Genomic DNA, 57671 nt, shown 5'->3' on the forward strand with positions numbered 1-57671 from the left:
GTTGCGGAACTTGAAACGGAAATCGTACAGGCAGCCCTCGCTTGCGATTTCTATCGTGGTCGAGTCGCCGCCGCCGCGCAGGGGCGCGCCCAGCGGCTTTTCCTGGAACGCATCGCTTCCTGCCGGCGCGACTTCGAGAGAGGTCACGCTGTCGTACGCGCGATTGATGAGGTCCAAGTAGCGGGTGTCCTTGCCAGCGCCGGCGTGCGCAGCGGTGGCGAACAAGAGAGTGGCGAGAACGGCGGGAAGGGTCGGGCGCATGACGAGGATCTCCGGTCGGATGGATGGATGCCGACGGCGCATTGCGGGAGTCGGCGCATGCATCAAGGCCCAGACGGCGGCAAGCCGGCAATCGATCCGGGACGAATCGTCGTTATGCGGTGGCGAATCGTAGTGGCGCGTCGCCGCGCTTTGCAGCGCCGCTCCCCACGCCTAGGATGGCGCTGCCCCGGCCCCCGGAGCACCTTGGACACTTGCAATGAAGATTCGTCTCGGCAGTACGGAAATAGGTTTCTGGCGTTACCTCGCCCTCTGGACGCTGGTGGCGGTGGTATTCGCCATCCAAAGCTCTCTGACCGGTGGATTGGGCGACCGCCCCAGCTTCGGCATATTCACCTATCTGCGCTGGTCGATGGTCCAGTGGTACACCTGGGCCGCGCTGGCGCCGACAGTGTTCCGCCTGGCCGAGCGCTACCCGGTGCGCGCTCCACTATGGCTGCGCGGACTCGGCGCGCAACTGCTGGCCAGCGTGTGCGTCACCTTCGTGGCGATGGTGGCCGGGGCCTTGGTTTCCACGCTGTTCGAGCCCAGCGGTTTCGCCGAACAATTGTGGTTTTTCCTTGCCCAGCATTTCGCGACCGGACTGCTGACCTACTGGGCGTTGTTCGCCATCCATCAGGCGATGCATTTCTACGCCGAAAAAACCCGCCGCGAAGTCGAGGCCAGCCGGCTGGCCACCGAGCTGGCGCAGTCGCGACTGCTGGCGCTGAAGTCGCAGCTGCAACCGCATTTCCTGTTCAATACGCTGCACGCCATCGTGACCCTGCTCGACGAAGACAAGGTCTCGGCCGAGGACATGCTGCTGCGTTTGAGCGACCTGTTGCGCGCTTTCCTGGAAGACTACGATGGCCAGGAGATCAGCCTGCGCCAGGAACTGACCTTGATCGAACTCTATCTGGGCATCCAGCGCACGCGGTTCAAGGATCGGCTGACCACGCAGATCTACATCGCGCCTGACACGCTGGACTGCGCGGTGCCCAGTCTGATCCTGCAACCCATCGTCGAGAACGCGATCCGCCATGGCATCGGCCAGCGCGTCGGCAGCGACAACATCGAGATCGAAAGCCGGCGCGAGGGCGATGCGCTATGCATCGATGTGCGCAACCGCAACAGCACCCTGGCGGCCGGGCCGGCCGACTCGGCCGGGCACGGCATCGGCCTGTCGAATACGCGGTTGCGGCTCAAGGAACTGTATGGCGACGCCGCCGAGGTGCGCCTGGACATGATCTGGCCCGAGGGCGTGGCCTGCCGCATCCGCATACCGTTCCGCGAACTCGAAGGGCCGGATGACGCGCCGGAATTCTCTCCGGAGTTGGCGCCTGCATGAGCATCGGCGCGCTGGTGGTGGACGACGAGCCGATCGCGCGGCACGCGATCGTTCGGCTGCTGCGCGACGATCCTGACATCGAGGTGCTGGGCGAGTGCGGCGATGGCGTGTCGGCGGTAGCGGCGATCCGCAGCCAGTCGCCGGACCTGGTGTTCCTGGATATCCAGATGCCCGCTATCAACGGTTTGGACGTCATCACCACCATCGGCGCCGAACGCATGCCGGCGACGGTCTTCGTCACCGCCTACGAGCAGTACGCGGTGCGCGCCTTCGAAGCGAACGCAGTGGACTATCTGGTCAAGCCGTTCAGCCGCGAACGCTTCGCCGGCACCTTGCAGCGCGCGAAGGCGCGGCTATCCGCCGGCGAAGCCGTCGGGCCGCAGTCTTCTGCGCGCATCCTGCAGGCGCTGGATGCGTTGCGCCAGCGCGACGACTATTTGGACCGCGTTCCGGTGCGCGTGGACGAGCACGTGGTCTTCGTCGCCGTCGACGACATCGTCTGGATCCGGGCCAGCCGCAACACGGTGCAGATCCACCTGGCCGACAAGGTGCACGAACTCCGCGAGACCATGGCCACGCTGGTCACCCGCCTGGATCCGCGCCACTTCGCCCGCGTCCACCGCTCGGCGATCATCAACGTCCGCCGGGTGAAGGCCATCCACCCGTGGTTCAACGGGCATCACGTGGTCACGATGGACACCGGCCAGCAGCTGCGGATGAGCCGCTACCAGCACGAAGCGTTCCTGCGGCTGGTGTCGACGCGGCGGGAAGAGTAAGTCGTGACCTAACGCCTAATCCAAGCCGAGCCGCGAAGCGGGCTCGGCTTGGATGATCCGCTGGATCTGCTATTTGGCCGCCGCCAAACACTTGGCCATAGCTTCAGAACGCAAGTCGGAGATGCGCCCTCTGATCTCCTCGCGCGCCAAGAGCTCGTCTCCGACAAAGAATTTCCCAGCCGGCGTCGAGCCAAAGGCCTCAAGCTCCTTCTGCAATGGCGCCGGATAATGCACTTGCTCGTCGGCAACCTGTTCCTTTCTCGTTGCGGCATCCAGAAGGGCCTGCTCATGCCGCAGGCGAAAAGCCACAACAGCTTGTCCGGCAGGACTTTGGAAGAACTCAATGGCCTGCTGCACCTCTATTTCGCTCAGGTTTGCCATCACCTGCGACGCAAAATACGAGCGCATGGCGGGCATCGCGTCCTTTACGGTGCAGTCCGCCAATCCGGCCGGCATATCGATAGGAGCGACCGCAATCATGAAGCGGATCGCCTGGGCCTCCTGTTCGTGCGGTTTGACGAGCCCTACCAGCTTCTCCGCTTCTTCGAGCCTTGGCGCCATTTTTTCTGCATTCGCGGCGGAAGCCACGACGCCGGCCGCGAGCATTGTGAGCGTTACCAGCAATTGCTTCATTTACTCGAATCTCCCCTAGTTATTCGATAGGTCCAATGTCTGAACTAAGCCAACCCGCGGAGTGGGTTCGGCTCGAATGAATTATCAGGTCGAAGCTCGCCCGGCGCCGCATCCAGGATAACCGGGAATATTCTTGCCAAGCCGGATGTCGCGCGCAACCTGCCATCGACCATTGCTGCGAGTCGGCGTTGCGATGCCATTGCCGGCACGCCCAGTCTTGCGGTTCCTCTCGCCAGGAGTGAGCAGCGGATCGTCGGTGAACATGATGTCGCCGATGTAGTAGGTCGCGCAGCGCGGCTCGATGACGTGCATGTGTATGTGCGCAGGAACGTCCCGAGTGGGATAGCTCCCCGGGCGGATAGTGTCGAAGGTGTAGCGTCCATCGGCACCGGTTCGCACCCAGCCGCGCAGCGAACCGTGCCGGCTAGAGGCTTGCCCGCTGGATCTTGCAGGAACTGGATAAATGCCACGAGCATTGGTCTGATACGCATAGATGACGACCCCCGACCTGGGTTTTCCGTCGGCACCGTACACGCGACCTGTAACGGTCATGGGCTGTCCTGGCTCGCCTAGCGGGGCGATGCGCGAGCGCGCTGGGATGCTCTGCGGCAACCCCTCAAACACAGCCTCGCATCCCTCGCAAGGCAAGCCAACTACCGGCTCGCGAGAGTGGACGCTGCCGCTCGCCGCCAGTAAGGCCACGAATGCCGTTGCGAGAAGATTACGCATATCTGCTCCTGCAGCGTAACGCCTGAGTTAAGCCAACCCGCCGATCGGGTCCAGCTCAAATGAATTGCCAGGTTGCTTATGGCTCATAGCTAAGTGTCGGCTGATATCTTAAAAGCTCGCTTTGCGCATGCTGGACCAGACCCACAGGCAGCTCGATTTCAGAAAGAGTGCCGCCACCAGAAAACGTTTGAACAGGGCGCATGAGCACGTACTGGGAAAGTTGCCCGCCTATGCGCAACTTGTACCACGACAGATGCTGATTTTTAGGAAGCCTCGCCAAGTTGGTGATGGCAGACTCGAACGACGATTCCTGTCCGGGAATAACCGTATAGGTGTTAAGCGCCATGAATGGGGAAGCATCAGGAAGCAGGGCTCCCGTGCTCGCGGTCTCCAGCCGCTCATAGATGCCATGACTGACGAAGTCCGCATAGGGGGTGACATTCAAGTTGTTGTCCGCTGAGTCTGCGGCCGGATCGACTGCCTGGTCGAAATCGGCGATTGCGTGGCCAAAGGTTCCATCCATGAACTGCCCGACGCGTTCGCCGAGCACGAAGGTCCAGCCACGCCATATCCATGGATCTTTGTTGTTTTTGTGCCAGATGAGATGGCGCTGATAGCCCGCGGTGAATTCGGATGAGAGGCCGGGCTTTGGTTTCAGAACCACAAGGCGGGCGAATTGACCAGGAGAGTGCTGCGCATGGCTCAGCGGAGAGAGTATGCCGAGAAGAGCCGCTGTAAAGACCACCAAAAGGTACCGCATCGAATATTCCTCTTCGTAAAGATTGTGGAGGTATATGGAAGCAATCTAACGCCGGAACTATGCCGAATCACGAAGCGGGTTCGGCTTGAATGAAGTTAGACCGAGCCCGCACGGCTAAAGCGAATACGCTGCGGCCACAAGCAGCCCGCCGATGATGGCGAGGTTGGACTGCCAGGTAGTGATGGCATTGGCGCGCGCCGGGCCCTCCATATCCCAAAAGTTGACCAGCAATACAGAGGCCGCGGCGGTGAAGGCGACCAAGCCTAGGGCGGCCCACGCCGGGTAGAAACCGCAGATCAGCGCAAGGCCGGCCAAGATCTGAAACACCGAGCCAGACAGCAGCACCAGTTTTGCCGCAGGCACGCCACGCGCCGCGAGCGCTTGAGTGATGCCAGGCAGAATGAAGAAGTGGTGAATCCCACCAACAACGAACAGCCCGCCCAGTAGCAGGCGACCAATGAACCACAAGATCGTTTGACTCTCAGCTGGCATGATGCTTCCTCACGCTCCAACGCCTTATGTCTTCAAATTTACGCACTGTAAGCGTCGAGAGTCCGGCGTGCGCGCCCGATAACGCCTAGGCCACGGACCGACTGCCACGACCAGTAACCTATATTGCCATTCTCATACGAGAGACTGGAACTTGGATGCCGCCCGTTAGATCCAAGTCAAAACGCTCCAGGACGACAAATCCAGACGCCAAATAGAGCGGCTCACCTGGCATAGTTGAAACCAGCTCGAGCGAGCTAAAGCCAGCCTGTTTTGACGCGTCTATGCACGCTGCCATGAGCTGGCGCCCCAAGCCACGACGTGCCATAGACGGATGGACAAAGAACGCGCGAATGCGGGCTGGGTCTGTGGCCGGGTCAAGCAGTGGATCCGGTCCAGTCTTGATTTGGTCCCCGCCGAAGAGCGTACCCCGTTTGCTCCAGCCACCGCAGGCAACGATTTGGCTGTCGTGCTCAATGACGAAGTAGGTCTGATCATCAATTAGCTGGGTGTCGACGCCGAATACGTAGCGAGTGATCGCGTCAGCTTGCTCCGGCGAATAGAAGCCAGTGCTGAGGGCGCGTCCGGAGAGCTCAATGAGCTCGTCTAGGGCGTGGATGTCAGATCGCTCGGCAATACGAAGTTCCATTTGCGAGAACCTTAGCAAGCGGCCTAACGCCTGACACAGCCGACCCGCGACGCGGGTTCGGCTTGAATGAATTGTTAGGTGCCGCCCTTGGACAGCTGCACCCACCCATACGACCCAAAATCATGGACGGCCAGAGTTACCGGCACAGGATAAGTCCAACCACCAGCTTTCCACCATGACTCTGCGAGCCAGCGCGAAAGTAGATCGGCTGTCAGTTGAAGGCCAGGGAACTTGTCAGGCTCAACAAAGTACTGCTCGTCAATCTCTGCGAGGTCTCTGAGGTCGAGGTCAAGCTCAAGGGACCTTCCGGGGAATAGGCTTTGATCTCCGTGATCGACCTTGTTGTTCTTGCCGCGCCAGTAGGCCCAGATACTCGGAGCTCCACCGTAATCGTCTGGGAATACTTCCAAGTGCGCCTCGTCTATGCCGTGGCCGAGCGGCACGGCCAATAGATCTCTGAGTGCGCTGATAACTTGGTCTGAAAGACGATCCAGTTTGCGCTGATACATCGAGACAAACTGCTCTTGATTCAAACCATATGGAACCATGCGTGGCACCTAACGCAGAGTTAAGGGGCGCGCGGCGGCATGGCACCCCGGCCGTGCGACCGATGATAGACAAAGGCGGCCGGACCGCCGGGGTGCCATGCCGTTGCGCGCCCCTTGGACACCCTGTTAGGCCGCACGTTTGTGAGAATTGCGCTGGGAATTTATCGATAGATACAAAAGCGTAATTGCCGTAGGAATAATAAATCCCTTTAGATATGAGAGCGGATGCCTACCGTCTAAGAAGCGAAATGGGAGGTCAAAGAAGAGTGCCCAGTAATGCGTCGCTACCAGCGCGGAAATTGCAGTCCACATTCCATACAGCGCAAATCGCTTATTCATAGCCACGAGAACCAGGCTGAAAACAATTGTGACGCGAAGAATAGATTGCACGTGCTCAAATAGGGCGTGTGTGTTAGTGCTCTCGCCTTCGTACAAGTCAGTGCCTGAGCCAAGGTACAAATCGTAGAGAGTGTACGTGTGGTAGAAAATTAGAAGACCAGCTAGGGCGAAAATGACTATTCGTTGTACTTGAAAAAGTCGGCCGACGAGCTGCATTTTTGATTTCAATCTGTCCATATTGGATCCAAACCCATCGATTTCCCAATCAGGCCGCATTGCGGGTTTTGGCTGTCAAGGTTGAGGATCGCACTGGCTGTTCACGGCTGTGGAGTGCCGCAACTGGTTCCTGTGAGGCCTAACGCCTGAACTAAGCCGACCCGCAGCCGGGCGGCGACTGGGTGCAAATATAGCCGAAGGCGGGCACTTAGGCGCCGCCCTGATGCGGGTTCGGCTTGAATGAACTGTTAGCGCTCAAGGCAGTCAAGAAATGAGCACCTCCAGAGTAGTGGTGGTAGACCGTAAAGCGTCTAAGGTCTCTAAAGTGAAGGGTCGTGCCTGCCTCTCTGATCTCGATGCGCTCCAGATCGCTTAAACGGTAAGTTTTGTGGCCAAAAGGCCACCGATAGATCTCAATAGCATTTGGAGTCAGCGTGGCGCGGTACGTTAATAAGTAGACGGCCATGCAGAGTGCGAAGATTCCAATGGTCGCGGGTATGTAGGACAACAGGATCAAATTGCCCGAGTAGCGGTGATTAACAGGATCAAGCCACTGATAGATCGCGACGGCCAGGAAAGCAAGAGCGCATGCGAGCATGAGGTAAGGGGCGGCCACGTATCGGAGCCTCGGGCGACCGCTCGAGTCAATCTCCTGCTTCCGAGCCCACATAAACAATCCCGCCAGTAAGGCGAAAGCAACCGGGCCAGCGGCGCTAATGAGTATGGTGCGGAGCATGTTCTGAGCGCTAACTACGATTAGACCCCAAAGTGGGGTGTAGCGCGGATTGTGAGTGCGGCCTGGGAGGCCCGTCAATCGGACTTTGTCTAGACGACACAAGGAGTTACCGCAATATCGCGGGTTCGCAGTGCATGCAACATTGCCGGTGTTTACCGGCGCGAAGACCGTCTAATATCTACTGCGGAAGATCTCGCGGTCATAAGCAATTCAGGGTCTGCCTCGCCAAGGCTCAGGCTGTTCGATGAAGTTCGATGCGGATTGCGGGCGAAGCACTACAGTTTGCGTATGGAACAGGCCTATCTGTACTGGATTCGCCGGCATATACAAATTAACGGTCGCCGGCACTTGCGCGAATTAGGCGGTATCGAGAAGCACCGGAATTACCGCAACGCGCGCAGTGCCTTCTGCTCTTCCAGCGTCAGCGCCACGTTGTTGCGAAGATAGGCCGGCTCCACCCGTTCCGGCGCCATCGCCTCGCCGCGCGCGTAGGCGGCGACCGCCAGCCGTGCGACATCGGCGGCGTGCGGCAGGACGCTGGTGTCCACGCTGAGAAGTTGCGATCCCAGATGCGATTGAAGCGCGTTGTCGACGGCTGAAAAGCCGGTTCCCACCGCATGCCAGCCGCCTTGATCGTCCGGCAATACGACCTTGTCCGGTGCCGCGACGACTTCGGTTGAAATGGCGATGAGTTCGTCGCCATCGCGCTCGAACGCACCCACATAGACCTCGCCCATGCGTGCGTCGATCGCGGCGAGGATGCGTTGCTTCTGCCCCTCACCCTTCAGCGAGGCGGCTATCGCCATCAAAGTCGACACCCCGATCATGGGTTTTCCCAGCGCCAGTGCGATGCCCTGCCCCAGCGCGATGGCAAGGCGCACGCCGGTGAAAGCGCCCGGACCACGACTGATCGCAATGGCATCCAACTGCGAGCGTTTGATCCCCGCTTGCGTGAGAAGCTCCTCGGCCCAAGGCAACGCGTACTCCGCATGCAGGCGCGGCGCGACTTCATGGCGCTCGATGATTTCTCCGTCCAGATACAGCGCGACGGAGCAGGCTTCGGTGGCGGTTTCAAAAGCGAGCAGCTTCATACCAGTCCTGTTCGGAATCCTGCGTTGCATCGGGAAGAGTGGGCGCGACTCCGAAGAACCGCTGCACTTCCGCCACCTCGCGTGTGCGCGCGAACGGCGGCAGCGAATCCAGGAACACACGGCCATAGGGCTTGCCGGTCAGGCGCGGATCGCACAATACCAGCACGCCGCGGTCGGTCTCGCTGCGGATCAGCCGGCCCACGCCCTGCTTGAGCGCGATCACCGCCTGCGGCAGTTGCTCGTCGCGGAACGGATTGCCGCCGTCGCGGCGGATCGCCTCCAGCCGCGCTTCGAACACCGGATCGTCCGGCGCGGCGAACGGCAACTTATCGATCACCACCACCGACAGCGCATCGCCGACCACATCCACGCCTTCGCGGAAACTCGCCGCGCCCAACAGCACGCCGTTGCCCGATTCGCGGAAGCGCTGCAGCAACGTGGCGCGCGGCGCCTCGCCCTGCACGAACAGCGGCCACGGCGCGTCGCGCAGGGTTTCGGCCGCCTCGCGCAACGCACGGTGCGAAGCGAACAGCAGGAAGGCGCGGCCATTGGAAGCCTGCAATACCGGATACAAAGCCGCGATCAGCGCGGTACCGAAACCGCGCGTATTGGGTTCTGGCAGATTCTGCGGCAGGTAACACAGCGCCTGTTTCGGCCAATCGAACGGACTGGGCTGCAACAGCGTGGGCGGATCTTCCAACCCAAGACGCGTGGCGATGTGATCGAAACCGCCGCTGACCGCCAGCGTGGCCGAGGTGAACACCCAGGACGCATGGGATTTCTCCCGGTGTTCGCGCAGCGGCCCCGACACATCCAACGGCGTGCGCTGGCAACGGAATCCGCGCTGGGTCAATTCGTACCAGAGCACATCGCTGGTGGGCAGCGGGGCGCCGTCTTCCAAATCGACCACGTGGCTTTCGCCGGAAGTGGTACCGTCTTCCAGCCATCGCGCCAGACGCGTGGCCGAATCCTTGGCGCGCGAGGCGCAGGCATCCAGGCCCAGCGACGCATCGGCCATCGCCACCACCGCTTCGATCAGATGCGCCAGCGACTCGGTCAGCGCATCGAATCCGGCCCGCACTTCCGGTTTGGCCAACGCGCGGAAGCGGGTGCCGCGCGTCGGCAATCCTTCCATGCCCGCTCGCAGCTCGCGCAAGGCCTGCTCCAGCGCGCGCACCGGCACCTGCAAGCTGGCCAGCGCGCCGGGAATGTCCTTGCATTCGGCAAGACAGTCGCGCGCCAGGTCCTGGATCGGGCGCATGCCGAAACTTTCGCCGAAGAAATTCGCGGCGAGCTCCGGCAGCTGGTGCGCTTCGTCGATCACGAACGCCTGCGCGCCAGGCAGGATTTCGCCGAAGCCTTCCTGTTTCAAGGCCAGGTCGGCGAGCAGCAGATGATGGTTGACCACCACGATGTCGGCCGACTGCGCGCGCTGCCGCGCCTGCACCACGAAGCAGTCGCTCCAGAACGGGCAGTCGGTGCCCAGGCAGTTGTCGTTGGTGGAAGTCACCATCGGCAGCAGCGGCGAGTCGTCGGGTAGCGCATCCAGCTCGGCGATATCGCCGTACTGGGTGCGGCCGCCCCAGGACACGATGCGCTGGAATTGCGAAATCTGTTCGCGAGTGGTGAAGCGCGGTTCGCCCTTGGCCTGTTCCAGCCGGTACTTGCACAGATAGTTGGCGCGGCCTTTCAGCAGCGCGGACTTCAGGCCCGTTCCCAGCGCATTGCGCACGCGCGGCAGGTCGCGGTGGTAGAGCTGATCCTGCAGCGCGCGGGTGCCGGTGGAGATGATGGTCTTCAGACCCGACAACAGCGCGGGTACCAGATAGGCGAAGGTCTTGCCGGTGCCGGTGCCGGCTTCGGCGAGCAGCACTTCGCGGCCCTCGAAGGCTTCGGCGATCGCCGTGGACAGGCGTTGCTGCGCTTCACGGGGGACGAAGTTGTCGAGCTGGGCGGCGAGCGCGCCGCCGGCGCTGAGCGCGTCGCGACTGGCTTGGGCGAGTTGGGACATCCCTACATTCTATTCAAGCCGGCGACGGTGCAGCTTTCGATCTGCCCGTGCGCCGACGCGGCATCCTGCGCCAGGCCGCGCGCCAGTCGCGCCTGTTCGATGGTGGCCCAGTGCCGGCGGCAGAGCGGGCCGACCTTGGAACCCAGCTCGAAGGCGCGCTTGGCCAGGGTCTCGGCGCGTTCGTTGTCCGTTTGCAGCAACGCGACCTCCGCGCGTTCCTGCAGCACCGCCGGATCGTCCGGAACGATCAGCAGCGCCTGGTTCAAGGCATCGGCGGCGGCCCCATAGTTGCGCGCCGCGATCGCCGCGGTGGCCGCATCGCGCAGATCCTGCACTTGCGGGTCGCGCAGGGGTTGTACGGCGAGCTCGCGATCGTCCGCGCCCTTCGATGCGGCGATGGCGGCGGCCAAGCGTTGTTCGGGCGCCACTTTCGGCACCGGTGGCGGCGCAGGCAAACTCGGCATGGTGCTGCATGCGGCCAGCGAAACCAGCGAGGCAATCAGCAGCGTGCTTGGCGACAGCATCATTCTCATCACAATTCGCCCATCACTGTTCGGGGGCAGGTGCGGGTTCGGGAGGCGGCTCGGATTGTTCTTCCGGTTTTTTGTCCAGCCCGAACCAGCTGCGCCAACCGCCGCCCTCTTCTGCGCCCGGCTCCTCGGGCACGGATTCGATCACGCAAGGGGCGTACTCGGGCGCGAAACCGGCCACGAACGGAATCTGCCGTGCGCCAGGGCAACTAGCGTCGGTGGTGTTGGCGCCGGAGACCCATTGCCAGTCCAGACCCTTGCCCGACACCTTCAGCGGCGCGCTGGGCAGGCGCGAGAAAATGCCGGACCACACGCGCATCGCACCGGTAGCGCCGTACAGGCCGGTCTGTTCGTTCTGGTCGTTGCCCATCCACACCACCGCCAGATGGTCGCCGGTGTAGCCGGCATACCAGCTGTCGCGTCCGTCGTTGCTGGTGCCGGTCTTGCCCGCCGATTGCAGACGGCCCAGGCCGTCGCCGAGCAGCTGGCGGCCGGTGCCGTTGCTGACTACCTGCTGCAAAGCGATGCTGATCAGATGCGCGGCGATGGAGTCGCCTTCCTGCGCGGGTGCGGGTGTCTTGTCGTAGCGCTTGAGCAACTTGCCGGAAGGATCGAGCACGCCGCGCACCGCATGCAACGGCTGGATTTCGCCGCCCGAGGCCAGGAACTGGTACAGCTGCGCCATCGCGTACGGACTCTGGTCGGTGGCGCCCAGGATCAAGGAAGGATTCGTGTCGGATTTGATGCCGGCCAGCACGCGGATCAGGCCGGAAAGACGCTCAGGATCGACCTTCATGCCGATGCGCACGGTGGCCTGATTGTAGGAATGCGCCAGCGCGTCGACCAGCCGCACCGAGCCATGGCTGCGGTTGTCGGAATTGCCGGGCGTCCAGCGCTTGCCCTTGCCCAGCTGCACGGTGACCGGAGAATCGTCGACGTAGCTGGCCAGCGAATACTTGTCGGGCTGGGCCAGCGCCAGCAGATAGACGAAAGGCTTCAACAGCGAACCCACCGGCCGCTGCGCTTCCACCGCACGATTGAAGCCGGGCTGCGACACGTTGCGGCTGCCGACCACCGCCAGCACATCGCCGTCATGCACGTCGGTCAGCACCAGTCCGGCCTGCAGCGGCGGACGCCGCTTGTTCTCCACCGACTTCAGCGTGCGCGCCACTGCGCCTTCCGCGTAGGCCTGCGCCGAAGGCGACATACCCGTGAGCACGCTCAGGCCGGCGCCTTGCAGCGCGCTTTCCGGATAGTCGCGCGCCAGTTGCCGGCGCACCAGATCGACATAGGCGGGAAAACGGTTGGCGGCGGCCATGCCTGGCGTCTTGGTGACGCCCAGCGGCGCGGCCAGGGCGCGCTTCCATTCGTCGTCCTTGATCAGGCCGGTTTCGTGCAGTTTGTTCAAGGCGAGGTTGCGGCGATCCAGCGCGCGCTCGGGATTGCGGCGCGGGTCGTAATGCGAAGGCCCCTTGACGATACCGATCAGCAGCGCGATCTGTTCGGTGGTCAGCGAGTCGAGTTCGCGCCCGAACCAGAATTCCGACGCCGCGGCGACGCCGTGGATGGCCTGGCTGCCGCGCTGGCCCATGTACACCTGGTTCATGTACGCCTCGAGGATGGTGCGTTTGTCGTAACGCGCCTCCAGGATCAAGGCGAACAGGATCTCGTTGAACTTGCGGCTCAGGGTGACTTCCTTGCCGATGCCCAGCAGGCCGCTGCGCGCCAGCTGCTGGGTCAGCGTGCTGGCGCCCTGCTTGCTCTCGCCGCCGGAACGCACCGCGACCCAGAGCGCACGCACCATGCCGCTCAGGTCGATGCCGTGGTGGGTGCTGAAATCGCGGTCTTCCACCGCCTGCAGGCCGGTGACCAGCAACTCCGGCACCTCCTCCAGACGCACCAGCCGGCGTTCTTCCTGTTTCTGGCCGTACAGCGTGGCGATGCGGGCCGGATCCAGCCTCGCGGCCTTCAGGTTTTGCTTACGGACCAGATCACGCACGCTGGCGACACGCCCACCAGACAGCGAGACCTGCAGCCGGCCGGCCGGTATCTTGGCGTCCACATCGGTGAAGCCACGGCTCGAGATGGTGAAACGGCCGCCTTCGCGGGCGTAGGTGCCGGGATGTTCGCCCGCGCCGTCGTCGCGATAGGACGCGGCGTCTAGCTCGGTCTTGAGTGTCTGCGCATCCATCGCCACGCCGGGCGCCAATTGCAGCGGACGTGCATAGACGCGGGTCGGAATCTGCCATTGCAGCGCGCCGAAACGCTGGGTGACCTGGTGGTTCAGGTACAGCGTGTACGGAATCAGGAAGCCCAGGCCCAGCCCCAATGCCGCCAGTGCCCAGGTGATCAGCCGCTGCCGCCAGGGATGCGCGTCCTCGTGATCGTCGTAGTCTTCGTCTTGGTCGTCGTAGTCGTAGCGCGGCACAGGGATGCGACAATATGGAGTCCGGCGAGTCTAGCGCAGCCCGCCGTGCTGCGACTGCCGGAGATACCTTCCGCTCAGCTGGAGTTGCACCGCAATGTCGATTTCCCTGGCCGAGGTGCGCTTCCAATGGCAACGCGCGCTGGGGCTGATCCGTCGTGGCATGACCAGCCTGCGCGCGCGCGGCTGGCAGGCCACGTGGCAGCGGGTGCAGCGCCAGCTGCGCCGCGTGCCGCCTTCCCAACGCGCCAAACTCTATCTTCCCGCCGAAACGCCGTTCGCTCCGTTCGCCGTCCCCGACAGCGACAGGCCACGCGCCAGCGTCATCGTGCCGGTCTACAACCAGGTCGCCCACACCCTGGCCTGCCTGCGCGCGTTGGCTGCGCATCCGCCGCTGGCCGCGTGCGAGATCCTGGTCGTCGACGACGGCTCCAGCGATCAGACCCAACTCTGGATGAGCCAAGTGCAAGGTCTGCATTTCCATCGTCGCGCGCAAAACGGCGGTTTCATCGCCGCCTGCAACGATGGAGCCGCGCAGGCGCGTGGCGAGTTCCTGGTGTTCCTCAACAACGACACCGTGCCGCAACCCGGCTGGCTGGACGCCTTGCTGGACACCTTCCGCGCCCAGCCCGAGGCGGGTCTGGTCGGCGCCCAATTGCTGTATCCGGACGGACGCCTGCAGGAAGCCGGTGGCGTAGTGTTCTCCGATGGTTCGGCCTGGAATTACGGACGTTTCGAATCGCCCGAAGATCCGCGCTACGCCAGCCTGCGCGACGCGGATTACTGTTCCGGTGCGGCAATCGCCGTTCCCCGCGCGCTGTTCGCGTCGCTGGGAGGCTTCGATACGCGCTATGCGCCCGCTTATTACGAAGACACCGACCTTGCGTTTTCGGTGCGCGCGGCAGGCAAGCGCGTGCTTTATCAGCCCGCGGCGCGCGTCGTGCATCTGGAAGGAATCACCTCCGGCACCGATCTCAATCAAGGCGTCAAGGCCTATCAGGTGCGGAACCGGGAGTTGTTCGAACGGAAATGGCGCGATGCGCTCTCCGCCTTCCCCGCGCCCGGCCTGTCGCCGATGCCGGCGACGCTCCACGCGCATCAGCGGCAGATCCTGATCGTCGATGAAGCCATTCCTCAGCCCGATCGCGATTCGGCCTCCCTGCGCATGTTCAACCTGATGAAAATGCTGCGCCAGGCGAACGCGCACGTGGTTTTCCTGGCCACCGAACATGCGCCCGAGCAGCAGGCGCCCGAGCAGCAAGCTCTCCGCAACCTGCAAAACATGGGGATAGAGGTCTGGTATCCGCCGTTCTGCTCAAGTCCGCCTGCCTGGCTGGCCGAACACGGCAAGCGTTTCTCGGTGATCCTCGCCTGCCGCTATTACTTGGCGAGCAAGATCATGCCCCTGGCCAGGAAGCATTCGCCGCAGGCCAGCTTCGTGCTGGACACCATCGATCTGCATTACCTGCGCGAATCCCGTGCCGCCCAGCTGGCGGGCAACGAGGCACTGGCGAAATCCGCGTTGCGGACGCGTCAGCGCGAGCTTGCGGTGATTTCCGACGCCGACCTCACCCTGGTGGTGAGCGGAATGGAGCGCGACGTGCTGGCCAAGGACGCACCCGCCTCCAAAGTGGACGTGCTTTCCAACCTGCACGAAGTGGCGGGACCCGGGCTGCCGTTCCTACAGCGCCGAGACCTGGTGTTCGTCGGCGGTTTCCGCCACACGCCCAATGTGGATGCGGTGCGCTGGTTCGTGCAGGAAGTGTTCCCCCGCGTGCGGCAGCGTTTGCCGGATGTCGCTTTCCACTGCATCGGCGGCGATGTTCCGGACTCGATCGCCGCGCTCGGAAAGCAGGAAGGAGTCGTCGTCCACGGCCACGTGCCGAACCTGGATTCGGCCATGGACGGCATGCGCATCGCCGTCGCCCCGCTGCGTTTCGGCGCGGGCGTCAAAGGCAAGATCAATCTGAGCATGGCGCACGGGCAACCCGTTGTCGCCACAGGTTGCGCGGTGGAGGGAATGCATCTGCAGGAGGGAATCGACGTACTGGTGGCGGACGAGGCGCAGGCGTTCGCCGACGCGGTCGCGCGTCTGTACGACGACGAAGACCTGTGGAACCGGCTGTCGCGCAACGGGCTGGAAAACGTTGCGCGCCATTTCTCGATGGAGGCCGCGCGCGACGTCGTGCGCAGGGTCTTTCTTGGGGAAGGTTAGCGACCGCCTGTTTGCGCGCTGCGTACCCGCGCACTGAATTCGGCCAGTCCCGGCGCATTCCCGTCCAGTGCGCGCGCTTCCTGCAGGGCCTGCGCCGCGAACTCGACGTCGCCCGAGCCCAGGCGCTCGTCGCCTACCGCGATCCACTTCAACGACAGGCGCCGGCGGGCATCGGCCAGGTCGGCATCGCGCGTCTCCAGGGTTTGCCAGGCGTCGTAGCAGGCGCGCGCGCGGCGTACCCGATTGCCGCGTAGTTCGTCCTCGAAGCACACGCGCGTCGCCCGCAGCACGCGCGCGGCCGCGCGCTTGACCGCAGCATCGTCCGGGGCGAGCGCCTGCGCGGCGCGCAATTTGTCGTAGGCGCTTTCGCCGGGTGGCGCGATCCATTCGCCCCGCGCTTCGGCCTGCTCCATTGCCGTCAGCAAGCTCTGCACGCGCCGCTTCCTTTCGCCCGGAGGCAGCGCCCCGCTCAGTCGCGATTGCGCCAGCCGCGATTGCGATTGCCGCGCGCGGGCCAAGGCCTGTTCGGCTTCCCTGATCACGGTGGCGCGTGGGCTGAGCTCACGCGCCAGCCGCAGGGAGGCCTGGGCCGCGGGAAAGTCGAAATCCGAGGCCTCCCGCGCCGATCGCTGCGCATAGGCCATCGCGATGCGTTCGATGCCTTGCTGCGCGGCGGCGTCGGTGGCCGAAGCGGCCAGCACCAGCCGATAGCCGGCCAGCGCCTGTTCCAGCCGCTTCCGGCGCAGATCGCCATCGGCGGCGCGGCGGCGCGTTTCCACAGCGCGCGCAAGCTGCGCCTGCGCGTCGGGCAAATCCACATGGCCGGCATCGTATTCGCGCGCCTGCCCGATCAACCCGGACCCTTTCGCCAGATCGCCTTCGTCGATCGCCTGTCGCGCCTGTTGCAACAATTCCGACAGCGCGTCCTCACGTCCCTCCAGCGCGGCGGTATGGGTCGGCTGCAGCGCAAGCACGCGCTGGTACAGCGGCAGTGCGGCTTCCAGTTTCCCGCTCGCTTTCGCGCTGCCGGCCTGCCGCATCAGTTCATCCAACCCTGCACGCGCGGATTCGCGCTCGCGCAATTGGTTGGCCACCGCGTCGGCGTCGGCGCGCGGCACCTGCAATTCACGCGCCAGGACGAGCGATTGCCGCGCCTGTTCGAAACGATTGTCCTGTACGTAGCCGCGTGCCTGCGCGACGGCGGCTTGTGCGACTCGGGCGAGGCCATCGCGGGCTTCGCTGCGGTCGGAATCCAGCGCCTGCGCTGCTTCGAAACGCTGGCGGGCGCCAGTGCCGTCGGCGGCGCTCAGCCTGCCTTGCCGCAAGGCTTGCTCGGCTTCATCCAGCAGGCGTTGCACGCGCGTGTCGGGCCAGATCAGATTGGCCAGGGGCTGTCTGAAGACCACTACCGACAGTGCCAGCAGCACGATAGCCACTGCGGCCCAGCGCCACAGACGACGGTCCTGCCAGGTCGGCGCCTCAGGTTTTTCGGTAGGGCGGCGGAACCGCACTTCCTGCAGCCAGTCGGCCACTGGTTCGATCCTGCTGCGTGGCGGCTTGTCGGGGTTGCGGATCACGGCCGCAGGATACTCAGTCAAGCCGCCAGTCAGCCTGAACGCCGCGCTTCCTCTACCCCGGGCAGCGCATCCAGCTTGCCCAGCAGCATCGAAAGCTGGCCGTAGTCGGCGACTTTCAGGCGCAGGCGCAGCGCCACCTGGCCGCTGCCGCGCACGTTGTCGCTTTGGATATCGGTGACATTGGCGTCTTCCTGCGCGATCAGCGTGGTGATGTCCTTGAGCAAACCCTTGCGGTCCAGGGCGCGGATCTGCACGTCGACCTCGTAGCCGCCGCCGGCCACGCCCCACTCCACCGGCAACACTCGTTGCGGACTGGCGGCCGCCAGGCGCAGCAAGGAGGGGCAGTTGGCGCGATGCACGGTGACCCCGCGTCCGCGGGTCAGATAGCCAGCGATGGGTTCGCCCGGCACCGGCTGGCAGCAACGCGCCAGTTGGACCAGCAGGTTGCCCACGCCCTGCACGGTGAACTTGGATTTAGAAGGCGTCGGCGCGCGTTTGGGCAGACGTCGGACCGAAGCCGCAGGCGCCGGTTCGCTTGCCGCACGTTGTTCCTCGTGCAGCGCACGGCCGATCTGGCTGGGGCCGACATCGCCCAGGGCAACCTGTATGTACAGATCGTCGATGCCCTCGGCATGGAATTTCTTCGCCATGGAGGTCAGGTCGGCGTGGTGCAGTCCCAGGCGCTTGAGTTCCTTCTCCAGCACTTCACGGCCGGCCTGGACGTTGCGCGTGCGATCGAGTTTGTGGAACCAGGCGCGGACCTTGTCGCGCGCGCGGCCGCTGGCCAGGAATCCGTTGGTCGCCAGCAACCAGTCGCGGCGCGGTTCGCCGGTCTTAGCGGTCATGATCTCCACGCGGTCTCCGCTGCGCAGCCGGTGGTTGAGCGGCACGATGCGGCCGTTGACTTTGGCGCCGCGCGTGCGGTGCCCGACCATGGTGTGCACGTGATACGCGAAGTCGAGCACGGTGCCGCCGAGCGGCAGGTCGATGACCTCGCCCTTCGGCGTCAGCGTGTAGATGCGTTCTTCGGCGAGCTGGGCGTCGAGTTCGCCGGCAAGGCCTTCGGCCTCGTCGCGTCCGCCTTCGCCGCTCTGCTCCAGCAGTTGCCGCATCCAGGCGATCTTGCGGTCGAAAGCCTTGTCGCCGCCTTTGCCTTCCTTGTAGCGCCAATGCGCGGCCACGCCGAGTTCGGCCTGCGCATGCATTTCGTGGGTGCGGATCTGCACTTCCAACGTGCGCCCCTCCGGTCCGATCACCGCCGTGTGCAGCGAGCGGTAGTCGTTGGGCTTGGGGCGGGCGATGTAGTCGTCGAACTCGCTGGGTACCGGCAGCCACAACGCATGGACCACGCCCAGCGCGGCGTAGCAGGCGGCGACATCGTCCACCGCAACCCTCACCGCGCGCAGGTCGTAGAGTTCCTCCATCGACACCTGCTTCTTCTGCATCTTCCGCCAAATGCTGTAGATGTGCTTCGGACGCCCGCTGATCTCGGCGGCGATTCCCTGCTCGGCCAGCGCCGTGCGCAAGGTGGTCTTCACCCCCTCGATATAGCGTTCGCGCCCGGCGCGTTTTTCGTCCAGCTGCTGCACCAGTTGGCGATAGGTTTCCGGCTCCAGGTGGCGGAAGGCCAGGTCTTCCAGCTCCCACTTCAACTGCCAGATGCCTAGACGATTGGCCAAGGGCGCGTGGATATCGCGGGTCAGCTGCGCCAGCACACGCCTGTCGGCAGCGGGCAGTTTGCCGGCGACCCGCATCCGCGCCAGTTGCCGGGCCAGCAGAATCGGCACCACGCGCAGATCGTGGACGATGGAAAGCAGCAGCCGGCGCAAGCCTTCGCTATTGCCTGCGACCACGCGCTCGGCATGTAGCGCCCATACCTGCGCCGCTGCATTCTGTCCGTCCACCAGACCGGCGATGCCGGGCTGTTTCGCCAGTTGTGATTTCAGGCCGACCTGCAGGCTGGGGATGCCGAACAGCAAGGCCGCGACCAGCACGTCGCTTTCGGCCGACAAACCCGCCAACGCCTCGAGCGTATCGGCCAGCACGGGCCAGGCATCGGGCATACCCGACTCGACGTCGGGCAGCTCTGCGGCGTTCGCAATGGCGCCCCGCATTTCGGGCGTCAAGCCATCGGCTGAACGGGACTGCAGCCAGGTTTGCAGTGCAGCGAAGGTCACGGTGCTCGCAGTAATGGTTTTGCGGAAGATATGACTACACTAACGGCCTTGCGCCCGGAGGAGAACACCCAATGAAAGCCGCCATGAAATCGCTTCGCATCCCCTTTGCCCTGATCCTGCTTGCCCTGGCAACCGCGGCCTGGAGCCAGACGCCCCTGCAGACCGCCAACGTCGAGCAGCAGATGAGCGCCGACGAATTCAAAGCCGCCGGCCTGGACAAGCTGAGCGCACAGGAACTGGCCGCATTGAATGCCTGGTTGCAGCGCAAGGTCGCGCAGGAAACGGCGAAGGTGGCGGAAACGGCGAAGGAAGAAGGCCGCAAGGAAGTGAAGGAAAAGAACCGCGGCTTCTTCGACTTCGGTTCTGCCGAACCGATCGTCAGTTCGATCGCCGGCGAATTCAACGGCTTCGCCAAGGGCCGCAGGTATACGCTCGAGAATGGCCAGGTCTGGGAACAGATAGAACCCGCTTCCCTGGCCGGTGTACGCAAGACCAACCCCAAGGTCAGGATAACCCCAGGACTTTTCAACAACTGGTACATGAAACTCGACGGCTACAACACCATGGCCAAGGTTCGGCGCGTCGAATAGCCCGCTGGTTCGCGGATCGCCGGCCGCATGGGGCTGGCATACCGATGCATGCTGAGCGCGTTCACCGCAGCGCCGCCAGCCGTTGGGCGAGCTTCTTCGGCGAAATCCCCGCACGCGCGCCAAGTTCCTGGGCGAACAGCGAGACCCGCAGCTCTTCCAGATCCCAGCGCAGCGCCTGCCACGCTTCGCTGCGTTCCGGTCCTGCGGCGGCCGCCTGCTCCAGCGCATCGAGGAAGGGCCGCAGTTCCAGCATACGCGCCTGATCGCGGGTGGGATCGCGCAGGGCGCGTTCGGCACGCAGCCGCATCGCCTTGAGATAGCGCGGAAACTGCGCCAATGCATCGGCAGGCGTGTCGCGCAGGAAGCCCGCATGGATCAGCGAAGCGAGCTGCCTGCGCAGGTCGTCCAGGTTGCCGCTGGCCCAGCCCATCAGCGTCGACTCCAACTGCGGCTTGAGTTCGGCCACGGCGCCCAGAATGGATTCGGCGAGCTTCAAGCGCTCCATCGCTTCGGAAAACAGCTGCCGACCCGTTTCCTCGCGGCGCTTCTCGAAAACGTCGATATCGCGGATGCCGTCCAATCCTTCGGCCAGCAACGCATTGAGCGCAGCTTCGACCAGGTCGCCACGCAAGCGCTCCTGCGATTCGATTGCGGCGTACAACAGGCCGGTCTTGGGGGAGACGGGCAGTTGTTTGCGCGCCTGCTTGACCTTTTCCGCCAACGCGATTTCCAGCAGGCGGCGCACGCCGCACGGATGCGCGGCTCCGGCTTCGGCGCGATCGGCGAAGACGCGCAAAGCGACGCTCTCGCCTTCGTCCACCAAGGCCGGATAAGCGGGCACGCCCGCTTCGCCGGGCACCTGCAGCGGGATCGGCGCGGAAGGGAATTCCCGCAAACCCTGCGCCGCCATCTCGCGTCCGGCACGCGCGGCGAAGGCCTGCCCGGCGCGTTCGCCGAAGCGCGCTCGCAGAACCTCCAGATCGCGTGATTCGGCCAGCACCTTGCCGTCGTCGGCGCGCAGACGCAGGTTCATGCGCAAATGAGGCTCCAGCGCGGCGTCATCGAAATCCAACGCGGCCACCGGCGCGCCGGTGGCGCGGGTAAGGAAGCGCGCCAGTTCGCCACGGATATCGTCGGCGCCCGGTTTCGGGAAAGCCTCGGCGAAGGCGCGGCCGAAATCCGGCGCTGGCACGTAGTTGCGCCGCATCGCCTTGGGCAGGGTGCGGATCAGGCCGGCAGCTTTGTCGGCGACGAATCCCGGCGCCAACCATGACAAACGCACCGCCTCCAGTGCGTTGAGCAGGTGCACGGGCACTTCCAGGGTCACGCCGTCGTCGGTCGCGCCGGGTTCGAATTTGTAGTGCAGCGCAAGACGCGCATCGCCGAGCGGGAAATATTTCGGAAAACGGTCCTCTTCGCTGCCTTCGCCCGGCAGCAGGTCGGTGAGCGACCAATGCAGCGTGCGGCGCGCTTCCGGCGTCAGCTTCTTGTACCAGACATCGAGTCCGGCGGCCGAATGCAGGTCGGAAGGAATGCGATCCAGGTACCAGCGCGCCTGCCAGTCCTCGTCGGCGACGATCCCGGCGCGTCGCAGCTTGGCTTCTTCCTCACGCGCCTGTTCGAGCGTCTTCAGGTTATCGGCGACGAAACCCGCGCGCGTGTTGATTTCGCCGGTGACCAGCCCTTGGCGCACGAAGATGTCGTGCGCCTCCAGCGGCGCGATGCGGCCGTAGTGCACCGGCTTCTTCGGCGCCAGCACCAGGCCGAACAGGCTGATCTGCTCGGAGGCCAGCACATGGCCCTGCGCGCGCGACCAGTGCGGATCGAAGTGCTTGCGCGCCAGCAGGTGCGGCAGCTCGGCGATCACCCAATCCGGCTCTATCGCGGCATTGGTCATGCCCCACACACGTGCCGTATCCAGCAAAGTGGCGCTGAGCACCCAAGCAGGCGGTTTCTTAGCCAGATTGGAGCCGGGGAACAAGTGGTAGCGACGCTGGCGTGGGGCCAGGAAATCCCCTTTCTCGGTCTTGTGACCCACCTGCGTCGGCAGGCCCGCGAGCAAGGCGCGGTGCAGCGGTACGTACTCCGCTTCCTTCTCGTTGAGACTCCAGCCCAGTTCCTCGCACAACAACAGCAGCTGCCGATGCAGTTCCCGCCATTCGCGCATGCGCAGGAAGCCGAGGAAGTGGCGTTCGCACCAGTCGCGCAGTTTGGACTGGGTCAGTTCCTCGTGGGCATCGCGATACGCCTGCCACAGCTTGAGGATGCCGATGAATTCGGATTTGGGATCGGCGAATTTCGCGTGCGCGTTGTCGGCGGCCTCGCGCGCCTCCGGCGGCCGCTCGCGCGGATCCTGGATGCCCAGGAACGAGGCGATCACCGTCATCTCGCGCAGCGACGCATTGCCGTGCGCGGCCACCAGCATGCGCGCCAGCTTCACGTCGACCGGAAGACGCGACATTTGCCTGCCGATCGCCGTCAGTTTCCGATCTTTGTCCACTGCGCCGAGTTCGCCGAGCTGCTGCCAGCCGTCGGCGATCGCGCGTTCGTCCGGCGGTTCGAGGAACGGAAAATCCTCGATGCGGCCCAGGCCCAGCGACAGCATGCGCAGGATCACCCCGGACAGACTGGAACGGCGTATCTCGGGATCGGTGAACTCCGAACGCGACTCGAAATCGGCCTCGGCATACAAGCGATAGCAGATGCCATCGGAAATGCGTCCGCAACGTCCCTTGCGCTGGTTGGCGCTGGCTTGCGACACCGGTTCGATATGCAGGCGGTCCAGCTTCTGCCGCGGGCTGTAGCGTTTGATGCGCGCGTAACCGGGATCGACCACGTACTTGATGCGCGGCACGGTCAGCGAAGTTTCGGCCACGTTGGTCGCCAGCACCAGGCGGCGCTTCGGGCCGGGGTTGAAGACCTTGTCCTGATCGCGCGCCGACAGGCGCGCATACAGCGGCGTGACCTCGGTCTCGCGGTATTTGCGCCGTTCCAGCGCCTGGTGCGCGTCGCGGATTTCGCGTTCGCCCGGCAGGAACATCAGCACGTCGCCACGCGGATCCTGGCGAGTGATCTCGTCGATGGCGGCGACGATGGCGTCGTTGACGGTGCGTTCGCCGCGGCGCGATTCCTCGGAATCGCGCCCATCGGCATGCCCGTCGCCCCCGCCTTCCAGCGGCCGGTAGCGGACCTCGACCGGAAAGGTGCGTCCTTCCACATCGATCACCGGCGCATCGTCGAAATGGCGCGAGAACCGTTCGGTGTCGATGGTCGCCGAGGTGACGATGACCTTGAGGTCGCGGCGCTTGCGCAGCAGCTGCTTCAGGTAGCCGAGCAGGAAATCGATATTGAGGCTGCGTTCGTGGGCCTCGTCGACGATGATCGTGTCGTAGGCCGAAAGCCAGCGGTCCGAGGCGATTTCCGCCAGCAGAATGCCGTCGGTCATGAACTTGATGCGGGTGTCGTCGCCGACCTGGTCGTTGAAACGGACCTGGAAACCGACTGCGCCGCCGACCGGGGTCTTGAGTTCTTCCGCCACGCGCCGCGCCACCGCCCGGGCCGCGATCCGGCGCGGCTGGGTGCAGCCGATCATGCCGGCCACGCCACGCCCGGCGGCCAGGCACAGCTTGGGCAGCTGGGTGGTTTTACCGGATCCGGTTTCGCCCGCGATCACCACCACCGGGTGGGCGCGGATCAGCTCGACGATTTTTTCGGCTTCGCGCGCGATGGGCAGCGCTTCGTCCAGCGTGACCGTTGGTGCGGAAGCGACGCGGGCGGCGATCTTCGCGCTGGAAACCGCCAGCGCCTGCTCGAAAGCGGCGCGGGCGGCCGGATCCGCTGGCTTGGCCTGCCAGCGCGACCACAGGCCATGCAGACGCCCACGGTCGCGCGTCAGCGCTCCGTCGATGGCACGGCGCGCGGCGGGCAGGTCCTTGTTTTCGGTTTCGATAGCACCCATCGATCAGCAAGCGTGAATATTTTGATTACGCAACATCGGTTAACTTGTTTATTGTCGTTTATTGTCGCTTATCCCACCTTAAGGAGCGTCCGCATGGCCAAGACCAAGAGCAGCAAGCCCAAGAGCAGCAGCAAGCCCAGCAAGCCGGACAAGCGCAGCGCCCCGACTTCGCCGGCCGCCGCCAAGCTGGCCGCCGCCGCGCCTACCGCGCCCAATATCGATATCGGGATCGGCGCCGGGGATCGCAAGAAGATCGCCGACGGCCTGTCGGGCTTCCTCGCCGACAGCTACACGCTGTACCTGAAGACCCACAACTTCCACTGGAACGTCACCGGCCCGATGTTCAATTCGCTGCACAACATGTTCATGACGCAGTACACCGAACAGTGGACCGCGCTGGACGAGATCGCAGAACGCATCCGCGCACTGGGCTTCAACGCACCCGGTTCCTACCGCGAATTCGTGGCCCTGTCGTCGATCGCCGAGGAGCCCGGCCTGACCGATAGCGCCGACTGGCACGAAATGGTGCGCCAGCTGGTGGTCGGCAACGAGGCCGTATGCCGCACCGCGCGCAAGGCGCTCAAGACCGCCGACAACGCCGGCGACGATCCGTCGGTGGACCTGCTGACCCAGCGCCTGCAGACCCACGAGAAATACGCCTGGATGCTGCGCTCGCTGCTGCAGTAATCGCAGCGTAGGGCGGGCAATGCCCGCCCTACCTGGCCTTGTAGGCATCGTCCGACAACGCCGCGCACCAACGCCTAGCATGAGCTAGGCGTTTTTCTTAGCCTCCCCGCTTGACCCCGCTGTTAACCTAGACCCATGCAGGAATCCCCACAGCAACTGTTGCACCGCATCTTCGGCCATGCCGATTTCCGCGGCCCGCAGCAAGCCATCATCGAGCACATAACCGCCGGCGGCGACGCGCTGGTGCTGATGCCCACCGGTGGCGGCAAGTCGCTGTGCTACCAGGTGCCGGCGCTGTTGCGGCCGGGAGTGGGCGTGGTCATTTCGCCGCTGATTGCGCTGATGCAGGACCAGGTGGAAGCGCTGCGCCAGCTGGGCGTGCGCGCCGAATTCCTCAACTCCACGCTCGACGGCGAATCCGCGGCACGCGTCGAACGGGCGCTGCTGGCCGGGGAGCTGGACCTGTTGTACGTTGCCCCGGAACGCCTACTGACGCCGCGCTTCCTGTCGCTGCTGGACCGCTCGCCCATCGCCCTGTTCGCCATCGACGAAGCGCATTGCGTCTCGCAATGGGGCCACGATTTCCGCCGCGAGTACCGCGAACTCACCGTATTGCACGAACGCTGGCCGCAAGTACCGCGCATCGCGCTGACCGCCACCGCCGACCCGCCCACCCAGCGCGAGATCGCCGAACGCCTGCAGTTGGACGAAGCGCAGTGGTTCGTCAGCTCCTTCGACCGTCCCAACATCCGCTACAACGTGGCGCAGAAAGAAAACGGCAAGCGTCAGCTGCTGGAGTTCCTGGATGCGCACCGTGGCGAGGCCGGCATCGTCTACTGCCTGTCGCGACGCAAGGTCGACCAGACCGCCGAAGCCCTGGCCGAGCTGGGCTACAAGGCCCTGCCCTACCACGCCGGGCTCGATGCGGAGGTGCGCGCCACCAACCAGCGCCGATTCCTGCGCGAGGATGGGGTGGTGATGGTGGCCACCATCGCCTTCGGCATGGGCATCGACAAACCCGACGTGCGTTTCGTCGCCCATATGGACTTGCCGAAATCGCTGGAAGGCTATTACCAGGAAACCGGACGCGCCGGTCGCGATGGCGAACCCGCCGAAGCTTGGCTTTGCTACGGCCTGGGCGACATGGTGCTGCTCAAGCAGATGATCGAGCAGTCCGAGGCCGGCGAGGAGCGCAAGCAACTGGAACGTCGCAAACTGGATCAGTTGCTGGGCTATTGCGAATCCATGCAGTGCCGGCGTCAGGTGCTGCTGGCGGGATTCGGCGAAACCTATCCGAACCCCTGCGGCAACTGCGACAACTGCCTGCAGCCCGCCGCCAGCTGGGATGCGACGCTGGCCGCGCAGAAGGCCTTGAGCTGCGTCTACCGCACCGGCCAGCGTTTCGGCGTGGTGCATTTGATCGAGGTGCTGCGCGGCGGCGAAGGCGAGCGCATCCAGCAGTTCGGCCACGACAAGCTCAGCACCTACGGCATCGGCAAGGACCTCGATGCGAAGTCGTGGCGGGGCGTGTTCCGGCAATTGGTCGCCGCGGGGTTGCTGGAGGTCGACGCCGAAGCCTTCGGTGGCCTGCGCCTGACGGATTCGAGCCGCGCGGTCCTCACCGGCAAACAGGCCGTGGTGCTGCGCAAGGAACTGCCGGGAAAGAAACAACGCGAGCGCGACCGCGGCCCGCGCACCGGCGTGTCGGTGCAGCCGCAGGATCTGCCCTTGTTCGGCGCCTTGCGCGACCTGCGCGCGCAGCTGGCGCGCGAACAGAACGTGCCGGCCTACGTGATTTTCCACGACAGCACCCTGCGCAACATCGCCGAACAACGCCCCGGCAGCCTGGGCGAGCTGGCCCAGGTCGGCGGCATCGGCGGGACCAAGCTAGAGCGTTATGGCCCGCAGGTGCTGGAAACCATCCGTGCCCAAGGGTGAGGCGGCAGTGCGTCAGCGCATGGTCGGGATGACGAAGCTCTGATCGGAAACCGGTCCGCCTTTCGGCCAGCGCTGGGTGACGGTCTTGGTGCGCGTGTAGAAACGCACCCCGTCCATGCCGTACTGGTTGAGGTCGCCGAAGCCCGAACGCTTCCAGCCGCCGAAGCTGTGATACGCCACCGGCACCGGAATCGGCACGTTGATGCCGACCATGCCCACTTCCACCCGATCGGCGAACTCGCGCGCCGCATCGCCGTTGCGGGTGAAGATGGCCACGCCGTTGCCGTACTGGTGCTTCGACGGCAGTTCCAGCGCTTCCTCGAACGTATCCGCACGTACGATCTGCAACACCGGCCCGAAAATCTCTTCTCGGTAGGTTTTCATCTCCGCGGTGACATGATCGAACAGGCTGGGTCCCAGGAAGAACCCTTGCTCGTGGCCCGGCAATGAAAAGCCCCGGCCATCGAGCACCAGCTCGGCGCCCTCGTCGACGCCGATCTGCAGATAGGTCTCGACCTTGGCCCGGTGCGCGGCGTTGATCAGCGGACCGAAGTGCGCCTGCGGATCGGTGGAAACGCCGATGCGCAGATCTTTCACCGCCGCGACCAGCTTTTCGCGCAAGGCCTCGGCGGTTTCCTTGCCCACCGGCACGACCACGGGCAGCGCCATGCAGCGCTCCCCCGCCGATCCGTAGGCCGCGCCCACCAGGTCGGCGACGGTCTGATCCAGATCGGCGTCCGCCAGCACGATGCCGTGATTCTTGGCCCCGCCCATCGCCTGCACGCGCTTGCCATGCTGCGCGCCCAGCGAATACACCGACTGGGCGATGTCGGACGAGCCGACGAAACTGACGGCCTTGATCGTCGGATGCTTCAGGATCGCTTCGACCGTGTCCTTATCGCCATGCACGACGTTGAGCACGCCCGGCGGCAGGCCGGCTTCGATCATCAGTTCCGCCAAGCGCACCGAGACCGAAGGATCGCGCTCGGACGGCTTCAGGATAAATGCGTTGCCGCAGGCGATGGCCGGACCGAACATCCACATCGGGATCATGGCCGGGAAATTGAACGGAGTGATACCGGCGACCACTCCGAGTGCCTGCCGTGCCGAGTACACATCGATGCCGGGACCGGCCCCCTGCGTGTACTCGCCTTTCAACAAATGCGGAATGCCGCAGGCGAATTCGATGACCTCCAAACCGCGTTGAAGGTCGCCCTTCGAATCTGCGATCACCTTGCCGTGTTCGCTGGACAGCAGATGGGCCAGTTCGTCCATATGCGCTTCCAGCAAGCGCTTGAACTCGAACATCACCCGCGCCCGCCGCTGCGGGTTGGCTTGCGCCCAACCCTTCTGCGCTTCGGCGGCATTGGCGACCGCACGATCGAGTTCGGACGCCGAGGCCAGCGACACGCGCGCCTGCACCTGACCCTTGTTGGGATCGAAGACCTCGCCGTAGTGGCCGGAGGTGCCTACGACCGACTGGCCGCCGATGAAATGCTCGATGTTGCGCATGTGCATGTCCCTGAAAATGTTCGAGTTACCTACGCTTACGCACAAAGCCGCCAATGCGCGCGCAGGATCATTCCGGGAGATGCGACGGCGACCGAATCCCGCCGCCGCACTCCTGATAGTAGGGATCGTAGCGGGACGGCGCGCCCACCGCATCACTTGGACACATGGCGGTAACAGGCGTCCCCCAGCATTGAGGGTTGGGTCCACGATCTTGCGGGAGTGGTAGTCCCAGCGGGGACTACGGCGCACCGCGTGCGAAAGGCTTACTACAATCATGAACGGGAAATCATCGCCCATGGGGAAGCAATGAAACCTTCGCTTTTTTCCGTCCTGGCAACGGCCATCGCACTGGTCCTGTGCAGCGGCGTGGCCAATGCGCGCGAATCCGACCCGGCAACCGTCCCCTTGGTCGCGGCGAAGCTGCAGACCCAGGCGACCGCCAGCAAGGAGGCCAATGCCGCGGTGTTGGTGCGCGACGCCGCCAATCCCAGTCGCAGCCATATCGTCGCCACGGCGGCGCTCGGCGGGCTCGAGGTCTACGACTTGACTGGCAAGCGCGTAGGCACCAGGCCTTCGGGAGAAGTGGCCGCAGTGGATGTCGCCTACGGCGTCGCATTGGGCAATCGCAAGGCGACGGTGCTGGCTGCGATCGACACCACCACCAACAGCCTGCGCCTGTTTTCGATGAAAGGTCCGCGACTGCAGGAAGTCGGCGCGCGTCCGCTGCCGCTGGGATTCGCCGCGGAGGGCGTCTGCCTGTTTCGCAATTCGCTGGACAACGCCCTGTACGCCTTCATCGTCGGCGACGGCGGCGAGGTCGACCAGCAGATCCTGTTTGCGACGGCTGACGGAAAACTGGACGCACGGCAGATGCGCCGCATCAACCTGCCCTCCACGCTCAAGCAATGCGCCGCCGACAGTCGGGGACATGTCTACGTATCGGAAGAAGGGGTCGGCGTGTGGCGTTTCAATGCCGATCCGGAGGCCGACGTCTCGGCCCGTATCGTCGATGCGCCCAGGCTGGGACATCTGGAAGACGAAAGCGGCGGCGTGGCGCTGTACGACGGCGGCGACCGGGAATGGTTGATCGCTTCCGATATTGCGGCGGGTCGGATCAATGTCTACGACCGGTCCAAGAAGGATGCATTCCTGGGCGCATTCAAGCTCGCAGCGCCGGGCAGCGTCGGAGCCATCGCTGAGCCGGGTCCGCTGTTCGCCACCGGCGCCGCCTACCCTTCTTTTCCGATGGGCATGCTGTTGGTGACCGATGAAGACGGCTCCAACTACAAGGCCGTAGCGATGGAGGAAGTGGCCAAGGCGCTCGATCTGGAAATAGGCGGCAAGCCGGTGCAGGACAAGTCTGCAACGCCCAAGGCGGTCGCGGTGACGGCGCTGGTGGAAACCACGCCTGCCAACAGCTATGGCGATGCGGCCGACGATCCGGCGATCTGGGCGAATCCTGTCGATCCTTCCAAGAGTTTGGTGGTGGCCACGGACAAGAAAGCCGGTCTTTACCTCTACGACATGCAGGGTAAGGTCGTGCAGTTCCTTGCCGACGGCAAGATGAACAATGTCGACCTGCGCGAGGATTTCGAACTGGGCGGAAAGAAGGTGGTGCTGGTGGTCGCCAGCAATCGTACCGATGACTCCATCGCCATCTACACGCTGGACACTGAAAAGCGCGAACTCGTCGATGTCGCCGACGGCGTGCAGCCGACCGGGCTGGACGATCCCTATGGCGTGTGCATGTACCGCAGCCCGAAGGATCGGCGTACTTACGTCTTCATCAACGGCGACGACACCCGCAAACGCCAGTGGGAACTGGTGGCCACCGCCAACGGCCGCGTGCGCGCGAAGCTGGTGCGCGACATGGCCTTCGATTCGCAGACCGAGGGCTGCGTGGCCGACGACGAAACCGGCGCGCTGTACGTGGACGAAGAGGATGTCGCGCTGTGGCGCATGTCCGCCAGTGCGGACGGTGCCGAGAGCAGGACCGCGGTGCAGAAGATCGCCGACAATCCCGCGGTGAAGAACGACTTCGAGGGCCTTGGCATCTACGACCTGGGCAATGGCCGCGGCTACATCGTCGTCTCCAGCCAAGGCAACGACACGTACGCGGTGTATCGCCGCGAGGGAAAACAGGAATATCTGGGATCGTTCGCGGTGGTCGCCGACCCGCTGCGCGGCATCGACGGCATTTCGGAAACCGACGGCTTGGAAATCACCAGCCGCAACCTGGGTCCGGGCTTCGAACACGGCGCCATGATCGCCCAGGACGGCCGCAACGTGATGCCGGTAGAGAACCAGAACTACAAATACGTGCCGTGGGAATCGATAGCGCGCGTCTTGAAGCTGGAGACGCGCGGCGAGTGATGGCGGCAGTGGCGGCATCGATGAACGGGTCGCTTCGATCGCGAGCCCAATACCCGCAGGATAGACAGCGGGCGCCGGTCAATCGTGGCAAACTCCGGTCAATCGTAGCGCCGCTGACCGGCATTGAATCCACATGGCTGAACGCAAGGTTCCAGGCGTAGAGAATTTCCAGGGCGCGGCGGGTGGATGGGCTTCGCTGGGTGCGGTGGCTCGCGTGCTGAAGAACCAAATGGCGGTTGGCCGCGAAGCCGCGGCGCTGCGGCGGGTGAACCAGCCGACCGGCTTCGATTGTCCCGGCTGCGCCTGGCCCGATCCGAAACACACTTCCTCCTTCGAGTTCTGCGAGAACGGCGCCAAGGCGGTGTCGTGGGAAGCCACCGGCAAGCGCGTGACGCCCGAACTCTTCGCTGCGCACACGGTTTCGGATTTATGGGGGTGGAGCGACCATGCGCTGGAAGACGCGGGCCGGCTGACCCAGCCGATGGCCTACGACGCGACCAGCGATCGCTACCAACCAATAAGCTGGGAAGACGCGTTCGTCCGCATCGGCGCCGCGTTGCGCGAGTTGCCGCACCCGGACATGGCCGAGTTCTACACTTCGGGCCGAACCTCGAACGAAGCGGCCTTCCTCTATCAACTGATGGTGCGCGAGTTCGGCACCAATAATTTTCCCGACTGCTCCAACATGTGCCACGAGGCCACCAGCGTCGGCCTGCCGGAATCGATAGGCGTCGGCAAGGGCACGGTGACGTTGGAAGATTTCGATCATTGCGACGCGCTCTTCAGCTTCGGCCACAATCCCGGCACCAACCACCCGCGCATGCTTTCGACCCTGCGCGCCATCTCGAAACGCGGCGCACCGATCATCGCGGTGAATCCGCTGCGCGAACGCGGCCTGGAACGCTTCACCTCGCCGCAGGATCCGGGCGAGATGCTCACCAACAGCTCCACGCCCATCGCTCAGACCTACTACCAGGTGAAGATCGGCGGCGATGTCGCACTGCTGAAGGGCATGATGAAATGGCTGTTCGAAGCCGATGCGGCCGATCTGGCCGCGGGCGGCGGCGGAGTGCTGGATCATGCCTTCATCGCCGAACATACCAGCGGCCTGCAAGCCTTGCGGGAAGACATCGAAGGCACGCGCTGGGACGACCTCGTGGAGATCTCGGGGCTGTCGCGCGCCGACATCGAAGCGGCCGCGCAGGTCTACGCCAAGGCCGAGCGCGTAATCCTCTGCTACGGCATGGGCATGACCCAGCACCGCTTCGGCACGCAGAACGTGCAGCAGATGGCCAACCTGATGCTGTTGCGCGGAAATATCGGTCGCGTCGGCGCCGGCATCGCGCCGATCCGGGGCCATTCCAACGTACAGGGCGATCGCACCGTCGGCATCACCGAGAAACCCACCCAGACCCTGGTGGATGCGATCAAGCGCAGCTACGGTTTCGAATTTCCCCTCACCCACGGCCACGATGCGGTGGAGGCGGTGCGCGCGATCCGCGACGGCCGCTCCAAGGCGCTGGTCTGCCTGGGCGGCAATCTGGCGGTGGCGATCTCCGACCCCGAAACCACTTTCCCGGCGATGCGCAAACTCGATCTGGTGGTGCATGTGGCCACCAAGCTCAACCGCTCGCATCTGATTCCGGCCAAACAGGCTTTTCTGCTGCCGTGCCTGGGCCGGACCGAACTGGATGTGCAGGCCAGCGGCGTGCAGTCGGTGACGGTGGAGGATTCGATGTCGATGGTGCATGCCTCGCAAGGCGGATTGAAGCCGGCATCGGAACATCTGCTTTCCGAGCCGGCGATCGTCGCCGGCATCGCCAAAGCGACCTTGCCCGGCAGCAAGGTGGATTGGCAGTCGCTGGTGGACGATTACGACCGCATCCGCGACGGCATCGAATCGGTTTTCCCCTTCTTCGCGGACTACAACCGGCGCGTGCGCGAACCCGGCGGCTTCCGCTTGTATATCGGCGCCTCGGTCCGCGACTGGGGCGGTCCGGGCAGAAAGGCGAATTTCCTGGTCGCCCCCGGCCTCAACGAGGATCCGCGCGACGACCGCTCGGATGCGCTGACCATGACCACGATCCGTTCGCACGACCAATACAACACCAGCATCTACGGCTTCAACGACCGCTATCGCGGCGTCAACGGACGGCGGGATGTCGTATTCATGAACGCCGCGGATCTGCGGGCGCGCGGACTGAAGCACGGCGACCGCATCGATATCGAATCGCGCATGGGAACCGGCGGCACGGAGGCGACAAGCCAAAATTTGCGGGGCTTCATCGCAGTGGAATACGACATCCCGCGCGGCTCGACCGCCATGTACTACCCGGAAGGCAATTGTCTGGTGCCGCTGGACAGCCACGACCCGAAGTCCGGCACGCCCGCGTACAAGTCCATTCCGGTGCTGATCCGCGCTTCGCAGGAAGCTGCGGAAAGTGTCTGATCCCGGCGAAGCGGGCAACGGTCGTGCACGCCGTCCGGTCACGCAGATAAGCGCAGGCATCGCCCGGACGGCCTCGGACCTGCTGGCGGAAGAAGTGCCGGTCGCCGTGCACTACGACGGCGAACCATTCGCGGTGATGATGGCCTCGCCCGGAGACCTGGAGGATTTCGCCTACGGTTTCTCGCTGACCGAGGGCAGAGCGAATCCGGCCGATATTGTGGATATCGAGGTGCGGACCGTGCTCGAAGGTCTGTTGCTGGATATTCGCACGCGCAATCCTGTTCCAGCAGGCGCTATTCCGGAACGGCTGCTGCCAGGACGCAGCGGCTGCGGCATCTGCGGCAATCGGATGCTGGAAGATGTGGTGAAGCGCCCTGCGCCTGTCAGCGATGGCGTGGCGATAGAAGTGGCCGCGCTCGAAGCCGCATTGGCGGCGCTGCAGGATCGGCAACCGCTGAATGTCGCGACCGGCGCGACGCATGCCGCGGCCTGGGCTTCGCCCGACGGCACGCTGATGCTGGTGCGCGAGGATGTGGGCCGGCATAACGCATTGGACAAACTGATCGGCGCGATGGTGCGCGACGGGATCGATCCGGCGCTGGGTTTCGCACTGGTGACCAGTCGCGCCAGCTACGAGATGGTGACCAAGGCCGCCGTGGCGGGCATCGGCCTGCTTGCCGCCATTTCCGCGCCGACCGCACTCGCCGTCGATCTGGCCCATGACTGCGGCCTGACCCTCGTTGGCTTCGTAAGACCCGGGCGCCAGGTGATCTACAGCCATCCGCATCGGTTGCCGACTTCCCCCGTAGGAGCGACGTCAGTCGCGACCGAATCTCTTGCCGGCAATCCATCCGAAGACGTCTCAGTCGCGACTCACGTCGCTCCTACGGCGCCAGATCGCGGGCAAGACGCGGCAGAGTAATGCTAAGAGCGTCCAACAAGCTCCTGATTTTGGACATCCAAATATTGTGGCGATCGAACTCAATCGATAAACCAGCCGCCACCCGCGTCGCGCGGTAGCGCGTCGACTAGCGTGCCGGCCGGCAATTCATTGGTGTCCTCATGCAGCACCGCCCAGGCATTGGCCTGCAGCAATGAGCCAATACGATAGGACTCCTGCCCTTCCAACAATTCCAGACCGATGCCCGAAGAGGGGCTGTAGCGCAGGCGCGCCTTGAGGAAACGCCGAAGTCCGGCGGCTACACGAACGGATTCCGACAGCGGCACCCGCAATGGCGTTTCCAGCGGCATGCCCAGCATCGCGCGCAGCACGGGAACCACGAAGAAACGGAAACCGACCGCGGCGGCGATGGGATTCCCCGGCAAACCTATGAACAACGGACCTTCCCGCAAGGACGCGGCGAGCAGAGGCTTGCCGGGCCGGATCGCCACTTTATGGAACAACAGCCGCGCGTCCGCCGCCCTTAAGCTGGCGGGTATGAAGTCATGCCGACCCATCGACACCGCGCCGGTGCTGACGACGACATCGACGCGGGCCGCGACCTCGCGCATTTGCGCGGCGAAGGTTTGCGCATCGTCGCCCAACGTCGTGTTCGCGATCACTTCGGCGCCCATGGCGCGCAACGACGCTTCCAAATAAGGCGCGTTGGCGGCGTAGATCTGTCCCTCGCCCAGCGGTAACGAGGGATTGGCGATCAGCTCGGCGCCGGTGCTCAACAAGGCCACTCGCGGTTTACGGCGGACCTTGATCCGATCGACGCCTAAGGCGGCCAACATCATGCGCAACGCCGGATCGACGCGCTGGCCCGCCGCGCCCACTTGCGTGCCGATCGCGACATCGCTGCCGCGCTGGCGTACGTTCTGCCCGCCGATCAGCGCTTCGCGCAGGCGGATGCGCCCTGCTTCCAGTCGCTCCACGCGCTCCAGCGGGACGATGCAGTCCAGTCCCGCCGGCAAAGCGGCGCCGGTGGTGATTTCCCATACTTTCGCTTCAGCATTGGCCGGCGGCGGCGCGCCGGCCGCAATCAGTCCGCCGACTTGGTATTCGCTGCCTGCCGTCAGTACGTTCCCTTCGCTCGCGAACGCATAGCCGTCCATCGCAGCATTGGTGAAGGGAGGCAACGCGCGCAGCGCGTGCACGGGCTCGGCGAGAAAGCGTGAAGATGCATCCGAAGAACGGCACCATTCGTCTTCCAACGCGCGCGATTGCGCCAGCAGGAGTTTCAACGCATCCGCATAGGGAATCATGGCGGCGTGCCCTGCCCCACCGGCCCGCGCAGCCGCTGCAGATCTTGGGGCGTATTGATGTTTTCCAGCGCATCGTCACTGGGCGTCGGCAGCAGCAGGGTGTCGTCGGATTCCAGTATGTCGCGCAATCGATATCGTCCGGCCTGCGCCTGCCGCGACAGACCGGCCAGCGCCGCCGGTTCCCATAGTGCGCACAGGGGCTCGGGCAGATCGTCGACGGCACTGCGATAGGCGATGGCGGCGTGCCGTCCGTCGCGCGCGCGGATCAGCCCGAGCAAGGTGGATGGCCGCAACAGCGGCAGATCGCAGGCCAGCACCAGCCAAGCCGTATCGGGGTAGGCGCCATGCGCGGCGAGCAGCCCGGCCGCCGGCCCGATTCCATCCACCTCGTCGAAAATACCGGGGAGCCCCGCACGTACCGATTCCCCGCGCTGATCCCGCCGCAAAGAGACGAAACAGGATTGCACGTGCCCACTCAACAGGCGGAAGGTCGCAAGCAGCTGCGGCTCTCCCCCTCGATCGAGCAGCGCCTTGTCTTTTCCCATCCGCGTACTCGCGCCGCCGGTCAGCACCAGACCATTGAGTGCGGGAAGCTTTTCCGCTCCGCTTGCAGTCGTAGCTGATTCGGGAGGATTGGCGGACTGGCTCATTCCGCCAATCTACCACTCCGGATTTCCTCCGAGGTGCGCAAGCAGCCTGGGGTCGGAAGCGCACAACCCTCCGCGAGCGATGCGGAGGGTTGCGAGAAGCCATTCGGCCCGGTCAGCTGCGCGCGAACTCCAGCAGGTCCGCGTTGAGCTTGTCCTTGCTGGTGTCGCCGAGGCTATGGGTGCCGCCAGGGTAGATTTTCAGCACGGAATTCTTGACCAGCTTCGACGACAGCATCGCCGAGGCGCCGATCGGCACGATCTGGTCGTCGTCGCCGTGGATGATCAGCGTGGGCACGTCGAACTTCTTCAGATCCTCGGTGAAGTCGGTTTCCGAGAAGGCCTTGATGCAGTCGTAGGCGTTCTTGTGCCCGGACAGCATGCCCTGCATCCACCACGATTGGATCAGGCCCTGGGAAACTTTCGCCCCGGGCCGGTTGAAACCGAAGAAGGGGCCGCTGGCCACGTCGAGGAAGAACTGCGAGCGGTCGGCCAGATAAGCCGTGCGGAAGCCGTCGAAGACTTCGATAGGCAAGCCGCCGGGATTGGCCTCGGTCTTGAGCATGATCGGCGGCACCGCGCCCATCAGCACGGCCTTCTTCACCCGCTTGCTGCCATGGCGGCCGATATAACGCGCCACTTCGCCGCCGCCGGTGGAATGGCCGATCAGCGTCGCGTCCTTGACGTCGAGATGCGCGAACAGTTCCGCCATGTCGTCGGCATAGGTGTCCATGTCGTTGCCGTTCCAGGGCTGACTGGAGCGTCCGTGGCCGCGGCGGTCATGGGCGATGCAGCGGAAGCCGTTGGAGGCCAGGAAGAACATCTGCGCTTCCCAGGCATCGGCGCTCAACGGCCAGCCATGGCTGAAAGTGACGATGGGGCCGGCGCCCCAGTCCTTGTAGTAGAGCTGGGTGCCGTCTTTGGTGGTGAAAGTAGCCATGGGTTTTCCTCTGGATTCGGGTGGGGGGAAGTTGCTCGAACGGTTTACGGCGGCGGCGGGCATTGCCCGCCCTACATAAGGTCTTGCCAAGGTAGTGCAGCGATGGTTACAGGCATGCAAACGCCAATGCGTTTTCTGCACCGCACCTGCGCCTTAGGGCGGGCACTGCCCGCCGAATGCTTGAAAGCTACATGGTGGCGGGCACTGCCCGCCGAATGTTCGAAACCTACATGGTGGCGGGCACTGCCCGCCCTACGGATTTCTCAGCTCATGCCGTCTGCGCGCCTGCAGCCGGCAGAGCGCGGCGCAGCCGTCGCAAGCGGATGATTTGCGCGGTGGCACCGATGAGGAAAACCAGGAAGGCGATACCGACCGCCTTCTGCAGATTGGGATCGTCCGGGCCCGAGGCCCAAGGCGCGCCAACCGGCAGCCGCGTGGAGGTTTCGGTGAACGCCGGAATCATGTGGAAGAACACGGTGAGCGAATAGAGCACCGTTTCCACGTACGGACCTGCGCGGCCGAACACTTTTTTGTTGCCGGCCACCCAGGCAACGGCAAGCACCAGCAAGGTGATGATTCCCAAGGCATGGGGCTTACCGAACCCGCCATGCTGGAAAATGAAGAAACCGGTCACGCAAGTCAAAACCGTCGTAATCACATAGGTCTTTCCCAGACCGTTGCGGGGATCGATTCCTTTGTCCCGGAAGAAAGCGATGAGCGCCGCCGCGACGGCGACAAGACTGATGGCGGTATGGACGATGCCCATTGGGGTCAGACCAAGCATGGTGTTCTCCGGCAGGTAATGGGAGGGATTCTCCTGCGATCGGTCTGGCGGCTGCGACCACGTTGCCGGGCACAGCCTGACGCTGCCCGGTGTGATCAGGTGGTGCTACCCATTCCCCTAACTGAGCTTATGACTGCTTCCCAGCGCGCAGACAAATCCAGAAGAACCCGATCATGTCCCAGGTATAGCGCTTCAGCAAGCGCCTGGGCTCCAGGCTCAGCCGGAACAGCCACTCCAGATGCAGCGTGCGCACCCAGGACGGCGCGCGTCTGGCGTTGCCGGAAAGGAAATCCAACAGCGCGCCGACTCCGAACATCGCCGGCGCATCGCAGGCGGCGCAATGGTCCAGGATCCAGGCTTCCTGTCCCGGATTGCCGAAGGCGACGAGCACCACCTCCGCACCTGACGCATTGATTCTTTCCACCAACCCGTCGCCGGCTTCGGCGTATTCGGCGTAACCGTCGCAGGTACCTACGACCCGCTGCCCCAGCTTCTCGACCAGATGCCGGGCCGCCTGTACCGCCACGCCCGGTCGCGAGCCGAGCAAGAAGAAGCGCAGCGGACGTTCGCTTTGCGTGCACAAGTAGGGAATGAAATCGGTGCCGTTGAGGTTTTCGGCGAAACGGCGCCGATGGATCAACAAGGACGCCAGGTCCATGCCGATTCCATCGTTGACCACGCATGCCGACCGCGCTTGCAGGCGCGTGCGAAGCGCACGGCATTGCACCACGAAGTTGGTGTTGGCGAAGAAAACCTGGCGCTTATGGCCGGTGTTCAAAGCTCCCAGCACTTCCTCCGCCAACCGTTGGCGGGTGACCGATCGCATACGGTAGCCGCCCAACCAAACCGATTGCGGTGTTGCAGGCATCGGATCCGCGCGCGGCCTTCCTTCATCGGTGGCGATCATGCGGCAGCCCCTCTCCAACTCCGCTGCAGGCACCGCCGGTCGCTGGCGTAGGCATCACCACAGGTCATACGGAAATGCCCTCCGCAACGCGACCTGGATACCGTGCAGATCGAACGGCCCGTTCCCGCCAAGATCCAGGCATTCCTCGACCGTGCGGCCCGAATGCCAGCTCGTGCGGCCTGTCCCCGCGTAGTAGTCGTCGTACTTGAAGCGGTTCTCGCCGTTGCCGCTGTCCAGGTAGGTGGCCGGAATGCCGTAGGCCTCGGCCAGGATCACGCCATGCAACGAACTGGACACCACTCTTTCCGCCCCCAGCAACGCCCGCACGAAAGCCAGCGGTTTTATGTTCGGCAACAGCAGCCGGTCACGGTAGGCATCGTATTTCGCGGGAGGTTCGTTGAAATGCGGGATCACCAGAAAAGGCGTCTTCGCCGAAGCGCCGATCAGCTCCCTGGCATAGAACTCCGGCATCAGCAACGCCGGATCGCCGTACACCTCGGGGACGGGCATGCCGCGGTCCATCAACCACTTTCGGGTCAGCGGCCCGCGCACCGCGCGCACGTCGAGTCGACGGAAGCGGTGCTGCGTATCGGGAATCTTGGCGTTGATGCCGCTGCCCCACACCGTCTCCCCATCGCGCGCGTTGTGCAGCACCGAACCGATCGCGAACAACCGCCGCGTCCGGTCGCGTTTGTGCAGGAGATCCTGATCGCGCAGCGCAAGCATCGCTTCCACGATCACCTTGGACAGATGGTCGCCAACGTTGACCCCGCCGCTCTTCGGCTGCCACCAGTACAGTGCGCTGCGTTGCCGGCGCTCGAGCCAGGTTTCAAGCAGGGACACGGGAAGGCTCCTGCGGCGTCGCGAACGGCAGCGGATGCGGCGAACTGTCGAACGGCGCTACCCGCAGTTCCGGATAGAGCTCCGGTTCGAGCAGACGGTCCACGGTTGCGGGCCAATCGAGGCATTCGCGGGAACGGACCCGAGGCGCCTGCAACGCGCCTCGGATCGCCTCGGCGATGGATTCCGCATCGCCCGGCGTGTAGCCGAAACGCGACGCGTAACGCCCGACGATAGCGTGCGGGCAGATGGCCGGCAGGGCGAAGAAATCGTATTGCAGCAACTTGAGCGAGCTGTCGGCCAGGTAGGCGGGCAACTGGGCGGACGCGTACGGGGCGAGGCCGAAAGTAGCGTGCTTGATGTAGCGCAGGGTCTGCGCATGCGGCATTTCGCCGTACACCACGACGTTCTCTCCGTATCCCGGCATGCGCCCGTGGCCCGATCCGATCACATGGAAGGTCACTTCAGGGAAAGCATGACTGGCCGCTGCGATCGCAGAGGGATCGAACAGCATCGACCCGACCGCGACGGCGTGCAGGCCGGAAGCGTAAGGCGACGGATCGGCCAGCTGTTCGATCTCCGGGTCGATGCCATGACCGATGTGGTAGACGTTGTGCTGGCTGGCGACTTCGCCGGCCATCGCAGGCGACACCAGGGCGATCGCATCCATATCGGCTGCCGCCTCGGCGAAGGCGCGCTCCACGTAATGCGCGCTGTCGATCGCGCTCAGGCTGTCGGAAGCGCGATAGATGAGACGGGCCGAAGGATTGAGTTTCTTGGCCAGCTCCGCGAACACCACCGCCGTGCCGCTTTCGAAAATGATCACTTCGGCCTCTCGCAACCAGGCCACCAGCACCGGCGGCGGAGACCGCACGTACCAGCGGAACATCAGATTCTCGAGCGGCCGCAACCAGCGCCGGCGGGTATTGAACGGATGCAGCGCGGCCTTCCACAGGAAGCATTCGACGCCGTTGTGTTCCTCGACGGCGTTGGCGCGGGCGTCCAGCGGCAGCCTTATGTCGTTCTTCCATCGCGACAGCGCGCTGTAGCGAAGGGAGAAAAATCGGGTATGTCCACGCGTCGCCAGCTCGTCGCTGATGAAATGGATGTTGGCCCGGCGTGGCGTGCGGTAGTCGTGCGCCGAAAGCACCAGAAATCTTCCGGGCGCGGCGGGATCGCGTGTGCGGGTCGTATCGGACATGTCTGTAGGCGCCTGCTCGGTCATCGCTTCAGTTCGGAACAAAGCCGAATCCTCCAATGGAAAGGTGACATCGCGCCGCGTCATGCGCTTCGCAACAAGGTACGGGTGTGCAGGATGCCGGCCACGTCGCGACGGAAGGCGGGCCAGAGCAGGCATAGCAGCGCGAACGCAACGCCTAGCGCAGCTATTCCGATCAGCAATTGCAGCGGCAGCGACAACGCCGCACCGGCGAAGCGCTGGGACGCCGCGTACGAAGCGAGTCCGCACAAGCCGTAGCCGGTTATCGCGCGCAGTCCGCTGAACAGCATGCCGCGCACCGGCGCATCGGAGGTGCGGTGCAGCCACCACAAGACCAGCGGCCACGACACCGCCAGACCGCAAGCGTATCCGGTGGCGACGCCCAACACGCCCCACTGCGAGCCGATCGCGATGAAGGCGATCACCAGCGTACGGCTGACGATCGAATACCGCAGTTGCGGGCCGGTCAGACCCTTGGAAAGGAATACCCAGTAAGCCGCATAGCCCGCTGCCTGGAACATGCCTCCCACCACCAGTATCTGGAAGATCGGCACCGTCATCGCCCAGCGGTCGCCCAGCACCAGATGGATCAACGGACCCGCTTGCACGCAAGCGAAGACGAAAATCGCGATGATGAAATGCATCAGCGTGGCCTGCCCGCGCAGCAGGAATGCCGAATAGCGCGCGGGATCTCCCTGCAGGCGGGACAGCACCGGCAAGGCGACGGTGGTGGCCGGCGCATTGAGCTGGGTCAGCGGCATCATCAGCAGCGCGAACGCGCGGTTGTAGTGTCCCAGCGGCACCGGACCCAGGCGGTTGCCGATGAGTATCTGGCCGAGATTGGTGCTGAAGTAGATGAGCAGCTGAGACGCCACCAGGTTGCCGCCGAAACGGAGCAGCCCGCCCATTTCCACGTCCCGCTTCGGCAAGCCGGGCAGCCAGCGCGTCGCCAGCATCATCAAGGTCAGCAGGGTCGATGCCTGCACCAACGCCTGCACCACCAGCGCCCAATAACCCCATCCGAGCAGCGCGGCGCCCACCGCCGCGCCCAGTCCAAGCAGCTGGCCGCTCACGTCGGCGAACGCCAATTGTCCGAAGCGCATTTCGCGATTGAGGTGGGCGCGGAACTGCGTAGTCAGGCCGTTGAGCAGCAAGGTCGCGGAAATCGCTTGCGCGACCGGACGCAGCAACGGCTCGTGGTAGAAAACGGCGATCGCGTCGGCGGACAGGAACACGATGGCCGCCAGCACGAAGCCGATGCCGGAGTTGATCCAGAACAGGTTGTCGCGTTGCCCGCGACTGAGATGTTTGGCCTGGATGGCGGCCGAGGACAGGCCGAAATCGCGCAGCACTTCGCCTACCCCGACGATCGCCACCACCATCGCCACCAGTCCGTAGTCGCGCGGCGTCAACAGACGCGCAAGCAAGACGATCCCACCGAACTGCACCGCGATCTTCAGCACCTGGCTTCCCATCGTCACCAGCGCGCCACTGGCCGCAAGGCGGCCCAGAGAAGGAACGATAGGCAATGCTTCCAAGGAAGGTTTTCCTGCACTCATGGCGCTCGCCCTCCCGTCGCAGCCAAGGCGGCCATATAAGTGGTGTGGTGCTGCATGCCGAGCCGCGGCCAGTCGCGCCGCGACAAATCCGGCGCGGTCTGGCGACGTGGGCCGGCTTGGGCGCGCAAGGCGTCGGCGAGCGCGCGCGCGTCGAGCGCGCCGTCGTACAGCCGCACCCACTCTTCGCCGACTTCGGCGGCGAGGACGGCATTGGCCTCGCTGCGTGGGACCAGCACCGGGCGCGCCAGCGACAGCGCCAGCAACAGCGCACCCGAGTTCTGCATGTCCCGGTACGGCAGCACCACGCACTGCGCTTCGCCGATCTCCTGCGCCAGCACCTCGTCGCCCACGTATTCGAGCCGCGCGCTGGTCCTCGCATCGGCCGCACATGCGTCTTCCACCGTTTGGCGCATATCGGGGCTGACCGGCTTGCCGACGATGCGCAAGCTGGCGCTGGCATCAGACAACTCGTGGAAGGCCGCGATCAGGGTCTCGACGCCTTTATAAGGCCGTATCAATCCGAAACAGAGCAGACGCCCGCTCACGCTCGAGGGGACATGCCGCGCCGCGAACCAGTCGCGGTAATGGCCGTGCAGGATGGTATCGGTAGCCGTGTCCGCGTCCCGCTCGACCGCATTGATCCTGATCCTGCGCGTGGTCAGGCGGTCCAGCCAGCGCAACAGCAGCCGTTCGATCATTCCGCCCTGCTCGTGCGGCTTCACGTTGTGCAGCGTGCGCACTACCGGCACGCGCGTTGCCCACAACCGCAGCAGCAGCAGGAACGCGCATGCCTGCTTGGCCAGTGTAGTGAGCGGCGTGCGGTGCCGCAGCAGGTACTCTGGCCAGTGGACATGGAACAGGTCGTAGCGCGAGAACAACGCATCGCGCACCGAGAAATATCGCACCTCGACGTTCTCCGGCAGCGCGTTCAGCAGCTGCACCAGGTAGGGGTTGGTGGTGTCGTCCGGCTTGCCGGTGGACTGCAGCACGACGAAACGACGGACGGACGACGCCGACGTCCAAGGAGTATGCGCGGCGTTCATTGCGTTTTCCTCCCGCTTTCGGCGAGCGCCTGGCGGTATTCGTTCCGATAGCGGTCGACGACCGCATCCCAGTCGTAGCGCGTGACATAGGCCAAGGCATGCCGTCGGCGCGCTTCGAAGGTTTCCTCATCCACGTTGGCCAGTTGCCGAACCGCCCGCGCTGCAGCCTCGGGCGCTTGCGCATCGACCAGCAGGCCCAGTTTCGATTCGGCCTGCAGCTTCGCATAGGGCGGAATGTCGCTGAGTATGGGAACCAGGCCGGCGCTCATCGCCTCGATCGCGGCGATGCCGAAGCCTTCGTGCCGCGACAGGGAAACGAAATATTGCGCGCGCGACAGCAACCCGCCCAATTGTTCCTGCGATGGCGCATCGACGATCTCGACATGCGCCTGCAACCCGCGCGAGTTGATGCCGCGTTCGAGATCCGCGCGTTTCAAGTCGAACTCGCGGCCCGCCAGGATCAGACGCCAATCGCCATCGCCGGCGACCAGATGGCGGAGCAGATCCAGCGTTTCCGGGATGCCCTTGTTCACCGACCAGCGGCCGAAACTGACCAGGGTCTTGCCGGAAACAGACGAACCCATGCCGGCGAACTTGCCGATGTCTACCCCGTTCTCGATCACTCGCAGGCGCCCCGCCGCCGTTACCGGGGCGAACATCTCCCCGTCGTTGCGGCTGGTGGCAACGATGCGCCGGTAGGCGCGCGCGGAGGCGCGGGTGACGCTGTTGAACCATAGCCGCTTGAGGCGCGAGGCATAGGCGGTGTGGAAGAAGCCGCCGTGGGTGGACGCGATCATCGGCTTGCCGTGCACCGCGCCGGTCAACGCCAGATAGTCGTAGAAAAAATCGATACCGTGCACATGGACGACATCGGCGCCGCGCAATGCGCCCAGCACTTGCGGACACAGCGGATAGCGCGTGGATCCGGTATAGGACAGGCGCCGCACCGGCACGCCCTGATGCTGTTCGTGCGCGGGCAGGCGCTGCGTACCGTCATGGAAGACACGATCCAGCGTCACTACTTCCGCCTCGCCGCCAGCGGCCAGGTGGCGACGCGCGATGTTCAGCACCACCTCCTCCATTCCGCCGACCGAAGGATGGAACTGTCGGACCACATGCACGACTTTCATGGCGTCCACCCGAACATCGCGGCGTCCACCGCATCGTGCGGAACAACCCCGCTCATGCCGTAGCCTGGGTGGTGGCGCGGCGCAGTCCCAGCGTCCACGGCGCGTAGCGCATGAACAGAACCCGCAACGGTACGCACAAGGCGATCGAGATGCCCGAAACGCACAGCGCCCATGCCAGGCCTGGCTTGCTTCCTGCCGGAAACAGGCCGAGCACGGCGGCAACGCCGGACAGCACGAAGAAAACGAGGATATGGGTGCATAGGATCAGCAGCGTATTGCGGCCCATCCAGCGCAACGCCGCCGATCGCGCCGCCAGAGGACTGGCGAGCAGCACCACCGAAGTTCCCAGCAAGGCGGCGAGGATGAACTTCCACGCCGAAGCTCCGAAGCGCAACTGGTTGATATCCACGCGCCCGTTGCTCCACGCCAGCAGCAGCCACGGCACCAGCAGCAACGCAGCCAACGCGCAGCCTCTCAGCGCCGACTGCGGCAGGGAAACCGCACGGCCGGCCAGCGCTCCGCATGCGTAGAAAAAAAGCGCGACCGGCAAGACGTCCAGCGCGAACGGCAAGCGCAGGCCCAGCGTCGGAAAAGTCATGATCCAGAGCATCGTCAAGGGCAGCATCAGTACTGCGACGATCCACGGCTGCAATCGCCTGCCGAGGAAGTAATACGTCAACGCCGTCACGAATAGCGCGGGCAGGAACCACAGCGCTGGATGCACGTACAACTGCGGTCCGATTCCGGTCAGCAGCCCACCGAGCGGTTCCCACCAGGGCATCTGCCCCCAGCGCAACGCTTTCTCGCCTATGTGGCGTGTGATCAGCCAGTACCCGTAAGCCGCGAAGAAAAAGAATACGTAAGGCACCAGCAACGTACGGCTCAGCGTCGCCAAGGCCTGCGCCGCGGTCTGCGCATTGCGGCGATGAGACAGCCAGCCGGACAACAGGAAGAACAGCGGTACGTGGAAGCTGTAGACCAGCACCGTGAATCCCGTCGGTATGCCCTTGGCGTGGCCCAACACCACCAGCGCGATCGCCACGCCCTTGGCCGCATCGATCCGCGTATCGCGGACCGTCGCCTCGGCTACGCCTGCGCGCAGATGTTGCGGGGCCAACCCTGTCGCTGCTGCCATTCGCTGCTCCGGTCTTGTTCATGAGGATGCCGTGGCCTGCGGGGCGTCGAACGTCGGCGCGGCGCGCGCATCCGGACGGCTTTGCACGGCCGGCATCGTCCGCGGAATGGGGAGCCGCCAGAAGTAGCCGCAGGCGAACCACCACAGGCCCGCGGTCTTGATCGAGAAATACGCATTGGAAACCAGCAGGCTCAGTGCGAAGGCCACCACGAACAGGTTCTTGAACAACTGCCCGTTGCTGGTAGGCATCTTGAGCAGGAACGAATAGGCGATCAGGAACACGAGCACTACCACGATCGACTGCCCGGCGATGAAGTAGGCGATACCGCTGTCGGAATAGCGGTAAGGCGCGGCCAGATCCATTCCGAACCACTCGCGCGGGCTCATCTGGTTGATCGCATCGACCGATACGAATACCCGACCCAGCATGGTGTCTTCGTAGGCGCTCACCCCAAGCGCACCGACCGCGAGCCAGCCGACCAGCAGTACGCCGATGAAGAGGAAGCCGGCCAGCGTCTGGTCCACCCGCCGCAGCAGGGGCGCCAACAGCAGCATCAACAGACAGGTCGCGCTGGCCAGGCGGCCGTCCGAAGCGATCAGCAGGAACAGGATGAGCGTCAGCGAGAACGCCACGCCCACAACCCGCAGCGAACGCCAGAAAGTGATGGCCACCGCGCAGAAGAAGATGATGAAGTTGCCCATCGTCACCGGCTCCACGAAGATCGAGGACACCCGCGGCAACTCGAAGCCCCCTAGCCAGTTGCGTTCGCCCGGGCGAGTGGCGCTGACGTAGAGCTTGCTCGCCTCGTTCCAGAAATCGTCTTCGCTGTTGCCGCGCGTATTCACGAAATAGGCGCGCGGGTCGACCAGATCGCCGTACACGTTGGGAAACGCCATCTCGAACACCGCCACCAGTACGACGATCACCGCCAGCCATAGCACGAGCTTGTGAAAACGGCCGCGGTACGCCGTGCCGAGGGTCAGGAACGCGAACGGAATGATCGCATCGCGCACCAGCTTCAGATCGAAGCTCCAGGTTTCCAGGAACCGCACCAAGTTGAAGGCGAGCACCAAGCCCAGACCGGTGAATACCAGCAGTTGGCCGTCGCGACCCAGCGAGCGCAAGCCGAACAGGAAACAGCCCGCATAGATGACCAATTCCACCGCATAAGCGGACGACGCGCCGACCGGATGGATCGAGGCATTGAACATCGCCAGCAGGAAGTTGTAGCCGATCGCCAGCACCAGCAGTGTCGCCACGGCCAGGTTGTCGCGACGTTCTCTGGCGATCGCCGTGGTCATCGCAAGCGGATCGCGCGCAGTGGCGGCATGGCGGAACATGACGTCGCCACTTCAGTACGCCTGTTTCTGGCCGAGGACCTTCACCACCGTCAGGGCCATGATCTTCATGTCCAGCCACGGCGACCATCGGCGTATGTAGTCCATGTCGTACTGCACGCGCTTCTTCATGTCGCGCAGCATCGGCGTTTCTCCACGAAAACCGTTGACCTGCGCCCAGCCCGTGATCCCGGGCTTGACGTAGTGCCGCTGCATGTAGCGGTCGATCAGCATCCCGTAGTAGCTGTTGTGCTGGATCGCGTGCGGGCGCGGCCCGACCAGGGACATGCTGCCGTTGAGCACGTTGAACAGCTGCGGCAATTCGTCCAGGCTGGTGCGTCTCAGGAACGCGCCCAGCGGCGTCACCCGCGGATCGCTGCGTGTCGCCTGCTTGACCTCGGCGCCCGTCTCTTGATCGGTGCGCATCGAGCGGAACTTGAGCATGGAGAATTCCCTGCCGGCGCGCCCATGGCGTTTCTGTCGGAATAGCACCGGACCGGGCGAGCTGAGCTTCACCGCGACCGCGATGCCCAGCATGAGCGGCGACAACAACAGCAGTGCGACCAACGCGAGCGCGCGGTCCATCATCGCTTTGGTCAGGAAGAACGCATTGTTCGGCGCGTCGCTGCCCTGGCGCAGGTTGATCACCGGCACGCTGCCGACCTGTTCGCTGGACTGGTTGAGCGCGGCGAGATCGGAAATGTCGGGAATCAGCTTCACCTTGACCGGCGTCTTGTCCAGCATCGCCAGTACCGACTTGATCCGCCCCAGTTTGCCCATGGGCAGCGAAATCCATACTTCCTCGATGCTGTCCCCGGTTAGGAATGCCGGCAGCTGTTCCACCGTGCCCAGGCAATGCAAGTCGGTGCTGTCGGCGATGCTGATGTCGTCGCGGGTGCTGAAATAGCCGACGATCTGCATGCCGACCCATGCGTTCTGATTCAGATAACGATGGATCCTGACCACCGGCGGGCGCATGCCCACTACGACCACCCGGCGCACGTCGATACCCAGGCTACGCATCCAGCTGAGTACGCCGCGCACCACGAAGCGCGAAAAGCCGAGCAGCGCGAATCCGATCGCGTACCACAGGCCCAGCCACAGCAGCGAAGTGTGCAGGCCCAGATCCAGCATCCAGGTGTGCGCCGAGATCAGCGCCAACACGCCGGTCCAGGCCAGGCCCAGCATCCATACCTCACGCAGCACCGCACGGCCGCGCCAGCTGCGATACAGCGGGAATGCGTTGAAGCACAGGGCCGCGAACAGGATCGAAGTGCTGATCGGGATGCGGTATCCGATGGCAGGCACCCAGGCATCGAAACACAAGCGATAAGCGACCAGCGCTGAAACCAGGACCACCGCTAGATCCGCGGCCCGCAGACAGAGATCGGCGGCGGCGGAGTACTTCGACAACAAACGGGGAGACGATGCCGACGTATCGGCGCTCAGATTTGCCAGGAGCATCTTGAGTATTCCCTAACATGCCCGGTGCGGTTCGACGCGGGGGGACGTCGGACGCGAGCCGTGCTGTTAATCATCTTGCCGATGCCTTTACCGGCGCCCTCCAGCGCCGACCCCAGGCGAACGACAAGCCTCACTTACTGGTTGGAAGAAGCAGCGTCCTTGCTGATTGGAAGATTTCAGGCACCTCGAATAAGGAAAGCGGACTTATGGGGCAAAAGGCTGTTTCTACCGCGGGGAAATCGTTTTCGTTGCACTGCAACATAGCATCAAATTGTGAAGGCCGCGTGCATATGCGCTTAGTTCTTGAGGGTCGGCAAATTATCGAAGATCTTCTGAATCGGTTGTGAGCTTGAATGTTTCCGTACAGGTAAGTCAGCTAAGTAAACGCGACAGATTTCGCAAAAATTTTCCAATCGCGGACGAACCCGTGATTTGGATCACACGAGAAATAGCGAATCGCTCTGAGACGAACCGACGCGGGGCCATGCATTCGCCGCGCGTCGTACCCATAACAAAAAACTCCGCAGCGAGCGTTTCCGACGAACGGTCGTGGCGATCCAACTACCGCGAACTCGTTTCTCGAGACGAGCGCATCGCATGCAACAACAAGGCGGCAACCACGCCGGCGAACAGGCCGAAGATCGCTGCCAGCGCCAGATTGAACGCCAGCCGCGGCGAACTCGGCGCGCTGGGCGCGTCGGCCGTATCCACCACCGAAACATTGTTGGCCCCTACGTTGCCGGCCACGCCGATTTCCTTGAAGCGCTGCAGCAGGCCATCGTAGAGCTGCCGGTTGGTGTCCACTTCGCGCTTGAACATGTTGTAGCGGATGCTGCGGTCCTGCAGGTCCAGCTCGTCGCCCTTAAGCTGTTCTATGCGCGCTTCCAGCATCTGCTCTTGCGTGCTGGCCGCGTCGTATTGCGCCTTGATGGAATCGCGAATATTGGCGATCTGGGTGTTGATCTGCCGGCCGACCTCGCTCATCTGGCTGTTCAGGCGCAGCATCTCCGGGTAATCCGGCTTGAAGGTCGAAAGCTTCTGCTGGTATTCGGCGGAAAGCTGGGCGCGCGTCTGCATCAGATTCTGGATCAGCGGGTTGGAGACGACCTGCGGCAAAGCCAGGCCGCTGCCGTACCTGGCCTGGCGCCAGGCCGCTTCGCTCTTGATCCGCGCGTCCTGAGCCGACGCAAGCAGAGCATTGAGTTCCTCGAGGTTCTGAGCCGGCAGCGATGGCTTGTCTTCGCCCACCGAGACGATCTTTTCCTGACCCGCGAAGTCCACGAATTTCTTCTCCGAGTCCTGCAGGCGCTGCTTGATCTGGGTGAGCCGTTCCGAAAGATACTTGGTGGCGAAAGACGACGCCTGCAACCGGTGCTCCAGGCCGCTGGCGATAAACTCGCTGGCGTAGGTGTTGGCTACCCGTGCCGACAATTCCGGGTCGGGCGAATCGAAATGCACTTTGACCAGGCGCGATTGGCGCACCGGTTCGACTTCCAGCGAAGCCAGCACGCTATCGGTAAGCGCGCGCTCGATCGCTAAGCGTCGCGACGCCGCCGCGGGCTGGCCTTGCGCTGCCGGTCCGAGCTTCGCCAACGCCGCCTCTACCTGTTCCCGGTAGACCGGATGGTCGGCCAAGCCGGCCTTGGCGATCACCCGCCTGGCCAGGGAACGGCTCATCAGCAACTCGTACTGGGTCTGGTAGAAATCGCGATCCATCGGCGATTCGCTGGGGATCAAGTCCTCCATTTCCACCACTTTCATCGCTTCGCGCTCGATCTGCAGCGTAGTGGTGGCCCGGTACTGCGGCGTCATCATCAGAGTCGCCGCCAGCGCCGCTCCTACCACCAATGCGGCGATGAGCAGGATCAACCACCAACTGCGCAGCAAGGCATACGCATATTCTCCCAAGCTGCTGCCGGCCGGCCCGTCGTGGACATCGGCATGTCGGAAATCGTTACGTGCGTCGGTTCTCATCGGTAGGCCCGCCATACGCCGACGAAAGGAGTGAGTTCGATCAAAGTCCGTAGCAGCAACTGAGCGCCGGAGCGATCGACAATGACGATGTCGCCGCCATAGATATCCGGATCCTTGAGTTTCCCCTGCTGGATCTGCACCAGGTCGAACCTGGCGAATACGCGTTCGCCGTTGACGGTGCGGAAGACGATGACGTTGCGCCGGTCGGCGACGTTGCTGACGCCCTTGGCCAGTGCGACCGCCTGCTGCAGGGTCAGGTAGGGCGCGCCCATCGGGTAGATCCCGGTCTGCTCCACCGCGCCACCGACCGTGACCTGCTGGTTGGGCGATTGCAGCAAGGACAGGGTCACTTGCGGATTCTGCAGATAGCGGTCCCGATAGCGCGAAGCCACCTGGCTTTCTATCTGACTGATACTGGAGCCAGCCGCGTCCACCGCGCCTATCAGCGGCAAGGTGATCCGGCCGGCATTGTCGACCCGCACTTCACGGTCCAGGTCGGGGAGCTGGAACACCTGCAGCTTGACCAAATCGCCCGGGCCCAGCCGGTATTCGGGCCGTCCAAGCGCCTGCCCTACCGGATCGGCCGGCGGCAGATCGCGCATGGGCGCACGGCTACTGCACGCGCACAGCGCCAGCAGACAAAACAACACCACTCCAACCGCTCGATCGATTCTGCTCACATGCCACCTCTGGATTCGGGGCCAACGTATTCAATGGCCGGCCTGACTAACGCCGGCAACTTGCCCAACCCTGGCGGTATTGATCAATCATGTTCCGCAGCCGCGCTGGCATGCGCCAGTCGATCTTCTCCATTACGACCCAACGATATAGGACTATCACGGCCGAGTTCAAACCCGCCATGAATTCCGGACCCGCAGTACACCCAGGCCACGACCAACGATCCCACCGTAAATCATTGTTGGCACGCTGTTGCGAAGGCGCCGTGAAAGGCAGCGCCCCTGCACCAGCTGGAATTCATTTTGCTCGTTGGTTTGTGAATTCCATTCGCTTAAAAAGCGCAGCTATACGGCAATGGTTCACATCGAAGATGAGGCATCGGTACGACGGACCTTCGATTCGAGAAGACTCCCGGGATCGCGCCTGCCGACTTTTCAAGAGTCGGGAAATTCCGCAGAGGATTGACGCAGATGGTGGGCCGTGATGGATTCGAACCATCGACCAAAAGATTAAAAGTCTTCTGCTCTACCAACTGAGCTAACGGCCCACATGAAACCCCCGGCATTGCGCCGGGGGACACATTCTAGCGCACCGGGCGCCCGCTGAGAAATCAGGCGTAATGCGTGGGGTCCGGCACTCCGGCATCGGCGAAGCCGGCCGCGCGCAGGCGGCAGGCATCGCAGTGGCCGCAGGCGCGGCCCTGGGCGTCGGCGCGGTAGCAGGAAACCGTCTGGCCGAAGTCCACGCTCAGGCGGACGCCCTCGCGCACGATGTCGGCCTTGCTCATCTTCAGCAACGGCGCGCGGATGCGCAGGCCCGCGCCTTCCACCCCGGCCTTGGTGGCCAGGTTGGCCAGGCTCTCGAACGCCGCGATGAACTCGGGCCTGCAATCGGGATAGCCCGAGTAATCCACTGCGTTGACGCCGCAGAAGATGTCGGTTGCGCCCAGTACTTCGGCCCAGCCCAGCGCTACCGACAACATGATGGTGTTGCGCGCCGGCACGTAGGTGACCGGGATACCCGCGCCGCCCGCTTCGGGCACTTCGATGTCGGCGTCGGTCAAGGCGGAACCCCCGATGGACCGCAGGTCGACATTGACGGTCTTGTGCGCAACTGCGCCCAGCGCCTGCGAGACGCGGTCGGCCGCCTGCAGTTCGGAAGTATGACGCTGGCCGTAGCTCACGCTGAGCGCGTAGGCGGAAAAGCCTTCCTCGCGCGCAAGGGCGAGGACGACGGCGGAATCCATGCCGCCGGAGACGAGGACGACTGCGTTTTTCATGTGCGTTTCCGGGTACGTGACGGTGGGGTCCGCGTAAGCCGCGGCCATCGATCCAAGACTCGGTATTTTATCGGAGCCGTGGGTCCGGGTCGCCGCCCAGCAACGACGGCAAGAGTATCAGCGCCCCGGTTCGTCGTTCCACAGCAGCTTGTGCAGCTGCATCTGGAAGCGCACCGGCAGGCGGTCGGCGACGATCCAGTCGGCCAGGTCGCGCGGGGACAGTTCCGATTTGCTCGGGGAAAACAGCACATCGCAGCGTTCGCTCAGCTTGTGCGTCGAAACGATGTCGCGCGCCCATTCGTAGTCGTCGCGTCCGCACAACACGAATTTGACCTGATCGCGCGCGGTGAGCAACGGCAGGTTCTCCCAGCGGTTGCGCGCGACTTCGGCCGAAGCTGGGGTCTTGATGTCCAATACCCGGGAAACGCGCGGATCGACGTCGGCGATATCGATCGCGCCGGAAGTCTCCAGCGAAACGTCGTAGCCCGCATCGCAAAGCGCGCGCAGCAGGATCAGGCAACGCTTCTGGGACAGCGGCTCGCCACCGGTGACGCAGACATGGCGCACGCCGTGCTTGGCCACTTCAGCCACGATATCGGCGATATCCCACCAGTCGCCGCCATGGAAGGCATAAGCGGTATCGCAGTACTGGCAGCGCAACGGGCAGCCGGTAAGGCGCACGAACACGGTGGGCCAACCCACGCTGGCAGCTTCCCCCTGCAGGGACAGGAAAATCTCGGTGATCTTCAGGCGGTCCGTGGTGGACTGGACGATATCGCTGGGAACGGCGGCGTTCATGAGGCTTGCTTCCTTCTCCCACCGGGAGAAGGTGGCGCGTAGCGCCGGATGAGGGCGCGGACTTTCAGATCGTAATGGACGTTATGTGACACGTCATTCTCTCGCCCTCATCCGCCCTACGGGCACCTTCTCCCGGTGGGAGAAGGAGAAACGTCAGCGGATGCTGCGGCCCAGTTGCATGGATTTCAGCCGATCGTCGGCGGTCCGGGCGACGTCGGTGCCGGGATAACGGGTGACCACATCGTTCAAGGTGCGCTCGGCTTCGTCGACCTTGCCCAGACCGTATTCGGAAAGGCCAAGCTTGAGCAGCGAACCGGATGCCTTGTCGTGGGTCGGGTAACGCTCCAACAGGGTGCGGAACTGCTGCGCGGCCAGCTGATAGTTCTGAGTAACGTAGTAGCTTTCGCCGAGCCAGTACAGCGCGTTAGGAGTGTAGGCGCCGTTCGGATACAGCTCGAGGAAACTGAGGAACAGCTGCGCCGCATCGGCGTAGTTGCCGCCCTTCAATGCATCGAAGGCGACGTTGTAGGCCGCACGCTCGTCGCCGGACTGGGCCATAGCTCCGACATCGCCATGCACCGATGGCGCCCGCTCCGTCGCCGGCGCGACTGCGCCGGTGGCGGGAGGCGCGACTGGCGGTGAAGTCGGCGCCGGTACTGCGGGAGCGGCTCCCCCTTCGATACGGTTCAAGCGGCCGTCCAGATCCAGGTACTGGTCCTTGCTGGTCTGCTTGAGTTGCTCGTTCTCGTTCTGCAATTGCTCGACCAACGCGCGCATCTGCTGCAGTTCGGTACGCAGCTGCGCCATCTGATTCAACAGGTCGGTGTTGCCGCGATCGTTGGCGGCTTTCGTCTCCAGAGCCGCCACGCGATCGGCCAGGCTCTGGCGCTGGGCATGAACAGGTGCGGCGGCCATCAAGGCCGCCGCGATGATCGTACTGATCAGGAGTCGCTTCACTTACGTGCTTCCGTCTTGCGCTTACTTGGCCGTGTAGACGATTTCGACGCGACGGTTACGGGCCCAGCAATCCTCGTTGGACTCGGTGCAGACCGGACGCTCTTCGCCATAGCTGACCACCGAGATCTGGCTGCCGGAGCCGCCCTGCGCCTGCAGGGCCGAGGACACGGCATTGCCGCGGCGTTCGCCCAGACCCAGGTTGTATTCGCGGCTGCCGCGCTCGTCGGCGTTGCCTTCCAGGTTCATGCGCGAGGACGGGCGGTCGCGCAGGTACTTGGCGTGGCAGCCGATGATGGCCTGGAATTCCGGCTTCAGGGCATCCTGGTCCAGGTCGAAGTAGACCACGCGCTGACGCAGGCAGGCGTCGGTATCCAGGTCGTTCGGACCGTAGGCGCCCGCAGTGGTGGTGGTGTCGGTTACCGGAGCAGTAGTGCCGGCGCCGGTGTCGGCGGGCGGGGTTTCCTTGACGGTCTTTTTGCAGCCGGCCAGGACTGCAACGGAAAGGAGGGAGATCAGTACAACGCGGGTGGTGTTCTTCATCGGGGGTTCCTCGGGCTTGGCGCGGGGTGGAAGGCTTGGTTCGTAATATTAACAGTGGAACCGGTTTCGACGGAGGGTATCAGCGCGGCGAGCGGTAAGGGGACCAAGCCGGCTCGCGCACGTCGCCATCGGCCAGAACCAGCCGTTGGCGCACGCGGGCGTCGGCCGATACGGCGTAGAGCACACCTCGACGGCCTTCGCGGGCGGCGTAAAGCACCATGCTGGCGTTGGGCGCGAAGCTCGGCGATTCGTCCAGCGAACCCGGCGACAGCGTGGTCCAGCGCGGGGAGCCCAAACTGCTGTCCATCATCGCGATGCGGTAATTGTTGCCGCTGCCCTGGGCCACGGCGATCTTCTTGTCGTCGTAGGACACGGTGGCGGTGGCGTTGTAGTTGCCCTGGAAGGTGACCCGCGAGGCGCTGCCGCCACTGGAAGCCACCCGATAGATCTGCGGGCGGCCGCCGCGATCGGAGGTGAAATAGATGGTGGAACCGTCCGCGCTCCAGGTCGGTTCCGTATCGATGCCGAATTGATTGGTGAGCTGGGTCAGCTGCTTGCTGCCGAGGTCCATCACATAGATCTCGGGATTGCCGCTGCGCGACAGTGTCAGTGCGAGACGACGGCCGTCCGGCGAAAACGTCGGGGCGCCGTTGATGCCGCGGAAGCTGGTCACCAGTTCGCGAGCACCGGTGGAGATGTTCTGGATGTAGATCGAGGAATTGCCGCGCTCGAAGCTCACGTAGGCCAGCTTGCTGCCGTCCGGGCTCCACGAAGGCGACAGCAGCGGTTCGGCGGAGCGGACCACGGTCTGCGGATTGAAGCCGTCCGAATCGGCGACCATCAGCGCATAGCGCGCCTGCTTGCCGAGTCCGGTCTGGGTGATATAGGCGATGCGGGTCCAGAACGCGCCGCGTATGCCCAGGATCTTCTCGTAGATGGCGTCGGCCATCTGGTGGGCGACATCGCGCATGGCGTTGGAACGGGCGGTCAGGGCCAGGCCCAGCAGGCGTTCCTGTTTGGCCACGTCGAACAGTTCGTACTCCACCCGGTAGCTGCCGGCGCCGGCATCGACCACCCGGCCGACCACCAGGTAATCCTGCTTCAGCGCGCGCCAAGTCGGGTACTGCACTTCGCCGCCGCGGGTCGGACGTTCGACGATGCTGGCCTCAGGCAACGCGCGGAAGGCGCCGGAGCGCTCCAGGTCCGCGCGCACCACCGATGCCACATCGGTCCCCGGCGCCGCCGTCGAGCCCTGGTAAGGCATTGGGACCACGGTGATCGGCAACGCGGAGGCGTTGCCGCCGACGATGTCGATTTCCAGGCCCTGCTGCTGCGCCGAGGCGGCGAACGGCAAGATCAGGAGCGCGAGTACGGCTAGCCAGTACGGCAGTGTTTTCATGGGCACATCGAAATTTGGGGTGGGAGAGGGATAGCAGCCCGAACGTGAATGTTTTCGCAATCGTGAACGGGACTATCGGTCCTGGGCTGTGAAATTGAAGTTCAGGGTCCGGTTGAACACGCTTTCGAAGCCCCGGTAGGGCAACGGCTGCGCTTTCAGGACCGCGCGCTCCAGCGAATCCTGGCCGGCCTGGTCCATGGCGCACCCTGGCTGTACCTCGGCGCTCATCACCTGCCCGCCGGGAAGCTGCTTGATGACGACGCGGCAACGCGTGCCCAGCGGCACCGACTCCGGCCGGGTCCACTGGCCGCTGACCTCCTGCTGGATGGCTGCGATGTATTTGGCCAACAGGCCATCGTCCACACCATTGTTGCCGGCCGGCGCAGACTGAGCGGCGCCGTATTGCGCGGTATTGGCCGAAGTAGCGCTTTGCGCGCGCGCTTCGGCTATCTGACGAAGTTTCTGCTCTGCCAGCTTCTTCTGCCGCTCAAGCTCTGCGCGCTGGCGCCGGATCTCTGCGAGCTGATTCTGCTTGTCCAACTCTTCCTGCTGTTTGGCAAGACGTTGCTGCTTCTGCGCTTCTTCCACCCGCTTCTGTTCGGTCAGGTCGATCTGCTCCTGGCGACGCTTCTCTTCCTGCTCGCGCAAGGCCTTTTCCTGCGAAAGCGCCAGGCGGCTGGCTTCGTCCTGGTCCTGGGTGTCGGGAACGGGAATGCGTTCCTGCGCCACCTGCTGCTGCGGCGTAGGAGAATCCTGCGGACGCTGCTCGAGGATCGGCTGCGGCGGCGGCACCGTCTCTTCTTCCGCCACCTCTTCGACCGGCTGCGGCAGCGGTTCTGGCACGTGCTGCAGGGCGCGCTCGGCGGCACGGATATCGGCGGCCGAAGCGTCCAGCGAAGCATCCATCACCGGCAAGCCGGCGGCGGAAGACGATTCGTGATTCCAGGTGAACCAGGACGAGAACCAGAGCAGCAAGGCCAGCAGAACATGCAGGCCGATGGCATAGGCGACGGCCTTTCCGTAACCGTCCTCAGGCAAGACCGCACTACGCGGGGCAACCTCAGCGTGCATTACCGGATTCGGTCAACAGGCTGACATTCTTCACTTTCGCTTTTTTCAGCACGTCCATGGCGGTCAGCACCACCTGGTACGGCGCATTGCCTTCCGCAGCGACCATTACCCGCATCTCGCCGCCCTGCTGGGCGACGATGGGCGCCAGCTTGGCTTCGAAAGCAGCGGTATCCAATACCTCGATCTCCGCGTCCGGCAGCTTCAGCCCCATGCGACCGTCGGGATAAGCCACCACGACGATGGGATCTTCCTTGCTGTCCACCGCCTTGGCATTGGCCTTGGGCAGGGTGACATCGACGCTGAGGGTGAGCAGCGGCGCGGTGACCATGAAGATGATCAGCAGCACCAGCATCACGTCGATATAGGGAACGACGTTGATCTCGGATTTGAGCTTGCGGCGCTTGCGACGAAAAATGGCGGTGGCCATGGCGGACTCCCGGCTCTATGGATGGCGTGTCATTCTTCGGATGGGGTTTGGCGTTGCAGGATGGAACTGAATTCCTCGGCGAAGGATTCGTATCGCACGGAAAGACGTTCCACCCGGGTGGTGTAGCGGTTGTAGGCCCACACCGCGGGAATGGCCACGAACAGGCCGATGGCGGTGGCGAACAAGGCTTCGGAAATGCCCGGCGCCACCGCGGCGATGCCGGCCTGTTCGCCGCTGTTGAGCATGTCGTGCATGGTCACCATGATGCCGAACACGGTGCCGACCAAACCCACGTACGGCGCGGTCGAGCCTATGTTGGC

General features: G+C 64.0%; 48 protein-coding genes and 1 tRNA gene (2 of these 49 running past the window's edge). 9 read left to right on the forward strand and 40 right to left on the reverse strand.

Going from position 1 to position 57671, the window contains the following annotated elements; genetic code table 11:
- Positions 1 to 261, reverse strand: the 5' portion of a protein-coding gene (locus tag J2W94_RS16665) for a hypothetical protein (RefSeq protein ID WP_310095839.1). It extends 141 nt beyond the left edge of the window; only the first 261 of its 402 coding nucleotides appear in the window; it begins with the start codon at positions 259 to 261; its stop codon lies beyond the left edge, outside the window.
- A gap of 217 nt (positions 262 to 478) precedes the next feature.
- On the opposite strand from J2W94_RS16665, the gene J2W94_RS16670 reads away from it, so the two are divergent.
- Together J2W94_RS16670 and J2W94_RS16675 are read left to right on the forward strand one after the other, a co-directional pair.
- Positions 479 to 1606 carry a sensor histidine kinase gene (locus J2W94_RS16670; RefSeq protein WP_310095841.1) on the forward strand — a complete coding sequence of 376 codons (1128 nt, stop codon included), beginning with the start codon at positions 479 to 481 and terminating at the stop codon, positions 1604 to 1606.
- Entirely contained in the window at positions 1603 to 2382 is a 780-nt protein-coding gene (locus J2W94_RS16675) for a LytR/AlgR family response regulator transcription factor (RefSeq protein WP_310095843.1), read from the forward strand. Before J2W94_RS16670 ends, J2W94_RS16675 begins: the two co-directional genes overlap by 4 nt.
- A 69-nt stretch (positions 2383 to 2451) precedes the next feature.
- Here J2W94_RS16675 and J2W94_RS16680 read toward each other — a convergent pair whose 3' ends face one another.
- From J2W94_RS16680 to mrcB, 11 genes are all read right to left on the reverse strand, one after another.
- Positions 2452 to 3015 (reverse strand): hypothetical protein, encoded by a 564-nt coding sequence (locus tag J2W94_RS16680; protein ID WP_310095846.1) that lies wholly within the window; start codon positions 3013 to 3015, stop codon positions 2452 to 2454.
- Positions 3016 to 3099: 84 nt separating this feature from the next.
- Positions 3100 to 3744 (reverse strand): hypothetical protein, encoded by a 645-nt coding sequence (locus J2W94_RS16685; RefSeq protein WP_310095847.1) that lies wholly within the window; start codon positions 3742 to 3744, stop codon positions 3100 to 3102.
- A gap of 76 nt (positions 3745 to 3820) precedes the next feature.
- Entirely contained in the window at positions 3821 to 4504 is a 684-nt protein-coding gene (locus tag J2W94_RS16690; RefSeq protein WP_310095849.1) for a hypothetical protein, read from the reverse strand.
- 114 nt (positions 4505 to 4618) lie between these two features.
- On the reverse strand, positions 4619 to 4996 hold the full coding sequence (locus tag J2W94_RS16695) for a DoxX family protein (protein ID WP_310095851.1): 378 nt from the start codon (positions 4994 to 4996) through the stop codon (positions 4619 to 4621).
- A gap of 118 nt (positions 4997 to 5114) precedes the next feature.
- On the reverse strand, positions 5115 to 5642 hold the full coding sequence (locus J2W94_RS16700) for a GNAT family N-acetyltransferase (protein ID WP_310095852.1): 528 nt from the start codon (positions 5640 to 5642) through the stop codon (positions 5115 to 5117).
- A gap of 74 nt (positions 5643 to 5716) precedes the next feature.
- Positions 5717 to 6190 carry a hypothetical protein gene (locus J2W94_RS16705; protein WP_310095854.1) on the reverse strand — a complete coding sequence of 158 codons (474 nt, stop codon included), beginning with the start codon at positions 6188 to 6190 and terminating at the stop codon, positions 5717 to 5719.
- Positions 6191 to 6953: 763 nt separating this feature from the next.
- Positions 6954 to 7361 (reverse strand): hypothetical protein, encoded by a 408-nt coding sequence (locus J2W94_RS16710; protein ID WP_310095856.1) that lies wholly within the window; start codon positions 7359 to 7361, stop codon positions 6954 to 6956.
- 503 nt (positions 7362 to 7864) lie between these two features.
- On the reverse strand, positions 7865 to 8572 hold the full coding sequence (gene tsaB, locus J2W94_RS16715) for a tRNA (adenosine(37)-N6)-threonylcarbamoyltransferase complex dimerization subunit type 1 TsaB (protein WP_310095858.1): 708 nt from the start codon (positions 8570 to 8572) through the stop codon (positions 7865 to 7867).
- Positions 8553 to 10583 (reverse strand): ATP-dependent DNA helicase, encoded by a 2031-nt coding sequence (locus J2W94_RS16720; RefSeq protein WP_310095860.1) that lies wholly within the window; start codon positions 10581 to 10583, stop codon positions 8553 to 8555. The genes tsaB and J2W94_RS16720 overlap by 20 nt, the downstream gene beginning before the upstream one ends.
- 2 nt (positions 10584 to 10585) lie before the next feature.
- Positions 10586 to 11116, reverse strand: coding sequence for a hypothetical protein (locus J2W94_RS16725; RefSeq protein WP_310095862.1), 531 nt, complete (start codon positions 11114 to 11116; stop codon positions 10586 to 10588).
- 13 nt (positions 11117 to 11129) lie between these two features.
- A complete protein-coding gene (gene mrcB / locus J2W94_RS16730; protein ID WP_310095863.1) occupies positions 11130 to 13541 on the reverse strand; it encodes a penicillin-binding protein 1B in 2412 nt (803 codons plus the stop codon).
- Positions 13542 to 13635: 94 nt separating this feature from the next.
- Here mrcB and J2W94_RS16735 point away from each other — a divergent pair, with 94 nt between their 5' ends.
- Positions 13636 to 15753 carry a glycosyltransferase gene (locus J2W94_RS16735; protein ID WP_310095865.1) on the forward strand — a complete coding sequence of 706 codons (2118 nt, stop codon included), beginning with the start codon at positions 13636 to 13638 and terminating at the stop codon, positions 15751 to 15753.
- On the opposite strand, the gene J2W94_RS16740 is transcribed toward J2W94_RS16735, so the two are convergent.
- Together J2W94_RS16740 and J2W94_RS16745 are read right to left on the reverse strand one after the other, a co-directional pair.
- Positions 15750 to 17351 (reverse strand): hypothetical protein, encoded by a 1602-nt coding sequence (locus J2W94_RS16740; protein WP_310095867.1) that lies wholly within the window; start codon positions 17349 to 17351, stop codon positions 15750 to 15752. The genes J2W94_RS16735 and J2W94_RS16740 overlap by 4 nt on opposite strands.
- A gap of 8 nt (positions 17352 to 17359) precedes the next feature.
- Complete coding sequence (locus J2W94_RS16745; protein ID WP_310095869.1) at positions 17360 to 19507, reverse strand: RelA/SpoT family protein; 2148 nt, start codon at positions 19505 to 19507, stop codon at positions 17360 to 17362.
- Positions 19508 to 19590: 83 nt separating this feature from the next.
- On the opposite strand from J2W94_RS16745, the gene J2W94_RS16750 reads away from it, so the two are divergent.
- The gene (locus tag J2W94_RS16750) at positions 19591 to 20097 is read left to right on the forward strand and encodes a hypothetical protein (RefSeq protein ID WP_430540643.1); all 507 of its coding nucleotides are present in this window, start codon (positions 19591 to 19593) and stop codon (positions 20095 to 20097) included.
- Between the two features lie 61 nt (positions 20098 to 20158).
- Here the strand turns inward: J2W94_RS16750 and hrpA are convergent, their stop codons facing one another.
- Positions 20159 to 24055: an ATP-dependent RNA helicase HrpA gene (hrpA, locus tag J2W94_RS16755; RefSeq protein ID WP_310095872.1), complete on the reverse strand. Its 3897-nt coding sequence runs from the start codon at positions 24053 to 24055 to the stop codon at positions 20159 to 20161.
- Positions 24056 to 24148: 93 nt separating this feature from the next.
- Between hrpA and J2W94_RS16760 the strand changes: the two genes are divergently transcribed.
- Positions 24149 to 24742 carry a Dps family protein gene (locus tag J2W94_RS16760; RefSeq protein ID WP_310095874.1) on the forward strand — a complete coding sequence of 198 codons (594 nt, stop codon included), beginning with the start codon at positions 24149 to 24151 and terminating at the stop codon, positions 24740 to 24742.
- Positions 24743 to 24877: 135 nt separating this feature from the next.
- On the forward strand, positions 24878 to 26680 hold the full coding sequence (gene recQ, locus J2W94_RS16765; RefSeq protein WP_310095875.1) for a DNA helicase RecQ: 1803 nt from the start codon (positions 24878 to 24880) through the stop codon (positions 26678 to 26680).
- A gap of 12 nt (positions 26681 to 26692) precedes the next feature.
- Here recQ and J2W94_RS16770 read toward each other — a convergent pair whose 3' ends face one another.
- Positions 26693 to 28192, reverse strand: a complete 1500-nt coding sequence (locus J2W94_RS16770; RefSeq protein WP_310095877.1) for a CoA-acylating methylmalonate-semialdehyde dehydrogenase — start codon at positions 28190 to 28192, stop codon at positions 26693 to 26695.
- A gap of 306 nt (positions 28193 to 28498) precedes the next feature.
- Between J2W94_RS16770 and J2W94_RS16775 the strand changes: the two genes are divergently transcribed.
- The 3 genes from J2W94_RS16775 (at position 28499) to fdhD (ending at position 33936) form a co-directional block, all read left to right on the forward strand.
- The gene (locus J2W94_RS16775; RefSeq protein WP_310095879.1) at positions 28499 to 30565 is read left to right on the forward strand and encodes a phytase; all 2067 of its coding nucleotides are present in this window, start codon (positions 28499 to 28501) and stop codon (positions 30563 to 30565) included.
- Positions 30566 to 30698: 133 nt separating this feature from the next.
- Positions 30699 to 33014 carry an FdhF/YdeP family oxidoreductase gene (locus tag J2W94_RS16780; protein ID WP_310095881.1) on the forward strand — a complete coding sequence of 772 codons (2316 nt, stop codon included), beginning with the start codon at positions 30699 to 30701 and terminating at the stop codon, positions 33012 to 33014.
- Positions 33007 to 33936: a formate dehydrogenase accessory sulfurtransferase FdhD gene (gene fdhD, locus J2W94_RS16785; RefSeq protein WP_310095883.1), complete on the forward strand. Its 930-nt coding sequence runs from the start codon at positions 33007 to 33009 to the stop codon at positions 33934 to 33936. Before J2W94_RS16780 ends, fdhD begins: the two co-directional genes overlap by 8 nt.
- A 59-nt stretch (positions 33937 to 33995) precedes the next feature.
- Here fdhD and J2W94_RS16790 read toward each other — a convergent pair whose 3' ends face one another.
- From J2W94_RS16790 to tolQ, 24 genes are all read right to left on the reverse strand, one after another.
- Entirely contained in the window at positions 33996 to 35222 is a 1227-nt protein-coding gene (locus J2W94_RS16790) for a molybdopterin molybdotransferase MoeA (RefSeq protein ID WP_310095885.1), read from the reverse strand.
- A complete protein-coding gene (mobA, locus tag J2W94_RS16795; protein ID WP_310095887.1) occupies positions 35219 to 35872 on the reverse strand; it encodes a molybdenum cofactor guanylyltransferase in 654 nt (217 codons plus the stop codon). The genes J2W94_RS16790 and mobA overlap by 4 nt, the downstream gene beginning before the upstream one ends.
- A 112-nt stretch (positions 35873 to 35984) precedes the next feature.
- Entirely contained in the window at positions 35985 to 36809 is an 825-nt protein-coding gene (locus J2W94_RS16800) for an alpha/beta fold hydrolase (protein WP_310095889.1), read from the reverse strand.
- Between the two features lie 268 nt (positions 36810 to 37077).
- Positions 37078 to 37593 carry a hypothetical protein gene (locus tag J2W94_RS16805; protein ID WP_310095890.1) on the reverse strand — a complete coding sequence of 172 codons (516 nt, stop codon included), beginning with the start codon at positions 37591 to 37593 and terminating at the stop codon, positions 37078 to 37080.
- Between the two features lie 127 nt (positions 37594 to 37720).
- The gene (locus tag J2W94_RS16810; RefSeq protein ID WP_310096159.1) at positions 37721 to 38461 is read right to left on the reverse strand and encodes a WecB/TagA/CpsF family glycosyltransferase; all 741 of its coding nucleotides are present in this window, start codon (positions 38459 to 38461) and stop codon (positions 37721 to 37723) included.
- 93 nt (positions 38462 to 38554) lie between these two features.
- On the reverse strand, positions 38555 to 39343 hold the full coding sequence (locus J2W94_RS16815) for a polysaccharide pyruvyl transferase family protein (protein ID WP_310095892.1): 789 nt from the start codon (positions 39341 to 39343) through the stop codon (positions 38555 to 38557).
- Positions 39330 to 40541, reverse strand: a complete 1212-nt coding sequence (locus J2W94_RS16820) for a glycosyltransferase family 1 protein (protein WP_310096160.1) — start codon at positions 40539 to 40541, stop codon at positions 39330 to 39332. The genes J2W94_RS16815 and J2W94_RS16820 overlap by 14 nt, the downstream gene beginning before the upstream one ends.
- An 80-nt stretch (positions 40542 to 40621) precedes the next feature.
- Positions 40622 to 42118 carry a lipopolysaccharide biosynthesis protein gene (locus J2W94_RS16825; protein ID WP_310095894.1) on the reverse strand — a complete coding sequence of 499 codons (1497 nt, stop codon included), beginning with the start codon at positions 42116 to 42118 and terminating at the stop codon, positions 40622 to 40624.
- Positions 42115 to 43161 (reverse strand): glycosyltransferase, encoded by a 1047-nt coding sequence (locus tag J2W94_RS16830; protein WP_310095896.1) that lies wholly within the window; start codon positions 43159 to 43161, stop codon positions 42115 to 42117. The genes J2W94_RS16825 and J2W94_RS16830 overlap by 4 nt, the downstream gene beginning before the upstream one ends.
- The gene (locus tag J2W94_RS16835; RefSeq protein ID WP_310095899.1) at positions 43158 to 44291 is read right to left on the reverse strand and encodes a glycosyltransferase family 4 protein; all 1134 of its coding nucleotides are present in this window, start codon (positions 44289 to 44291) and stop codon (positions 43158 to 43160) included. Before J2W94_RS16835 ends, J2W94_RS16830 begins: the two co-directional genes overlap by 4 nt.
- A gap of 52 nt (positions 44292 to 44343) precedes the next feature.
- Complete coding sequence (locus tag J2W94_RS16840) at positions 44344 to 45426, reverse strand: acyltransferase family protein (RefSeq protein WP_310095901.1); 1083 nt, start codon at positions 45424 to 45426, stop codon at positions 44344 to 44346.
- Between the two features lie 18 nt (positions 45427 to 45444).
- Positions 45445 to 46767 carry a polysaccharide biosynthesis protein GumE gene (locus tag J2W94_RS16845; RefSeq protein WP_310095903.1) on the reverse strand — a complete coding sequence of 441 codons (1323 nt, stop codon included), beginning with the start codon at positions 46765 to 46767 and terminating at the stop codon, positions 45445 to 45447.
- 12 nt (positions 46768 to 46779) lie between these two features.
- Entirely contained in the window at positions 46780 to 48228 is a 1449-nt protein-coding gene (locus J2W94_RS16850; protein ID WP_310095905.1) for an undecaprenyl-phosphate glucose phosphotransferase, read from the reverse strand.
- Between the two features lie 561 nt (positions 48229 to 48789).
- Positions 48790 to 50217: a GumC family protein gene (locus tag J2W94_RS16855; protein WP_310095907.1), complete on the reverse strand. Its 1428-nt coding sequence runs from the start codon at positions 50215 to 50217 to the stop codon at positions 48790 to 48792.
- Positions 50199 to 50804 carry a polysaccharide biosynthesis/export family protein gene (locus J2W94_RS16860; RefSeq protein ID WP_310095909.1) on the reverse strand — a complete coding sequence of 202 codons (606 nt, stop codon included), beginning with the start codon at positions 50802 to 50804 and terminating at the stop codon, positions 50199 to 50201. The genes J2W94_RS16855 and J2W94_RS16860 overlap by 19 nt, the downstream gene beginning before the upstream one ends.
- A 547-nt stretch (positions 50805 to 51351) precedes the next feature.
- Positions 51352 to 51427, reverse strand: a tRNA-Lys gene (locus tag J2W94_RS16865).
- 63 nt (positions 51428 to 51490) lie between these two features.
- Positions 51491 to 52159, reverse strand: coding sequence for a 7-cyano-7-deazaguanine synthase QueC (gene queC / locus J2W94_RS16870; protein WP_310095911.1), 669 nt, complete (start codon positions 52157 to 52159; stop codon positions 51491 to 51493).
- Between the two features lie 117 nt (positions 52160 to 52276).
- A complete protein-coding gene (queE, locus tag J2W94_RS16875) occupies positions 52277 to 52957 on the reverse strand; it encodes a 7-carboxy-7-deazaguanine synthase QueE (RefSeq protein WP_310095912.1) in 681 nt (226 codons plus the stop codon).
- Between the two features lie 153 nt (positions 52958 to 53110).
- Positions 53111 to 53914 (reverse strand): tol-pal system protein YbgF, encoded by an 804-nt coding sequence (gene ybgF / locus J2W94_RS16880; protein ID WP_430540644.1) that lies wholly within the window; start codon positions 53912 to 53914, stop codon positions 53111 to 53113.
- 21 nt (positions 53915 to 53935) lie between these two features.
- On the reverse strand, positions 53936 to 54454 hold the full coding sequence (gene pal, locus J2W94_RS16885; RefSeq protein ID WP_310095914.1) for a peptidoglycan-associated lipoprotein Pal: 519 nt from the start codon (positions 54452 to 54454) through the stop codon (positions 53936 to 53938).
- Positions 54455 to 54533: 79 nt separating this feature from the next.
- Positions 54534 to 55853 carry a Tol-Pal system beta propeller repeat protein TolB gene (gene tolB, locus J2W94_RS16890; RefSeq protein ID WP_310095916.1) on the reverse strand — a complete coding sequence of 440 codons (1320 nt, stop codon included), beginning with the start codon at positions 55851 to 55853 and terminating at the stop codon, positions 54534 to 54536.
- A gap of 72 nt (positions 55854 to 55925) precedes the next feature.
- The gene (gene tolA / locus J2W94_RS16895; RefSeq protein WP_310095917.1) at positions 55926 to 56924 is read right to left on the reverse strand and encodes a cell envelope integrity protein TolA; all 999 of its coding nucleotides are present in this window, start codon (positions 56922 to 56924) and stop codon (positions 55926 to 55928) included.
- Positions 56914 to 57351 carry an ExbD/TolR family protein gene (locus J2W94_RS16900; protein ID WP_310095919.1) on the reverse strand — a complete coding sequence of 146 codons (438 nt, stop codon included), beginning with the start codon at positions 57349 to 57351 and terminating at the stop codon, positions 56914 to 56916. Before J2W94_RS16900 ends, tolA begins: the two co-directional genes overlap by 11 nt.
- A gap of 29 nt (positions 57352 to 57380) precedes the next feature.
- A protein-coding gene (gene tolQ / locus J2W94_RS16905) for a protein TolQ (protein WP_310095921.1) crosses the window boundary here: on the reverse strand, positions 57381 to 57671 show its 3' portion. 486 nt of this gene lie beyond the right edge of the window; only the last 291 of its 777 coding nucleotides appear in the window; the start codon falls outside the window, past its right edge; the stop codon is at positions 57381 to 57383.

It is taken from the genome of Pseudoxanthomonas sacheonensis, from assembly GCF_031455975.1.
Taxonomy (GTDB): domain Bacteria; phylum Pseudomonadota; class Gammaproteobacteria; order Xanthomonadales; family Xanthomonadaceae; genus Pseudoxanthomonas_A; species Pseudoxanthomonas_A sacheonensis_A.

What these genes read in the sequence shown, in the direction of transcription:
- J2W94_RS16670 (WP_310095841.1), top strand. Translation starts at nt 479, where the DNA reads ATGAAGATTCGTCTCGGCAGTACGGAAATAGGTTTCTGGCGTTACCTC.
- J2W94_RS16675 (WP_310095843.1), top strand. Translation starts at nt 1,603, where the DNA reads ATGAGCATCGGCGCGCTGGTGGTGGACGACGAGCCGATCGCGCGGCAC.
- J2W94_RS16680 (WP_310095846.1), bottom strand. Translation starts at nt 3,015, where the DNA reads ATGAAGCAATTGCTGGTAACGCTCACAATGCTCGCGGCCGGCGTCGTG.
- J2W94_RS16685 (WP_310095847.1), bottom strand. Translation starts at nt 3,744, where the DNA reads ATGCGTAATCTTCTCGCAACGGCATTCGTGGCCTTACTGGCGGCGAGC.
- J2W94_RS16690 (WP_310095849.1), bottom strand. Translation starts at nt 4,504, where the DNA reads ATGCGGTACCTTTTGGTGGTCTTTACAGCGGCTCTTCTCGGCATACTC.
- J2W94_RS16695 (WP_310095851.1), bottom strand. Translation starts at nt 4,996, where the DNA reads ATGCCAGCTGAGAGTCAAACGATCTTGTGGTTCATTGGTCGCCTGCTA.
- J2W94_RS16700 (WP_310095852.1), bottom strand. Translation starts at nt 5,642, where the DNA reads ATGGAACTTCGTATTGCCGAGCGATCTGACATCCACGCCCTAGACGAG.
- J2W94_RS16705 (WP_310095854.1), bottom strand. Translation starts at nt 6,190, where the DNA reads ATGGTTCCATATGGTTTGAATCAAGAGCAGTTTGTCTCGATGTATCAG.
- tsaB (WP_310095858.1), bottom strand. Translation starts at nt 8,572, where the DNA reads ATGAAGCTGCTCGCTTTTGAAACCGCCACCGAAGCCTGCTCCGTCGCG.
- J2W94_RS16720 (WP_310095860.1), bottom strand. Translation starts at nt 10,583, where the DNA reads ATGTCCCAACTCGCCCAAGCCAGTCGCGACGCGCTCAGCGCCGGCGGC.
- J2W94_RS16725 (WP_310095862.1), bottom strand. Translation starts at nt 11,116, where the DNA reads ATGAGAATGATGCTGTCGCCAAGCACGCTGCTGATTGCCTCGCTGGTT.
- J2W94_RS16735 (WP_310095865.1), top strand. Translation starts at nt 13,636, where the DNA reads ATGTCGATTTCCCTGGCCGAGGTGCGCTTCCAATGGCAACGCGCGCTG.
- J2W94_RS16750 (WP_430540643.1), top strand. Translation starts at nt 19,591, where the DNA reads ATGAAATCGCTTCGCATCCCCTTTGCCCTGATCCTGCTTGCCCTGGCA.
- hrpA (WP_310095872.1), bottom strand. Translation starts at nt 24,055, where the DNA reads ATGGGTGCTATCGAAACCGAAAACAAGGACCTGCCCGCCGCGCGCCGT.
- J2W94_RS16760 (WP_310095874.1), top strand. Translation starts at nt 24,149, where the DNA reads ATGGCCAAGACCAAGAGCAGCAAGCCCAAGAGCAGCAGCAAGCCCAGC.
- recQ (WP_310095875.1), top strand. Translation starts at nt 24,878, where the DNA reads ATGCAGGAATCCCCACAGCAACTGTTGCACCGCATCTTCGGCCATGCC.
- J2W94_RS16770 (WP_310095877.1), bottom strand. Translation starts at nt 28,192, where the DNA reads ATGCGCAACATCGAGCATTTCATCGGCGGCCAGTCGGTCGTAGGCACC.
- J2W94_RS16775 (WP_310095879.1), top strand. Translation starts at nt 28,499, where the DNA reads ATGAAACCTTCGCTTTTTTCCGTCCTGGCAACGGCCATCGCACTGGTC.
- J2W94_RS16780 (WP_310095881.1), top strand. Translation starts at nt 30,699, where the DNA reads ATGGCTGAACGCAAGGTTCCAGGCGTAGAGAATTTCCAGGGCGCGGCG.
- J2W94_RS16790 (WP_310095885.1), bottom strand. Translation starts at nt 35,222, where the DNA reads ATGATTCCCTATGCGGATGCGTTGAAACTCCTGCTGGCGCAATCGCGC.
- mobA (WP_310095887.1), bottom strand. Translation starts at nt 35,872, where the DNA reads ATGAGCCAGTCCGCCAATCCTCCCGAATCAGCTACGACTGCAAGCGGA.
- J2W94_RS16800 (WP_310095889.1), bottom strand. Translation starts at nt 36,809, where the DNA reads ATGGCTACTTTCACCACCAAAGACGGCACCCAGCTCTACTACAAGGAC.
- J2W94_RS16805 (WP_310095890.1), bottom strand. Translation starts at nt 37,593, where the DNA reads ATGCTTGGTCTGACCCCAATGGGCATCGTCCATACCGCCATCAGTCTT.
- J2W94_RS16810 (WP_310096159.1), bottom strand. Translation starts at nt 38,461, where the DNA reads ATGCCTGCAACACCGCAATCGGTTTGGTTGGGCGGCTACCGTATGCGA.
- J2W94_RS16820 (WP_310096160.1), bottom strand. Translation starts at nt 40,541, where the DNA reads ATGTCCGATACGACCCGCACACGCGATCCCGCCGCGCCCGGAAGATTT.
- J2W94_RS16825 (WP_310095894.1), bottom strand. Translation starts at nt 42,118, where the DNA reads ATGAGTGCAGGAAAACCTTCCTTGGAAGCATTGCCTATCGTTCCTTCT.
- J2W94_RS16830 (WP_310095896.1), bottom strand. Translation starts at nt 43,161, where the DNA reads ATGAACGCCGCGCATACTCCTTGGACGTCGGCGTCGTCCGTCCGTCGT.
- J2W94_RS16835 (WP_310095899.1), bottom strand. Translation starts at nt 44,291, where the DNA reads ATGAAAGTCGTGCATGTGGTCCGACAGTTCCATCCTTCGGTCGGCGGA.
- J2W94_RS16840 (WP_310095901.1), bottom strand. Translation starts at nt 45,426, where the DNA reads ATGGCAGCAGCGACAGGGTTGGCCCCGCAACATCTGCGCGCAGGCGTA.
- J2W94_RS16845 (WP_310095903.1), bottom strand. Translation starts at nt 46,767, where the DNA reads ATGTTCCGCCATGCCGCCACTGCGCGCGATCCGCTTGCGATGACCACG.
- J2W94_RS16850 (WP_310095905.1), bottom strand. Translation starts at nt 48,228, where the DNA reads ATGCTCCTGGCAAATCTGAGCGCCGATACGTCGGCATCGTCTCCCCGT.
- J2W94_RS16855 (WP_310095907.1), bottom strand. Translation starts at nt 50,217, where the DNA reads ATGGCGGGCCTACCGATGAGAACCGACGCACGTAACGATTTCCGACAT.
- J2W94_RS16860 (WP_310095909.1), bottom strand. Translation starts at nt 50,804, where the DNA reads ATGCGCGATCTGCCGCCGGCCGATCCGGTAGGGCAGGCGCTTGGACGG.
- queC (WP_310095911.1), bottom strand. Translation starts at nt 52,159, where the DNA reads ATGAAAAACGCAGTCGTCCTCGTCTCCGGCGGCATGGATTCCGCCGTC.
- queE (WP_310095912.1), bottom strand. Translation starts at nt 52,957, where the DNA reads ATGAACGCCGCCGTTCCCAGCGATATCGTCCAGTCCACCACGGACCGC.
- pal (WP_310095914.1), bottom strand. Translation starts at nt 54,454, where the DNA reads ATGAAGAACACCACCCGCGTTGTACTGATCTCCCTCCTTTCCGTTGCA.
- tolB (WP_310095916.1), bottom strand. Translation starts at nt 55,853, where the DNA reads ATGAAAACACTGCCGTACTGGCTAGCCGTACTCGCGCTCCTGATCTTG.
- tolA (WP_310095917.1), bottom strand. Translation starts at nt 56,924, where the DNA reads ATGCACGCTGAGGTTGCCCCGCGTAGTGCGGTCTTGCCTGAGGACGGT.
- J2W94_RS16900 (WP_310095919.1), bottom strand. Translation starts at nt 57,351, where the DNA reads ATGGCCACCGCCATTTTTCGTCGCAAGCGCCGCAAGCTCAAATCCGAG.